Annotated in this window: 53 protein-coding genes and 1 pseudogene (1 of these 54 running past the window's edge); 51 read left to right on the forward strand and 3 right to left on the reverse strand. The window is 41.7% G+C overall.

The window, feature by feature from the left end; all coding sequences use genetic code 11:
- The 9 genes and pseudogenes from DXA60_RS19065 to DXA60_RS02315 form a co-directional block, all read left to right on the forward strand.
- A pseudogene (locus DXA60_RS19065) lies at positions 1 to 903 on the forward strand (hypothetical protein); the annotation flags it as partial.
- Positions 904 to 1,334: 431 nt separating this feature from the next.
- Positions 1,335 to 1,814, forward strand: a complete 480-nt coding sequence (locus DXA60_RS02280; protein ID WP_117919139.1) for a DUF2975 domain-containing protein — start codon at positions 1,335 to 1,337, stop codon at positions 1,812 to 1,814.
- A gap of 93 nt (positions 1,815 to 1,907) precedes the next feature.
- Complete coding sequence (locus DXA60_RS02285; RefSeq protein ID WP_117919141.1) at positions 1,908 to 2,126, forward strand: helix-turn-helix domain-containing protein; 219 nt, start codon at positions 1,908 to 1,910, stop codon at positions 2,124 to 2,126.
- 101 nt (positions 2,127 to 2,227) lie between these two features.
- Positions 2,228 to 3,739 (forward strand): DUF4153 domain-containing protein, encoded by a 1,512-nt coding sequence (locus DXA60_RS02290; RefSeq protein WP_241070968.1) that lies wholly within the window; start codon positions 2,228 to 2,230, stop codon positions 3,737 to 3,739.
- 111 nt (positions 3,740 to 3,850) lie between these two features.
- The gene (locus tag DXA60_RS02295; RefSeq protein WP_117919143.1) at positions 3,851 to 5,068 is read left to right on the forward strand and encodes a BMP family ABC transporter substrate-binding protein; all 1,218 of its coding nucleotides are present in this window, start codon (positions 3,851 to 3,853) and stop codon (positions 5,066 to 5,068) included.
- Positions 5,069 to 5,082: 14 nt separating this feature from the next.
- Positions 5,083 to 6,789, forward strand: coding sequence for a methyl-accepting chemotaxis protein (locus DXA60_RS02300; protein WP_207724032.1), 1,707 nt, complete (start codon positions 5,083 to 5,085; stop codon positions 6,787 to 6,789).
- Between the two features lie 42 nt (positions 6,790 to 6,831).
- Positions 6,832 to 7,341 (forward strand): NUDIX hydrolase, encoded by a 510-nt coding sequence (locus DXA60_RS02305; protein ID WP_117919147.1) that lies wholly within the window; start codon positions 6,832 to 6,834, stop codon positions 7,339 to 7,341.
- A 192-nt stretch (positions 7,342 to 7,533) separates the two neighbouring features.
- Positions 7,534 to 8,013, forward strand: a complete 480-nt coding sequence (locus DXA60_RS02310; protein WP_117919149.1) for a methylglyoxal synthase — start codon at positions 7,534 to 7,536, stop codon at positions 8,011 to 8,013.
- A 15-nt stretch (positions 8,014 to 8,028) separates the two neighbouring features.
- Positions 8,029 to 8,904, forward strand: coding sequence for a DegV family protein (locus tag DXA60_RS02315; protein WP_117919151.1), 876 nt, complete (start codon positions 8,029 to 8,031; stop codon positions 8,902 to 8,904).
- Between the two features lie 165 nt (positions 8,905 to 9,069).
- Here the strand turns inward: DXA60_RS02315 and DXA60_RS02320 are convergent, their stop codons facing one another.
- Positions 9,070 to 10,419 carry an MATE family efflux transporter gene (locus DXA60_RS02320; protein WP_117919153.1) on the reverse strand — a complete coding sequence of 450 codons (1,350 nt, stop codon included), beginning with the start codon at positions 10,417 to 10,419 and terminating at the stop codon, positions 9,070 to 9,072.
- A 159-nt stretch (positions 10,420 to 10,578) separates the two neighbouring features.
- On the opposite strand from DXA60_RS02320, the gene DXA60_RS02325 reads away from it, so the two are divergent.
- The 8 genes from DXA60_RS02325 (at position 10,579) to DXA60_RS02360 (ending at position 19,498) form a co-directional block, all read left to right on the forward strand.
- The gene (locus DXA60_RS02325; protein ID WP_117919155.1) at positions 10,579 to 11,460 is read left to right on the forward strand and encodes a LysR family transcriptional regulator; all 882 of its coding nucleotides are present in this window, start codon (positions 10,579 to 10,581) and stop codon (positions 11,458 to 11,460) included.
- A gap of 165 nt (positions 11,461 to 11,625) precedes the next feature.
- The gene (locus DXA60_RS02330; RefSeq protein ID WP_117919157.1) at positions 11,626 to 12,906 is read left to right on the forward strand and encodes an adenylosuccinate synthase; all 1,281 of its coding nucleotides are present in this window, start codon (positions 11,626 to 11,628) and stop codon (positions 12,904 to 12,906) included.
- Positions 12,907 to 12,923: 17 nt separating this feature from the next.
- On the forward strand, positions 12,924 to 13,526 hold the full coding sequence (locus tag DXA60_RS02335) for an HAD family hydrolase (protein ID WP_117919158.1): 603 nt from the start codon (positions 12,924 to 12,926) through the stop codon (positions 13,524 to 13,526).
- A gap of 181 nt (positions 13,527 to 13,707) precedes the next feature.
- Complete coding sequence (locus DXA60_RS02340) at positions 13,708 to 14,655, forward strand: ABC transporter ATP-binding protein (protein WP_117919161.1); 948 nt, start codon at positions 13,708 to 13,710, stop codon at positions 14,653 to 14,655.
- Positions 14,655 to 16,775: a Gldg family protein gene (locus tag DXA60_RS02345; RefSeq protein ID WP_117919163.1), complete on the forward strand. Its 2,121-nt coding sequence runs from the start codon at positions 14,655 to 14,657 to the stop codon at positions 16,773 to 16,775. The genes DXA60_RS02340 and DXA60_RS02345 overlap by 1 nt, the downstream gene beginning before the upstream one ends.
- The gene (locus DXA60_RS02350) at positions 16,775 to 17,425 is read left to right on the forward strand and encodes a DUF4340 domain-containing protein (RefSeq protein ID WP_117919165.1); all 651 of its coding nucleotides are present in this window, start codon (positions 16,775 to 16,777) and stop codon (positions 17,423 to 17,425) included. The genes DXA60_RS02345 and DXA60_RS02350 overlap by 1 nt, the downstream gene beginning before the upstream one ends.
- 268 nt (positions 17,426 to 17,693) lie before the next feature.
- The gene (locus DXA60_RS02355; protein WP_241070969.1) at positions 17,694 to 18,140 is read left to right on the forward strand and encodes a MarR family winged helix-turn-helix transcriptional regulator; all 447 of its coding nucleotides are present in this window, start codon (positions 17,694 to 17,696) and stop codon (positions 18,138 to 18,140) included.
- Positions 18,137 to 19,498 (forward strand): citrate/2-methylcitrate synthase, encoded by a 1,362-nt coding sequence (locus DXA60_RS02360; protein ID WP_117919169.1) that lies wholly within the window; start codon positions 18,137 to 18,139, stop codon positions 19,496 to 19,498. Before DXA60_RS02355 ends, DXA60_RS02360 begins: the two co-directional genes overlap by 4 nt.
- A gap of 22 nt (positions 19,499 to 19,520) precedes the next feature.
- On the opposite strand, the gene DXA60_RS02365 is transcribed toward DXA60_RS02360, so the two are convergent.
- Positions 19,521 to 19,736, reverse strand: coding sequence for a hypothetical protein (locus tag DXA60_RS02365; RefSeq protein ID WP_241070970.1), 216 nt, complete (start codon positions 19,734 to 19,736; stop codon positions 19,521 to 19,523).
- A 239-nt stretch (positions 19,737 to 19,975) separates the two neighbouring features.
- Here DXA60_RS02365 and DXA60_RS02370 point away from each other — a divergent pair, with 239 nt between their 5' ends.
- From DXA60_RS02370 to DXA60_RS02455, 18 genes are all read left to right on the forward strand, one after another.
- On the forward strand, positions 19,976 to 20,479 hold the full coding sequence (locus DXA60_RS02370; protein ID WP_117919172.1) for an SEC-C metal-binding domain-containing protein: 504 nt from the start codon (positions 19,976 to 19,978) through the stop codon (positions 20,477 to 20,479).
- Between the two features lie 74 nt (positions 20,480 to 20,553).
- On the forward strand, positions 20,554 to 20,778 hold the full coding sequence (locus DXA60_RS02375) for a hypothetical protein (protein ID WP_243006722.1): 225 nt from the start codon (positions 20,554 to 20,556) through the stop codon (positions 20,776 to 20,778).
- Between the two features lie 173 nt (positions 20,779 to 20,951).
- Positions 20,952 to 21,269, forward strand: a complete 318-nt coding sequence (locus tag DXA60_RS02380; RefSeq protein WP_117919176.1) for a DUF1540 domain-containing protein — start codon at positions 20,952 to 20,954, stop codon at positions 21,267 to 21,269.
- Positions 21,270 to 21,486: 217 nt separating this feature from the next.
- Positions 21,487 to 22,074, forward strand: a complete 588-nt coding sequence (locus DXA60_RS02385) for a zinc dependent phospholipase C family protein (protein WP_117919178.1) — start codon at positions 21,487 to 21,489, stop codon at positions 22,072 to 22,074.
- Positions 22,075 to 22,255: 181 nt separating this feature from the next.
- Complete coding sequence (locus tag DXA60_RS02390) at positions 22,256 to 22,423, forward strand: Spo0E family sporulation regulatory protein-aspartic acid phosphatase (RefSeq protein ID WP_117919180.1); 168 nt, start codon at positions 22,256 to 22,258, stop codon at positions 22,421 to 22,423.
- Positions 22,424 to 22,692: 269 nt separating this feature from the next.
- Positions 22,693 to 23,127: a division/cell wall cluster transcriptional repressor MraZ gene (gene mraZ / locus DXA60_RS02395; protein ID WP_117919182.1), complete on the forward strand. Its 435-nt coding sequence runs from the start codon at positions 22,693 to 22,695 to the stop codon at positions 23,125 to 23,127.
- Between the two features lie 11 nt (positions 23,128 to 23,138).
- Positions 23,139 to 24,077 carry a 16S rRNA (cytosine(1402)-N(4))-methyltransferase RsmH gene (rsmH, locus tag DXA60_RS02400; protein ID WP_117919184.1) on the forward strand — a complete coding sequence of 313 codons (939 nt, stop codon included), beginning with the start codon at positions 23,139 to 23,141 and terminating at the stop codon, positions 24,075 to 24,077.
- A gap of 15 nt (positions 24,078 to 24,092) precedes the next feature.
- A complete protein-coding gene (locus DXA60_RS02405; protein WP_117919186.1) occupies positions 24,093 to 24,596 on the forward strand; it encodes a hypothetical protein in 504 nt (167 codons plus the stop codon).
- Positions 24,597 to 24,640: 44 nt separating this feature from the next.
- On the forward strand, positions 24,641 to 26,689 hold the full coding sequence (locus DXA60_RS02410; protein WP_117919188.1) for a peptidoglycan D,D-transpeptidase FtsI family protein: 2,049 nt from the start codon (positions 24,641 to 24,643) through the stop codon (positions 26,687 to 26,689).
- Between the two features lie 52 nt (positions 26,690 to 26,741).
- On the forward strand, positions 26,742 to 28,496 hold the full coding sequence (locus DXA60_RS02415) for a peptidoglycan D,D-transpeptidase FtsI family protein (protein ID WP_117919189.1): 1,755 nt from the start codon (positions 26,742 to 26,744) through the stop codon (positions 28,494 to 28,496).
- A gap of 74 nt (positions 28,497 to 28,570) precedes the next feature.
- Positions 28,571 to 29,524: a phospho-N-acetylmuramoyl-pentapeptide-transferase gene (gene mraY, locus DXA60_RS02420; RefSeq protein ID WP_117919296.1), complete on the forward strand. Its 954-nt coding sequence runs from the start codon at positions 28,571 to 28,573 to the stop codon at positions 29,522 to 29,524.
- Positions 29,525 to 29,554: 30 nt separating this feature from the next.
- Positions 29,555 to 30,919 (forward strand): UDP-N-acetylmuramoyl-L-alanine--D-glutamate ligase, encoded by a 1,365-nt coding sequence (gene murD / locus DXA60_RS02425; RefSeq protein ID WP_117919191.1) that lies wholly within the window; start codon positions 29,555 to 29,557, stop codon positions 30,917 to 30,919.
- A gap of 47 nt (positions 30,920 to 30,966) precedes the next feature.
- Positions 30,967 to 32,085: an FtsW/RodA/SpoVE family cell cycle protein gene (locus DXA60_RS02430; protein ID WP_117919193.1), complete on the forward strand. Its 1,119-nt coding sequence runs from the start codon at positions 30,967 to 30,969 to the stop codon at positions 32,083 to 32,085.
- Positions 32,086 to 32,087: 2 nt separating this feature from the next.
- Positions 32,088 to 32,843 carry a cell division protein FtsQ/DivIB gene (locus tag DXA60_RS02435; protein WP_117919195.1) on the forward strand — a complete coding sequence of 252 codons (756 nt, stop codon included), beginning with the start codon at positions 32,088 to 32,090 and terminating at the stop codon, positions 32,841 to 32,843.
- A 114-nt stretch (positions 32,844 to 32,957) separates the two neighbouring features.
- Positions 32,958 to 34,157, forward strand: a complete 1,200-nt coding sequence (ftsZ, locus tag DXA60_RS02440) for a cell division protein FtsZ (protein ID WP_117919197.1) — start codon at positions 32,958 to 32,960, stop codon at positions 34,155 to 34,157.
- Between the two features lie 208 nt (positions 34,158 to 34,365).
- Positions 34,366 to 35,157, forward strand: a complete 792-nt coding sequence (locus DXA60_RS02445; RefSeq protein ID WP_330414569.1) for a sigma-E processing peptidase SpoIIGA — start codon at positions 34,366 to 34,368, stop codon at positions 35,155 to 35,157.
- A 31-nt stretch (positions 35,158 to 35,188) separates the two neighbouring features.
- A complete protein-coding gene (gene sigE / locus DXA60_RS02450) occupies positions 35,189 to 35,920 on the forward strand; it encodes an RNA polymerase sporulation sigma factor SigE (RefSeq protein ID WP_117919201.1) in 732 nt (243 codons plus the stop codon).
- 128 nt (positions 35,921 to 36,048) lie between these two features.
- On the forward strand, positions 36,049 to 37,659 hold the full coding sequence (locus tag DXA60_RS02455; RefSeq protein ID WP_117919203.1) for an MBL fold metallo-hydrolase RNA specificity domain-containing protein: 1,611 nt from the start codon (positions 36,049 to 36,051) through the stop codon (positions 37,657 to 37,659).
- On the opposite strand, the gene sigG is transcribed toward DXA60_RS02455, so the two are convergent.
- The gene (gene sigG, locus DXA60_RS02460; protein ID WP_117919205.1) at positions 37,656 to 38,435 is read right to left on the reverse strand and encodes an RNA polymerase sporulation sigma factor SigG; all 780 of its coding nucleotides are present in this window, start codon (positions 38,433 to 38,435) and stop codon (positions 37,656 to 37,658) included. The two genes, DXA60_RS02455 and sigG, sit on opposite strands and share 4 nt — an antisense overlap.
- A 155-nt stretch (positions 38,436 to 38,590) precedes the next feature.
- On the opposite strand from sigG, the gene DXA60_RS02470 reads away from it, so the two are divergent.
- The 16 genes in view from DXA60_RS02470 to DXA60_RS02545 are tightly spaced (at most 54 nt apart) and all read left to right on the forward strand, a layout consistent with a single transcriptional unit that may run on beyond the window.
- Positions 38,591 to 38,899 carry a hypothetical protein gene (locus DXA60_RS02470; protein WP_243006724.1) on the forward strand — a complete coding sequence of 103 codons (309 nt, stop codon included), beginning with the start codon at positions 38,591 to 38,593 and terminating at the stop codon, positions 38,897 to 38,899.
- A 54-nt stretch (positions 38,900 to 38,953) separates the two neighbouring features.
- Entirely contained in the window at positions 38,954 to 39,799 is an 846-nt protein-coding gene (gene dapF / locus DXA60_RS02475; protein ID WP_117919211.1) for a diaminopimelate epimerase, read from the forward strand.
- A 21-nt stretch (positions 39,800 to 39,820) separates the two neighbouring features.
- Positions 39,821 to 40,072 (forward strand): PqqD family protein, encoded by a 252-nt coding sequence (locus DXA60_RS02480; RefSeq protein WP_117919213.1) that lies wholly within the window; start codon positions 39,821 to 39,823, stop codon positions 40,070 to 40,072.
- Between the two features lie 13 nt (positions 40,073 to 40,085).
- Positions 40,086 to 42,263 (forward strand): NAD-dependent epimerase/dehydratase family protein, encoded by a 2,178-nt coding sequence (locus tag DXA60_RS02485; protein WP_117919215.1) that lies wholly within the window; start codon positions 40,086 to 40,088, stop codon positions 42,261 to 42,263.
- Positions 42,260 to 43,171: a hypothetical protein gene (locus DXA60_RS02490; protein ID WP_117919217.1), complete on the forward strand. Its 912-nt coding sequence runs from the start codon at positions 42,260 to 42,262 to the stop codon at positions 43,169 to 43,171. The genes DXA60_RS02485 and DXA60_RS02490 overlap by 4 nt, the downstream gene beginning before the upstream one ends.
- Before the next feature lie 20 nt (positions 43,172 to 43,191).
- Positions 43,192 to 45,582 carry an amino acid ABC transporter permease gene (locus DXA60_RS02495; protein WP_243006729.1) on the forward strand — a complete coding sequence of 797 codons (2,391 nt, stop codon included), beginning with the start codon at positions 43,192 to 43,194 and terminating at the stop codon, positions 45,580 to 45,582.
- 30 nt (positions 45,583 to 45,612) lie between these two features.
- Positions 45,613 to 47,487: a DUF2194 domain-containing protein gene (locus DXA60_RS02500; RefSeq protein WP_243006725.1), complete on the forward strand. Its 1,875-nt coding sequence runs from the start codon at positions 45,613 to 45,615 to the stop codon at positions 47,485 to 47,487.
- Between the two features lie 2 nt (positions 47,488 to 47,489).
- Positions 47,490 to 48,932, forward strand: coding sequence for a GT4 family glycosyltransferase PelF (gene pelF, locus DXA60_RS02505; RefSeq protein ID WP_117919221.1), 1,443 nt, complete (start codon positions 47,490 to 47,492; stop codon positions 48,930 to 48,932).
- Positions 48,933 to 48,935: 3 nt separating this feature from the next.
- The gene (pelG, locus tag DXA60_RS02510; RefSeq protein WP_117919223.1) at positions 48,936 to 50,390 is read left to right on the forward strand and encodes an exopolysaccharide Pel transporter PelG; all 1,455 of its coding nucleotides are present in this window, start codon (positions 48,936 to 48,938) and stop codon (positions 50,388 to 50,390) included.
- A complete protein-coding gene (locus DXA60_RS02515; protein WP_117919225.1) occupies positions 50,387 to 50,770 on the forward strand; it encodes a DUF2304 family protein in 384 nt (127 codons plus the stop codon). The genes pelG and DXA60_RS02515 overlap by 4 nt, the downstream gene beginning before the upstream one ends.
- A complete protein-coding gene (locus DXA60_RS02520) occupies positions 50,742 to 51,965 on the forward strand; it encodes a glycosyltransferase (RefSeq protein ID WP_117919227.1) in 1,224 nt (407 codons plus the stop codon). The genes DXA60_RS02515 and DXA60_RS02520 overlap by 29 nt, the downstream gene beginning before the upstream one ends.
- A 35-nt stretch (positions 51,966 to 52,000) precedes the next feature.
- The gene (locus DXA60_RS02525; RefSeq protein WP_117919300.1) at positions 52,001 to 52,798 is read left to right on the forward strand and encodes a glycosyltransferase family 2 protein; all 798 of its coding nucleotides are present in this window, start codon (positions 52,001 to 52,003) and stop codon (positions 52,796 to 52,798) included.
- Positions 52,773 to 54,011: a DUF4874 domain-containing protein gene (locus DXA60_RS02530; protein ID WP_117919229.1), complete on the forward strand. Its 1,239-nt coding sequence runs from the start codon at positions 52,773 to 52,775 to the stop codon at positions 54,009 to 54,011. Before DXA60_RS02525 ends, DXA60_RS02530 begins: the two co-directional genes overlap by 26 nt.
- Before the next feature lie 18 nt (positions 54,012 to 54,029).
- Positions 54,030 to 55,016 carry a glycosyltransferase family 2 protein gene (locus DXA60_RS02535; protein ID WP_243006726.1) on the forward strand — a complete coding sequence of 329 codons (987 nt, stop codon included), beginning with the start codon at positions 54,030 to 54,032 and terminating at the stop codon, positions 55,014 to 55,016.
- A gap of 42 nt (positions 55,017 to 55,058) precedes the next feature.
- Entirely contained in the window at positions 55,059 to 56,603 is a 1,545-nt protein-coding gene (locus DXA60_RS02540; RefSeq protein ID WP_117919231.1) for a lipopolysaccharide biosynthesis protein, read from the forward strand.
- Positions 56,587 to 57,671: the 5' portion of a nucleotidyltransferase domain-containing protein gene (locus tag DXA60_RS02545; protein WP_117919232.1), read on the forward strand. The gene runs 169 nt beyond the window's last position; 1,085 of the gene's 1,254 nt are visible here — the first part of the coding sequence; its start codon is at positions 56,587 to 56,589; its stop codon lies beyond the right edge, outside the window. The genes DXA60_RS02540 and DXA60_RS02545 overlap by 17 nt, the downstream gene beginning before the upstream one ends.

The raw sequence follows: 57,671 nt of genomic DNA on the forward strand, positions 1-57,671 counted from the left end.
CTCAGAGAAAGAGAATCTCTTATCCCTGTACAACGCAGTGACCGGAAACCATTATCAGAATGCGGAAGCCCTTAAGATCGTCACGTTGGAAAACGCAATCTATATGGGAATGAAAAATGACCTGGCATTTATGTTAGAGACGAATATTTATCTCTATGAACATCAGTCAACGATCAATCCCAATATACCATTGCGGGATCTGATCTATATTGGGATTGAGTATCAGCAGTTTGTGAACGATAAGTCACTGTATTTGTCAAAGCTGCAGAAGATTCCGGCACCGAAGTTTATGGTGTTTTATAATGGAACGGATGCAGTGGACGACCGGGTCGAACTGCGTTTGTCTGAGGCATATGAGCATCTGGCTGGAGAGCCGGATTTAGAGTTAAAAGTTCTGATGCTGAATGTGAACGAAGGACACAATAAAGACCTGATGGAACAGTGCCAGACGTTGAAGGAATATGCCATTTATGTTGCGAGAGTCCGAAAATATGCATCAGAGCTGAATCTGAATGATGCAGTTGAAAGGGCAATCACGGAATGCATCAAAGAAGGAATCTTAGTCGATTTCTTGCGGAAGAATCGCTCGGAGGTAATGTGAAAAATGAGATTTTTCACATGCAAGTTTGTACTTACGTCCAAACTTGTTATGCGCAAAAGACAGCGTAAAAAGGAGAAAAGATGGTAAGTATATTAGAGTATGATAAAGAATGGGAAGAAAAGAAACTCCGAAAGGCAGAATATGAAGCTGGTAAAGAGGAAGGCAAAAACGAAGGAATTGAAATAGGCAGAGAAGAAGCTATGGCAGAAATGATTCACAATATGATTAAGTCCGGCTTCCCAATAGAAAAAATCATAGACGCAACTGGAAAAACACTCTCAGAAATAGAACAATATTTATAATCGAGCAGATAAAGACGACGTTATTCGGAATATGTACAGATTGGGTTATTCTACAGAAAAGATTGCCGAAGATGTTGATAAAACTATAGAAGAAGTGGAAAAAATATTTAAGGAATAATCAACGATGATATCGGATTAAAAAATAATGCAATGAGCGGTAAATAACAAAATCCTCTATAAACAGAAAAACAGGTGGCAGGTAGCATCTGGCTGTTTATAGGGGATTTTATTTGTTCTGACGAAAAAGGATGAAAAAGTACAAATATTATTTTATAATAAAACTTTATTGATATACGATAAAAACATATTGCAAAAAATAAAATATATGTGTATAATAAAATGCAGGAAGAAGCAAGTTTGGATTCAGCATTTTTGCAGTCAAAAACTTGAAAGCTGAATTGAAAAATGAATCAGAAAAAGGAGAAGTATTTATGCAGCAAAAAGAAATTTCACGATGGTTAAAAGCAATCACAATTGTACTGGCACTGATGGGAGCGGTGTTTTTTCTGTATATTATGCCGGTACTTGCGATATCATGGAGAGATGCGGATGAAACACTGGCGTATCTTTTTATGCCGGGACTGTTGTACGGCTGGTGCATAGGGGTGATCTGTTATGCGATTCTGTACCAGTTCTGGAAAGTATGTGTGCAGATTGGAAAAGATAATTCATTCTCGAAAGAAAATGCAAGATGTTTTCGAAATATCAGCCATTTCGCATTACTGCTTGCGGTTGTGTGGTTTGCAGGAATTGTTTTTCTGGTATTTTTAGCAGTCAGACAGCCGGGAGTCAGTATTTTTATGATTACTGCGGTTTTGATTTCAGTTATGATATCCATTTTGGCAGCAGCATTATCACATCTGATTCTGAAGGCTTATGAATTAAAACAGGAAAATGAACTTACGATATAATGAGAGCAAGAGAGTCAACATGCTTGTATGATTGACGAACGACGAATTGGATCATGTGCTGATTTTGCACATGATATAGTGAAGGAGAGAAAAATGGCAATTATCATAAATATAGATGTAATGCTTGCAAAACGGAAAATGAGTGTGACCGAACTTTCGGAAAAAGTAGGCATTACAATGGCAAATATTTCCATACTGAAAAATGGAAAGGCAAAAGCAATCAAAGTGGACACTTTAAACAAGATCTGCCGGGCATTGGACTGCCAGCCGGGAGATATTTTAGAATATGTTAAAACAGATGAGGAAACTTAACGTTTTGTGTGAAATGAAGCGGAATCATAACAGGTTATGGAAAGATGAAGCGGGAACATGACAGTTTATTGGAGAAGGAAGAAGAGAAGGGAGCATAAAAAATGGATCAGAATCTTACAGTCAGTTACGAGGAGCAAAAAGCGCAGTGGCAGGAAAAAAGAAAACAGCAACAGAAAGAAAATGCGGAGATTTTTAAGAAACTTGCGCCGGCAAGTTTTGTTTACGCACTGATCTATACGGTCTGTATTTACAAAAATATGACAGGAGCTGCAGTGCTTCTGTGGGTTGCGGCAACGATCGGATATATTTGTTACATCGTTAAAACGGTAAAAGAAAGGAAAATTTTTAACACAACAATATTTTTCGCTGCATATATGCTGATTCTGGCGGTCAATACATTTACGACCGGAAATGAGTGGATTATCTGGATGAATTATTGCTGGATTTTTGCATTCACAGTGTGCTTCCTTATACGAAATCTGGCAGATAAAAATCAATGGGATTTTTGGGAGTATCTGTGCAGTGGAGTAAATGCTGTATGTGGAGCGATTAGCAGTATTACAAGACCATTTGGTGATGGAAACGATTTTATCCGTTTACGTGAGAAGAAGGAAAATGGAAAAGTGCGTGAGATCCTGATCGGAATTGCAATAGCAATACCGGTGGTTCTTCTGATCGGTGGATTGTTAGTGTCAGCAGATCTGGTATTTTCAAGTATGATCACAAAATTTTTTGCAGGAATCAGGATTCCGGCAAATCTGGCAGGAATTTGCTGCATGTTATGCTTTGGTTTTATTTCATCTTACTGTGGTGTCAGATATTCGGCATATAGAAAAGAACGGCAGGACAGGAAAACAAAAATTTTTACAGAAACGACAGCGATGCTTACGGTAACAGTCCTGGTTGCAGTATTATATGTTGTATTCTGCGGCATACAGATCATATATCTGTTTGGCGGTGGCGGGGAGCTTCCGGAAGGAGTTACCTATGCCGAATATGCAAGACAGGGATTTTTTCAGCTTCTTTTGGTATGCATCTTAAATCTTGGAACAGTTCTTGTAATGGAACATTTCTTTCAGAGGAGCAGGGCAGCAGATATCGTCTGGACTGTGATCTCCGTATGTACGATGATTATGACGGCATCAAGCGCATGGCGAATGATCCTGTATATCAGGGCATATCAGCTTACATTTCTGCGTGTTGTTGTACTGACGGTGCTGGCAGTGATCGCGTTTCTTATGGCAGGAACGATCTGTTATATCTGGAACCGCAGGTTCCCGTTGTTTACGTATGGAATGGCGGTTGTGTGCATCAGTTATGTGCTGTTTGCCTTTGCCCATGTGGATGCTGGGATTGCCGCCTATGATCTGGCGCAGATTGAAAATGGAAATGCCGCGGGAGATTACAGTTATCTCTCATGCTTATCAACCGATGCGGCACCTGTGATCGCAGAGTACTTAAAAGATCATCCGGAAAACATTTATTATGGGGATGAAATGTATAACTGGAAGTGGGAATATATGCAGGAAAATAACAGAATGAACCAGCCTGTGACACTCCGGACATTTAATCTGTCTTATCTGCATGCCCAAAGAGCATTTTCAGAAAAATAGGTCAAAAGTATCAAATTATTGTCATAAAACTAAGATTTATTTACAAATGTTCTCCTGTTTTGTATAATGAAACAAAGTTGTTGTGAAAATTTGTGATGAGGAGAACAAAGGATGAAAGGAAAAAGAGTTGGAAAGCTGATTGCATTGTTTGCAGTGACAGGCATACTTGCAGGATGCGGCGGAAAAACAGGTGGTACGCCGGATGATTATGCAACAAACGATGGTTATTTAACGACGGAAGCAGTCGGAAACGGCAGCGGCAGTTCGCAGTCGGAAACGGGACAGACATCAGGTACAGCAGGAATTGCCAAAGAAGATATAAAAGTTGGTGTACTTTATATCTCAGACCCGGATGAGGGGAGCGGATATTCTTACACACATGATCTGGGCATCGTGGGAATGCAGGAAAATCTGGGATTAAGCGATGATCAGATCGAGAGAAAAATTGTGGACGATTCAGATGCAAAAGCAACGGAGGAGGCAATCGAAGCCTGTATTTCGGATGGATGTAATATTATTTTTACAACCAGCTGGGGTTATATGGAAGTGACGGCAGAGATGGCGGAAAAATATCCGGATATCTATTTCTCACATGGAACCGGCTATATGTCAAATGGAAAGAATTTTAATAATTATTTCGGCCGCATCTATCAGGTAAGATATTTGAGTGGTATCGTAGCAGGTATGAATACAAAGTCGAATAAGATCGGTTATGTGGCAGCGCAGGATTCGTCAAATTCTGAGGTGACAGGGGGAATCGATGCATTTGCGATCGGTGTGGAATCTGTAAATCCGGATGCAGAGATTTATGTGGCAGTCACAAATAGCTGGTATGATCCGGATAAGGAAAAAGCAGCATCCGAACAGCTCTTAGATATGGGCTGTGATGTGATGGCACAGCATTGCGATACACCGTATCCACAGACACTGGCACAGGAGCGGGGAGTTTATGGGATCGGTTATAACTCGGATATGAGTAAAGAAACGCCGGATGCCTGTCTGACAAGCGTGATCTGGAACTGGAGTGCATATTATACGTCAGCGGTCAAAAGTATTATCAATGGAACGTGGGATGGATCCAATTATTATGGAGGTATGGCAGAGGGACTGGTACAGCTGACGAATCTGGCTTCATTTGCGGCAGAAGGAACACAGGAAAAAGTTGACGAGGCGACTGCAGAGATCTTAAGCGGTACAAACAATATTTTTGACGGAGTGATGGAGACGAATACAGGGGAGACAGTTGGAACAGAAAACGGAACCTTGGATGATGCAACGATCTCAGGTGGTATTGACTGGTATTATAAAAACGTTGTGATTGTGGACTAGGGGAGGATAAAATTATGAAATTAACAATTCGGAAAAAAGTTTTACTCTGTTCTTTGATTCCACTGCTCCTGTTAGGCGGGATTATCCTTCTGATCGCATCAACGATCGTAAAAGGTGTGATCATTGATCAGATGGAAAATTCGTTAAAGGGAACGGCAATCGCAACGCAGGCCGCTTATGACCAGAATGCAGGAACTTATTTACAGGCAGAAAATGGGGATATCTGGAAAGGAAGTTATAATATTTCCCAGTCGGAAAACCTGGTTGATACGATTAAACAGGAGTCCGGGATGGATGTAACATTTTTCTACGGATCGCAGAGAATCATGACCTCTGCAGTTGACAAAAATGGTAACAGGATATTAGGAAGTCCGGCGGGGGATAAAATTGTTGAAAAAGTATTAAATGGCGGCGAGGGGTATTTCAGCGATAATGTATCCATGGATGGTACGATTTACTACGGATACTACGTTCCAGTCTATCAGAAAGGTGACAGCAGTACTCCGGTCGGAATGGTATTCGCAGGTGCAGAAAAAGAGAAAATATCCAACAGTGTCATAAAGATTATCAATACGATCGTAGCGATCGTACTTGTGGTACTTGTCATCTGTATTATAATCGTGGAGATCAGCGCAACTTCCATTACACGTGCATTAAAAAAGGGAATCGCCAGTGTGCAGGAAGTGTCAGCAGGACATCTTGATGTAGCGTTTGACAGTAAAATTTTAGAGCGGAAAGATGAAGTCGGTGATCTGACGAAAGCAATACAGAATCTGCAGAATGAGCTGCTAAAGATCATTAAGGGTATCAAGGGAAGTACGGATATGCTGATGGAGGCATCCAATACGTTAGAAGATACCTCCCATCAGACTTATGATGGAATGCGTGAGGTGGAGGCAACCGTTGATTCTGTTACAAACGGTGCAAATTTACAGGCAGAGGATGCGAAGAAGGCGTCAGATAATGTGAAATATATGGGAAATCTGATCATTGAGACAGGAAAGGCAGCAGATGAGCTGAATGACAGTGCAGATCAGATGAAGCAGTCAAGCGATGCAGCAGTTGTTACGATCGATGAATTAAAACGTATCAGCGAAGAGGTAAAGGAGGCTGTTGCAACGATCGCAGACCAGACGAAACAGACGAATATCTCGGCACAGAATATTCAGAAAGCATCACAGTTTATTTCTGAAATCGCGTCCCAGACAAACCTGCTTTCTTTAAATGCAAGCATTGAAGCTGCACGCGCAGGTGAAGCGGGAAAAGGTTTTGCAGTTGTGGCATCAGAGATACAGAAACTTGCAGAACAGTCCGATACGGCGAGCGGTAATATAGGTGAAATTGTAAATACTTTGATCGCAAATTCCGAACGTGTGGTTGAGACGATGGGCAGGACACAGGAAATTATTGAAAAACAAAATATGCATATTGAGAGTACGGAACAGATGGTAAACGGTGTCATGGGTGAGATTGATGCATCTATCGAACGGATCCGTCAGATTGAGAGCCGGACAAGAAAATTAGAGAGTGCAAGAGCAGAGATCATAGATGTCATCGATTCCCTGTCGGAGATTGCACAGCAGAACGTTGAGGGAACTATGCAGACGAGTGCATCTATTACCGAAATAACGGACAGCTTTCAAAATATTGAAGATTCCACAGAAAATCTGCGTAATATGGCAGATATGCTTGCACACAATATCAGACATTTTAATATATGATAAAAATACGGCCCTAAGCTGCAGAATACGGAGGCAGAAAAGATGGAAGTGCTTGCTGTTTTTGATGAGAAAAATTATGATGACACAACGAAGGTATATGAGAAATATAATGTGCGTGGAGTAATCTTCCGGGATGGAAAGATTGCAATGCAGTGCAGTACGGATGGCGAATATAAGATGCCGGGCGGTGGAATGGAAGAGGGGGAGAAGTTGTCAGAAACCCTGAAACGCGAGATCAGTGAGGAAACCGGACTTACAGTTTTAGAGGATTCATGGCATGAACTGGGAGAAATCCTTGAGATGCGCCGTGACATATTTGATCCGTCCTGTAAATATATCTGCCATTCATATTTCTTTTATTGTAAGGTGTCAGAGAAAGAAGGAGAACTTCATCTGACTCCAAGTGAAGTGGCAAAAGGGTATTACCTCAGATGGGAGCAGCCGGAAACAGTATATGAAACGAATATGCGGATGGCGAAAGATCCATGGATCATCCGGGATACGGCGTTTGTGAAAATGATACTGGATGGAAAAGTAAAGCTGCCGGAATAAAAGATTTCGTATCATAATAATAGAATGGCTGGTGTTCACATATCGCTACTGGTCACACAGTATGGGTGCACACCGGTCATTCTATTATTTTTTTGTGGAAGAACGAAGAAAAATATGTTATACTTAACGATATGTATTGCAGAAAATTTAAATTGGTATGCAATAGATACAGGCACAGACAGATAACGGAGGATGGCGCATATGAATGAAAATTATGTAACACTGACCATTGGAAAACAGAAAAATATAGCACTGATCGCGCATGACAATAAAAAGGCAGAGCTGATCGCATGGTGCGAAACAAATAAAGAAATCTTGAAAAATCATTTCCTTTGTGGAACAGGAACCACGGCACGCATGATCACGGATCAGACAGGACTCCCGGTTCGTGGATATAACAGCGGTCCTCTTGGTGGAGATCAGCAGATCGGAGCAAAGATCGTTGAGGGAAAAGTTGACTTTGTCATTTTCTTCTCTGATCCATTGACTGCACAGCCACATGATCCTGATGTAAAGGCATTGCTTCGTATTGCACAGGTATATGATATCCCAATCGCAAACAATAAAGCATCTGCAGATTTTATGATCAAATCAGAGTACATGAATGAAGAGTACGAGCATGAGGTGATCAACTTCAAAGAAAACATCAAAAAACGTTCGGAGACATTATAAGGGGGAACATTTTTCATGAGCAACGTAGCAATCGTATCAGACAGCAATAGTGGAATCACACAGAGTATGGCAAAAGAACTTGGAATTACCGTGATGCCGATGCCTTTTTTTGTGGGAGATAAGACATTGTATGAAGATATTGATCTGTCACAGGAAGAGTTTTACCAGATGCTATCTGAGAAGACAGACATCCATACATCCATGCCACTTGTAGGAAATGTCACAGACACCTGGGATGAACTGTTAAAAGAGTATGATGAGATCGTGCATATTCCAATGTCATCCGGACTCAGCGGTTCCTGTGAGACTGCCATTATGCTTTCACAGGATTACGATGGAAAGGTACAGGTGGTTAACAATCAGAGAATTTCTGTTACACAGCGGCAGTCCGTTTTAGACGCGATCGCACTTTCGAAACAGGGAAGATCTGCATCTGAAATTAAAGAGATCTTAGAGCGGGATAAATTTGAATCGTCTATTTATATTATGGTGGACACACTTTATTATCTGAAAAAGGGCGGCAGGATCACACCGGCGGCTGCAGCACTCGGAACATTGTTAAAGTTAAAACCGGTACTTCAGATCCAGGGGGAAAAATTAGACGCATTTGCCAAGGCAAGAACTGTAAAACAGGCAAAGAGCATGATGATCGAGGCAATGAAGAACGATTTTGCCAACCGCTTCAAAGATCCAGCCGGAGAGCATATGTATCTTGAGATGGCATACACGCATGACTTGGAAGCGGCAGAGAACTTTAAGAAAGAAGTGCAGGAAGCATTTCCAGGCATGGAGATCCGTATGGATCCGCTTTCACTTAGTATTTCCTGCCATATCGGACCGGGAGCATTAGCAGTGGCATGTTCAAGAAAGATTCCGGAACTGGAAGAGTAATCAGAAAATAAAAGAAAGTAAAAAATATATAAGAAAATCGGTTGGAGACTGAATTTCATAAGAAATTTAGTTTTCAACCGATTTTTATTTAATACATTCCTATTCTTCCCATTGCCTGAAAATAAGAAAAATCTAAGTGCCTGATTTAGATTATATTGTTTAGGATCATGATAAAGTATGACCGTGCAGTTTGATTTTTTTATGTTTCCATATGATATAAGTGATCATCAGAGGAATACCGGCGCCCACCCAGGCAGCAGGATCAGCAAGGCAGATCCCCTGATAACCGAGCGTTTTCTGCAGGAGTGCGATCGCAACAAAGCGGCATACCAGCTCGATCACGCCACTCAACATTGGAACAAGTCCTTCGCCTAATCCCTGTAAGGCATTGCGGTATAAAAAGATCATGGCAAGCGGGAGGAAAAACCAGCTCACTGTTTTTAAATACATCATGGCGTAGGAGAAAATCTCATCGGAAGGATTGCTTACAAACCAGCTTACGATAAATTCTCCACCGAAAATACAGATGGCAGCACCGATGGCTGCTGCAGCGATACAGATGAAAAATCCTTTGCGCATACCGTCGAAAATACGGTTGTATTTTCCTGCACCGAGATTCTGACCACAGTAGGTTGCCATGGCGGTACCGAGCGTCGGCATGGTCTGAGTTGCGATATTGTTGACCTTAGAGGCAGCTGTAAAGGAAGCAACCACACTGGAACCAAACACGTTGACAGCACTCTGCAGGATCATGGTTCCAATGGCGGTGATGGAGTAATTTAATGCCATTGGGATACCGATCGAGAGCATGTTAATGACACCCGGGCGATCCAGATAATAATCCGCTTTTGTTGTGCGAAGGATCTCAAACTGCCGGAACATATGAATAAAACATAAGATCGCAGAAATTCCCTGTGCAATAATGGTGGCATAAGCAGCACCGGCGGTTCCTGTTTTTAACACAACAATAAATAAAAGATCCAGTACAACATTTAATATAGAAGAAAAGATCAAAAAGTAAAGTGGTGTTTTGCTGTCCCCGATTCCTCTTAAAATACCGGCAGAAACATTATATAGCATCGTTAAGATAATACCTGCAAAAATAACTTTGATATAGGCATCTGCCATGGAAAGTATATTGTCCGGTGTGTGCATCCAGACTAAAAACAGACGGGATGCCGCAACAGTCGGAATTGTGAGGATTGCCGAAACGATCACGGTTAAGATCAGAGAGAGCGCAACATAGTGTTTTAACAAACGAAAATCTTTTGCACCGAAAGCGTGTGATATCATGACACCAAATCCCTGTGCGATACCGGTTGCAAATCCGAGCACCAGAAACATGATGCATCCGGTAGAACCAACGGCGGCAAGTGCTTCTTCACCGAGGTATCTTCCCACGATGATCGTGTCTACCATGTTATAAAATTGCTGGAACAGATTCCCTAATAAAACCGGAATAGAAAAAAGCAGTATAATTTTAAGTGAACTGCCGGTGGTCATATCTTTTGTCATGCTACTGGAAACTCCTTTCAAACTTTGGTATGATAATAAACATGTAAGGCTTAGTATACGTCAGGAAAATCAGAAATACAAGCGAAAAATATGACTTTTTTCCTAATTTTAAAAATGGACAGCTCCTTCACAACAAGTTGCCCGGAAATGAGGATTAAAATGGATATTAATTTGGAATACTATAAGATATTTTATTATACAGCAAAGCAGAAAAGCATTACTCTGGCGGCAGAAAAACTTTCTATCTCACAGCCTGCGGTCAGTCAGGCAATCAAACATTTAGAAAAAGATCTTGGCTGTGCATTATTTGTAAGGACGGCAAAGGGAGTTCGCCTGACAAAGGAAGGGGAGATGCTTTTTTCTTATGTGGAGCGCGGCTACGAGGCAATTCTTTCCGGGGAGAGGAGGCTTCTTGAGATGCTCAATCTTGAAAAAGGAGAGATCTGCATCGGTGCAAGTGATATGACGCTAAAATATTATCTGCTGCCTTATCTGGAGCGGTTTCATGAAAAATATCCTAATATCCGGGTAACCGTGACAAATGCGCCGACACCGGAAACCCTGCAGCATCTTGCAGATGGCAGAATTGATTTTGGAATCGTAAGTTCTCCGGTTGAACCGCAGGGCTGGCTTAAGATCATTCCGGTAAAAGAAATCAGGGACGTCTTTGTGGCAGGCAAAAAATATAAAGAACTTTGTGGAAAGAAAATGAAATATGAGGAACTTTCGGAATATCCGCTGGTGTGTTTAGAGGGAAGTACCTCAACGAGACATTATGTGGAAGCATTTTTAAAAGAAGAAGGTGTGACGGTATCGCCGGAATTTGAACTTGCCACCAGTGATATGCTGATTCAGTTTGCGCTCCGTAATCTCGGGATCGCAAGTGTGATGGAAGAATTTGCAAAAGAGTATGAGGAGGATGGCAGACTGTTTAAGCTGCAGTTTGAAAAAGAGATTCCGGCACGAAAATTCTGTATCGTGTTAAATGAGAGGATCCCGATGTCTGCGGCTGCGGCAAAGCTTTTAAAAGGACTTTTATAAATTCACATAATGAATGATTATATCAGATATAAAGAATATTAATTTTACTTATAGAAAAACATCATGTATAATCAGTAAGTAAAAACAGGGAATGGGTGACAGTTTTTACGCTGCCACCTTTTTTTCCGGACAGGAATAGCATAGAAAAACTAGGAGGATATTCAAATGGTAAAAGCAGTCGTTGGAGCCAACTGGGGCGATGAAGGAAAAGGAAAGATTACAGATATGCTTGCAAAGGAAGCAGATATTATCGTACGTTTCCAGGGTGGTGCAAATGCAGGTCATACGATCGTAAATGATTACGGAAAGTTTGCACTTCACACATTACCGTCAGGTGTATTTTACGGACACACCACAAGCGTGATCGGCAATGGTGTCGCTTTAAACATTCCGGTACTTATGAAAGAAATCCAGTCTATCGTGGAGAAAGGCGTTCCGAAGCCAAAGATTTTAGTTTCCGACCGTGCACAGATGGTGATGCCTTATCACATTTTATTTGACCAGTATGAGGAAGAGCGTTTAGGCGGTAAATCTTTCGGTTCCACAAAGTCAGGTATCGCACCATTTTATTCTGATAAATATGCAAAGATCGGTTTCCAGGTCAGCGAGTTATTCGATGAGGAACTGTTAAAAGAAAAGGTTGTCCGTATTGCAGAGACAAAGAATGTACTCTTAGAGCATTTATATCATAAACCACTGATCAATCCGGATGAATTATTAGAGACATTGCATGAGTACCGCGATACTATCGCACCTTATGTATGTGACGTTTCTTCTTATCTTGATCAGGCGATCAAAGAAGGAAAGACTATATTATTGGAGGGACAGCTTGGAACATTAAAAGATCCGGATCACGGAATTTACCCGATGGTTACATCTTCTTCTACATTAGCAGCATATGGTGCAATCGGTGCAGGTATTCCGCCATATGAGATCAAACAGATCGTGACTGTATGTAAAGCATATTCTTCTGCAGTCGGAGCAGGTGCATTTGTCAGCGAGATCTTCGGTGATGAGGCAGATGAGCTTAGAAGACGCGGTGGTGACGGCGGTGAGTTCGGTGCGACTACAGGACGTCCGAGACGTATGGGATGGTTCGATTGTGTGGCAAGTAAATATGGCTGCCGTCTGCAGGGAACAACAGATGTTGCATTCACGGTACTTGATGTACTTGGATACTTAGATGAGATCCCGGTATGCGTTGGCTATGAGATCGACGGAGAAGTGACCACAGATTTCCCGACAACTGCAAAATTAGAGAAGGCAAAACCGGTATTAAAGAAACTTCCGGGATGGAAATGCGATATCCGCGGAATCAAAAAATACGAGGATCTTCCGGAAAACTGCAGAAAATATGTAGAATTTATCGAGGAGCAGATCGGATACCCGATCACCATGGTATCAAACGGACCGGGAAGAGATGACATCATTTACCGCACCAAATAAGAAAAAGGATATCTGGTATGATAAAAAATATTATTTTTGATGTAGGCATGGTGCTGGTCAACTGGGATCCACATGCGGCATTTCAGAAGTTAGGTTTTGATGAAAAGACGGAGGAAGCAGTCGGGAATGCGACTGTTTACTCGGATGCATGGAATGAATCAGACCGCAGTGTTTTAGATTCTGATGAACAGCTTGCGGTATTTGTTCAGAATGCACCGGACTATGAAAAAGAGATCTGTATGTTCTGGGACAATGTCGGAATGGCGATTTACCAGTATGAATATTCACGTGCATGGATTCAGGAACTGAAAAAGAAAGGTTATCATGTATATATCCTTTCTAATTATGGAAAATGGACTTATGAGCACACTACGGAAGCACTGTCGTTCTTAGAAGATGTAGACGGTCAGGTGTTCTCCTTTGAAGTTCACCAGATCAAGCCGGAACCGGAAATCTATCAGACTCTGCTGGAAAAATTTAAACTGACGGCAGATGAATGTGTATTTTTAGATGACCGCAGGGAGAATGTCGAGGCAGCAGAAGCGCGGGGGATTCATACGGTATTATTTACAACGTATCAGGAAGCCTTGGAAAAATTAAAAACATACGGTGTTGTGTAAGAATTTACATGATCCTGCCTGTTATAAGGGCATATAAAACAAAGAGCTGTTTTCACAGATGTGGAGATGGCTCTTTGTTTTTACGTTCACACTTTTATCACAGATTCATCCACTTTTAAACACAATTACACGTTACCCTTATAAAGTAATATTTAGGGAATGGAATAAGGAGGAGAAAAACGTGATTGAAATCAATCATCTGGTAAAAAAATACGGCAGTCATGTCGCCGTTGATGATTTGTCGCTCACAGTAGAGCCTGGCAGAATTTACGGCTTTTTAGGGCCGAATGGTGCCGGAAAATCAACAACGATGAACATTATTACCGGCTACCTTGCAGCAACAGGCGGTGAGGTAAAAATCAACGGATTTGATGTGTTAAAACAGCCGGAGGAAGCAAAAAAGTGTGTGGGGTATCTGCCGGAGCTGCCGCCTCTTTATATGGATATGACGGTAAAAGAATATCTGGATTTTGTGGCTGAATTAAAGAAATTAGATAAGAGCCTGCGGGCAGGTTATGTGAAAGAAGCCATGAAAATTACAAGAACGGAGGAAGTATCAGGAAGATTGATCCGCAACCTGTCAAAAGGTTACCGTCAGAGAGTCGGTTTTGCACAGGCGGTACTTGGATATCCGGAAATACTGATCTTAGATGAACCGACGGTAGGATTAGACCCGAAACAGATCATTGAGATCAGGGATCTCATCAGAGAACTTGGAAAGAAACATACAATTATACTCAGCTCTCATATTTTGTCTGAAATCTCTGCTGTCTGTGATCATGTATTTATTATCTCTCATGGAAAACTGGTTGCCAGTGATTCGACAGAGAATCTGCTGGAGCGGATGACTGGTGCACAGGAGATTGAACTTTTGCTGAAAGCGGAAGAAAATGAGGCAGAGACGGCAATCCGCGAGATTGCACAGGTAGAACGGTGTGAAAAAACAGAGGCGAAAGAGGATGGTACAGTAGGGCTTCTTGTGACAGCAAAAAAAGATGCGGATGTAAGGGAAGCAATTTATCACACCTGTGTGGAACATCATATGCCGATTTTAGAGATGAAAGCAGCATCGAAGTCCTTAGAGGATGTATTCCTTGAACTTACCTCACAGGAAGGAGGAATAAAATAATGTTTGCAATTTTTAAACGTGAGATCAGATCCTATTTCCAGACTGTGGTGGGATGGCTTTTCATAGCGGCGGTACTTGCTTTATATGGTTTATATTTTTATGCTTATAATTTAAGATCCGGTTCGCCTTACGTATCGTATTCACTTTCGGCAGTCGCATTTATTGTTATGATCGCAGTACCGGTACTTACGATGCGCAGTTTTGCGGAGGAGAGGCATACAAGAACCGATCAGCTGATGCTGACATCTCCTGTTCCGCTTGGTAAGATCGTGTTTGGCAAATATCTTGCCATGGTCGGAGTATTTTCCATTGCCATGGTCATCGTTGCACTGACACCATTATTTTTATCAATTTATGGCTCGGTTCCGCTTGGAGAAAGCTATGTTGCTATCTTAGGATTCTGGCTGTATGGCAGTGCGTGCATTTCGGTCGGTATGCTGATGTCGGTTGTAACCGAAAGCCAGGTTATTGCAGCAGTTTTAGGGTTTGCAGCACTGTTTCTGGGTTATATGATGTCAAGTATTACCAGTATGATCTCGCAGAGCGGTAATATTCTGACAAAAATATTAAATGCATATGATCTTTATACGCCGCTGGATAAATTTATGAACGGCTGTCTGGATCTTACAGGCGTTATTTATTTCCTGTCTGTGATCGGGATCTGCCTGTTTTTAAGCTGCCAGCTGATCCAGAAACGCAGATATTCTGTCAGCACAAAAAAGATCGCACCGGGTGCGTTCTCAATTGGTATGATCGTTGTTGCTTTTGCAATCGCAGTTGTTGTGAACCTGGTGGCAGATGAACTGCCATCCACAGCCACAGCGATCGATGCGACATCTACAAAGTTATATTCTATTACAGATACAACAAAAGATTACTTAAAGACGCTTGATTCGGACGTTAATATTTATGTGCTTGCAGCAGAGAAAAATGCGGACAGTACACTTTCCGAAACGCTGCAGCGTTATGAGGATCTGTCTGACCATATAAAAGTAAGCTATATCAACCCGTCAACAAACCCGACATTTTTCCAGAAATATACGACGGAAGCACCGACCTCAAACAGTCTGATAGTGGTGAGCGATGCACGTTCGAGGGTGATCGATTATAATGATATTTATGAATATTCCTATGATTATTCTTCTTATACAAGAAGTCTTGACGGATATGATGCAGAGGGACAGATCACAAGTGCACTCCAGTATGTGACAAAAGATTCAAGTGAACTGCCGGTTGTTTATGAGATTACAGGACATGGTGAAACTGCACTGTCCGGTGGATTTACTGAGGCAGTTGAAAAAGCCAATATGACACTCACAGAGCTGACATTGTTAAAAGAAGATGCAGTGCCTGAGGATGCATCGGCGATCATTATCAATGCACCAACATCAGACTTTTCAGCAGATGATGCAAAGAAAGTGACAGATTATCTGGAAAAAGGTGGAAAGGCACTGATCACGACAAATTTCCAGTACAAGGATCTGACAAATTTTGAAAGTATTTTAAAAGCGTATGGCATTGAGCGTGTGGACGGTATTGTCATGGAAAATGACAGTTCCTACTATTATAATAACATTCCGTATTATCTGCTTCCGGAAGTAGAGAGCAGTGATTATACATCATCTGTCAGCGGCAAATATATTTTTGCACCGTACAGTGAGGCGTTCAGTTATGACGGATCTTCCGATGATGTGACATACACAGCGCTGTTACAGACAACGGATAAGTCTGTTTCGAAAATTGATGCCGGCAACGCGACAACTTCTGAAAAAGAGGATGGAGATATTGAAGGTCCGTTTACGATCGCACTTGCTGCAGAAAAAACAGTAGATGATACATCGTCCCAGATTGTTGCCATTGGTTCCATGGAATTGTTTACGGATTCTACGGATCAGATCGTATCAGGAAGCAACGTATCCATGTTTACGGATATCGTGACGAATCTGACCGGGGGAGCAGATAATGATACCAGCGTCATTCCGGTAAAAGATTATAAGATGAGCACGATCACGATCACATCAATTTCCACGATTATCGGCGGACTGGTGGCAAGCATTTTTATACCGGTTGTTCTGATCGTCATTGGAGTTGTGATCTGGGCAGTAAGGAGGAAAAAATAATGCAGAAACAGAAAAAACAGATGGTCATTCTGGTCATTTTGCTGATATTACTGATCCTTGCCTATATAGGTGTTCATTTTTACAGTAAAAAGCAGGAAGAAAAAGAGGAAGCAAAGACGGAGGCAGAAAAGATAACGGTAACAGATATTGAAGTTTCTGATATCACACAATTTTCTTATGTGCTGGATGGAACAACGCTTTCCTTTACAAAAAATGGAACGGAATGGATTTATGACGATGATCAGTCCGTTGATATTGATGAAAGTGCATTAGAGACACTTCTGAAAAAAGCAGCGAAGATCACAGCGACAGATGAGGTTACAGAGTACGACAGTCTTACTGATTTTGGACTGGATGATCCTTCTAATACGATTACACTAAAAACAGATGCCGGACTTACCACTATCTATATTGGAAGTCAGAATGAGATCACGAATGAGTATTATTTAAAAACAGGTGAAAGTGATACTATCTATGTTGTAGACAGTGCAACAGCAACCGGATTTGATAAAAGTATTGAGGAGCTGACAGCAAAATCCGATGATACGGAAACAGAAGAACCGTCAGAAGCCGTGGAGGAAACAGAAACAGCAACAGTGGTGCCAAATGATACAGAGACATTGGAAATAGAAGAAACAGAGACGAAATAGCAGAATTGCATGATAAACTTGCAGAGCTGCTGTTGTAAATGAAAAAAGTACCGGATTGCGGATGAATGCAGTCCGGTATTTTTTTGGTAATCGCTGTTGGTTGTACAGTATGTGTGGACAACAACATTTACATAAGTTCATAAATTATTAATTTGACACATTTTAGAAAAAGGGGTAACATAAGTATTAGAAAGTTCATTAATGAACTAATCCAAACCGCAAAACAGTGAAAAAATATTTGCCATAAGAAAAAGAATGTGGAGCAGGGATGATGTACAGTGAGTATGAATTGTTTGGAACCAACCAGCAGATGAGAAAAGTGATCGAGCAGGCGTGTGAACGGCTGATGGAGACCTATGGACTGCGTCACGTGGAACTGGATATCCTTTATCTGATTTCCCATGAAAAGCAGAAAGATACTGCAAAGGATCTGATCGAGATACAGCATTTGTCCAAGGCTCATATTTCGAAATCAGTGGATAATTTAAAGCAGCATGGTTATATTGAACTGATCGCAGATGAGGAAGACCACAGAAGGATACACATTCGCATGACTGGTAAGGCAAAACCTGTGCTGGAAGAATTTGAGCAGATCCGGGCGGATATTTTGGAACGTCTGTTTGCGGGAGTGACAGAAGAAGAACGCAGCTGCTTAAAGCGTGTAATGGGTAAGATTATGAAAAACATTCAGGCAGAACAGGAGGATGGGGTATGAACCAATATGGAGATTTTGGAAAAGAAACGGAAGAACTGATGATGATATGTGATCGTAACGACAGAATCCCGCCGGAGCTGTTTAAAGAGTTCGGTGTAAAACGTGGTTTAAGGGACGTAGATGGAACCGGTGTACTTGCAGGAATCAGCAATATCTCAAGAATTGATGCATTTAAAACAGAAAATGGAAAAAAGATTCCGTGTGACGGACAGCTCTGGTACCGTGGTTATAATGTGATCGATCTGATCCAGGGATTTGAAGGGAAACGTTTTGGATTTGAGGAAGTGGCATATCTTCTTTTGTTTGGTGAACTGCCGGATACTGCAAAATTAGGAGCATTCAAGAGCATGCTCGAAGAGTGCAGACAGCTTCCGACAAACTTTACCAGAGATGTCATTATGAAGGCACCGAGCAAGGATATCATGAATTCACTGACAAGAAGTGTGCTGACACTTGCTTCCTATGATGAGACGATCGCAGACCAGGAACTTCATACACAGTTAGAACAGTGTATCAAACTGATCAGTGTATTTCCGATGCTTGCGGTATACGGCTACCATGCATATAACCATTATATCTGTGATGACAGCCTTTATATCCATCGTCCGCAGGAGGGGCTGTCTGCAGCAGAGAATCTGCTTCTTATGCTCCGACCGGATAAGGCATACACGGAACTGGAAGCGCGCGTGCTCGATATAGCACTGGTGCTTCATATGGAGCATGGTGGAGGAAATAACTCTACATTTACAACAAGAGTTGTAACATCCTCCGGATCTGATACATATTCTGTCATGGCAGCAGCACTTTCTTCCCTGAAAGGACCAAAACACGGTGGTGCCAATATCAAGGTTGTAGAAATGATGGATGATATGAGAAGCCATGTAAAGGACTGGGGAGACAGGGATGAAGTTAAAAACTACTTAGAGCAGCTTGTTGACAAACAGGCATTTGACCGCAAAGGCCTGATCTATGGCATGGGCCATGCCGTTTATTCGCTTTCTGATCCGAGAGCACGCGTGTTCAAAAGTTTTGTGGAACGGCTTGCTGTGGCAAAGGGAAGGGAAAAAGATTTTGCACTTTACAGTATGGTGGAGAATCTTGCACCGGAAGTGATCGCAGAAAAACGTCATATTTACAAAGGAGTTTCTGCAAATGTTGATTTTTACAGTGGATTTGTATACAGCATGTTAGACATTCCGTTAGAACTTTATACACCGATCTTTGCAATCGCCCGTATTGTCGGATGGAGTGCACATCGTATGGAAGAACTGGTAAATATGGATAAGATCATTCGTCCTGCATACCGGAGCATTATGCCGGAGAAAGTGTACGTGCCGTTAGAAGAGCGAGAACAGTAACAAAAAATGAGCAGAAGAAAGATTATTCTTCCTTCTGCCCATTATTTTTTTTGATCATCTTATATACAAAGGAATATGCCCAGACCAGAACTGGGATGATCACAGTTGCATAAACCGAAGCCATCAGCATATCCATGTAGTTCTCATTGGAAGAGAGCGCACAGAAAATGGTGGAAATATAAAGCCCGGCTAAAATGACGGCGCCGGAAATGGCGAGGATACGTTTTATTTTTTTCAAAGTAAGACCTCCAGTTTTATATATGTTTACCGGCATGATGTGAGTCAAAGACAGACAAAATACCGCAGCTGTACTAAGATTATCCTAGCCGAAAGTATCAGAAGAGTCAAGAAAAATAAAGACAGCATGAAATGCAAACATCATAAATTAATGAATTGCAAAAACAGTGGATGTTTGCTATAATAGTACATGCATGTTAAATGCAACCACAATTCACATAGAAAACGAGGAAACAGACTATGGCATTATTAGAACAGTGGCAGAAAATTGCCTATAATGAGAAAACAGACAGAGGGGAATTACAGAGATTCTGGCAGAGATATTTCCTTTTGGAAAAAGGCGTATATGAGAAGCTTCTTACAAACCCGGATGAGAAGGTTGAGGGAACTGTAAAAGAGCTTGCTGATAAATATAATCTGAGCATCATGGAGATGACAGGTTTCCTGGATGGAATCAATGACAGTTTAGTAGAGCCGAATCCAATCGATACCATGGAGGAGGATACAAAAGTAAGCCTTGCATTTGATAAAGAAAAATTATACAAGAACATGGTAGATGCAAAGGCTGACTGGCTGTATGAGCTTCCTCAGTGGAATGAGATCTTCGATGGTGAGACAAAAAGAAGACTGTACTTAGAGCAGAAGAAGTCCGGAACTGTTATTGTTGGCAAAAAGATCGGACGTAACGATCCATGCCCATGCGGATCTGGCAAGAAATATAAATACTGCTGTATGAATAAATAAGTAAAACAAAATCCCGGTGTTTTGAAGATTATCAGAACACAGGGATTTTTATGTATCTGAAAGGAGAACATTGTATGAAAAAATTAAAAGAATTTTTTGCAGATATGACAGAGAGCGTTTCTGTTACAAAACTGGATGGAACTTTGATCGTTACAATAGCAGCACTCTCCGGTGTGATCATCGGAATGTTGATCTCACCGCGCAAGAATGCAAAATATGGCTGTGATAATGGCACGACTTATATCACCAACAATGGAGAAGAGGACGACTGGGACTGGGATGAAGAGGACCGGGAATAAAATTTTATGATAAAAATCCGGATATTGTCAAAAAAATATGCTCTCTAATCTGCCGGAAAGGCATAAATTTCCCCAAAAGAGAGAAACTAATACCAGACAGTCAGATCATTGCGAAAGAAATGATAAAAATACGAAAGACTGTCCCCTTTTTATAAGGGATGAAAGGAGAAAAAATGACAATTCTGGATTGTTCAGTTACAGGCTGTATTTACAATGAGGCAAACTGCTGCCACAAAGGCAGTATCAAAGTGGAGGGAGAAGACGCAAAAGAATGTGAAGATACCTGCTGCGGAAGTTTTGTGGAGCGTGGGGATAAATGCGCAAAGAATGTAACGAAAGATGCACCGAAAAATATTGATGTATCATGCTGTGCTACAAATTGTGTCTTCAATAAGGCAGAAAAGTGTGATGCAGAGCATATTGGTATCGCGGGCGGTGATGCATGTAACTGCAGGGATACAGAATGTGCAAGTTTCTGCTGTAATTCATAACAACAGATTTGCATGGAAAACCGGAGATTTGTATTGAAAAGTCTCCGGTTTTTCTTATGGTAGATATAAAATCCGACACAGAACGTACAGAAAATGTTCAGAAATTCTTAACTTGTATTTCAATCAGATGGGACGTATAATGCGAGTAGGAAATAAGTCATGATCATAGCTTACATTTTTGTATGACAGGGATGCACTGGAATGGGAGGCTTTTAGAATGAGGAAAAAATCTCATATTTCTCTTGCAAAATATATCGTAAACAGTCTTGACGACAAAGAATTAAAAAAACATAGGTTGTCGTTTTACATTGGAAGTGTTCTTCCTGATATCAAACCTTCTTTTGTTTATAAAAGGCATGAGATCAATGGAACGTTCCCTTATGTGAAAAAGCATATTGCCCGGTTGTCGGAAGGACAGAAGGTTATGAATAAAAAGGGTGGAAAATATTACAGGGATTTAGGACAGGTCAGTCATTATCTTGCAGATTATTTTACATTTCCACACAACAAAATATATCCGGGAGGATTCAAGGATCACTGCTCTTATGAAGAAAAATTAAAACGTGATCTGAGATCTTATATCAAAAGCGGGGAAGCTGAGAGACAACATGTGCCGGGTGGATATTTTATGGATGCAAAAGCTCTCTGCGATTATATCCAGAAAGCGCATGATGATTATATTGAGCGAAAACATGATGTTTCAGATGATATTACACATATTGTTGAGGTGAATCGTAAGGCGATTGAGGGAATGATAGAAGTTCTTGCGAGAAAGAGCGAAAATCACCGTCTGAAACACTCATAAAGTGGAAAATTGCAATAGCTGCTGTCGAAAAATGGGGAGAAGTGGCATGCTGTTTTGATTGATTTTTGCATGATTTAGGAGTAATATGTAAATATCAGAGAAAAGGGTGTCATAAGTACTATAAACCGCCAGCAACGCGATGAAAGTGGCATAGGAATCTTGGCAGTTAAGGAGGATTCATATGAACAGAATCGAAGAAATTCAAAGAGAAATTGAGTCTGTCAGATCAGAACTCAATCAATCATTTTTACAGAACGATGAATTCGAGGAATATTATCGAAAAAGTACGGAACTAGACAAGCTGATCGAAGAATACTTAGAGAGAAAACAGCAGGTACAGATGAGCTGACAGACAGTCGAATATGGAAAATATTATTTATAAGAACGATAGGACAAAGGTACTACCGTTCTTTTTTTGTGCAATAAATTAGCGACATTACCATAAAAAACCACTGGAAAATCAAGGAAATTCTTGATTTTTTCTTAAGAGTGGTTTAAGATGTATATAAATGTGGAGGAAAGTGGTACGAAATGGTACAAAGTGGTAGATGAGATCCTGTTTGGTGGAAGATCAGATCTTTAGGATTTTAGTTCCACTTAAAGGCAGGTGTTTGTGTTATGTTCATGGGAGAATACAATCACACAGTGGATCCAAAAGGCAGACTGATCATCCCTGCAAAGTTCAGAGAGCAGCTTGGCGATGAATTTGTAGTGACAAAGGGATTGGATGGATGCTTATTTGTGTATACCAAAGAAGAGTGGCACAACATCGAAGAAAAGTTCCGGGGGATTTCCATGACCTCTAAGGACGCCAGAAAATTTTCGCGTTTTTTCTTCGCAGGAGCAGCGGCACTAGAACTGGACAAGCAGGGAAGAATTTTACTTCCGCCGGTTTTGAGGGAATACGCTGATTTACAAAAAGATGTCGTCTTAGTCGGCGTGCTGAGCCGTGTGGAAATCTGGGATAAAGACAGATGGCTGGAAAATACTTATGATGAGGACGAGATGGATGATATCGCAGAACACATGGCAGAGTTAGGATTTAGCATTTAGAGGTGAGGACAGTGGAATTTCATCATTATTCTGTATTATTAAATGAGACAATTGAAAATTTAAATATCAGACCGGATGGAATCTATGTGGACGGAACCTTAGGCGGTGGCGGACATTCTTATCAGATCCTGAAGCATTTGGGGGAAAATGGAAGACTGATCGGCATTGATCAGGATGCAGATGCGATCAGGGCAGCCGGGGAACGCCTTACAGAGTTTGGAAATAAAGCGACACTGATCCGCAGCAACTATGCCAATATGAAAGAAGAACTGCATGCGATCGGAGTGGACAAAGTAGACGGTATTGTACTTGACCTTGGTGTTTCTTCCTTCCAGTTAGATACACCAGAGCGTGGATTTACTTACCGGGAACCGGATGCGCCGCTTGATATGCGTATGGATGACAGACAGAGCCAGACAGCAAAAGATATTGTCAATGGATACAGTGAAATGGACTTATACCGTATTATCCGTGATTACGGGGAAGATAAATTTGCAAAAAATATTGCAAAACATATTGTAGCGGAACGTCAAAAGAAAACGATCGAGACAGCAGGAGAACTGACAGATATTATACGGGCAGCTATTCCGATGAAAGTACAGGTAACCGGAGGGCATCCGGCAAAGCGTACATTTCAGGCGATCCGTATTGAGTTAAATCACGAACTTGAAGTGCTTAGAGATCATTTAGATGAGATGATCGATCTTTTGAATCCGGGTGGAAGGATCTGCATTATTACATTCCATTCGTTAGAAGACCGTATTGTAAAATCAAATTTTAAGAGAAATGAAAACCCATGTACCTGTCCGAGTGATTTTCCGGTCTGTGTCTGTGGAAAAGTTTCAAAAGGAAAAGTGATTACAAGAAAGCCGATTCTTCCATCGGAGAAGGAACTGGAAGAAAATTCGAGGTCAAAAAGTGCAAAACTTCGTGTATTTGAACGAAGATAGTTAGGGAGGAATATTATGAGAAATCAGACGGAGAGGAGAGCTTCCGGAAGAAATTATTATGTGGATGGCAATACGGTGCGCCGCATGGAAGCAGTACCTGATTACCGAAGAGAAAGACGGGAAAGAGAAGAAAGAGAACGGGAAGAACAACTGCGTAGAAGAAAACGTCAGGTAAGAAGAAATCAGGAACGTCAGCTTCGGATGAGCAAGAGTTATGTGATATTTCTTACCATGGCAGTGATCGTATTTGGCGTATTTGCAGGAACCTACATAAAAATACAGTCAGATATGACGGCAAGAATGAATACGATCAGCAATTTAGAAAGCCAGATCGCTGATTTAAAGGCAGATAATGATGAGGCATATAAGAGAATCCGTATGTCTGTAGACCTTGACAGTGTCAGGGAAAAAGCATTAAATGAGCTTGGAATGTCATATGCAAAAGAATCCCAGATTATCTATTATACTGTTGACAATGATGATTTTATGAACCAGTACAGTGAAATACCGCAGAAATAGAATGCATGTTTTGATACTGTGATATAAGAAATGCAGGGGTAAGGATGGCAGCAAAGAGAAGAAAACCATGGTTGAAGTTTCCGAGACGCATGCAGAAAAAACTGGTCGTTATGTTCAGTGCGATTGCAGTTTTACTGACAGGACTGATCGGGAGACTTATGTATATTGAACATACCAGCGGTGATAAATACGAAAAAATTGTTTTGTCACAGCAGGAATATGACAGTCAGACCATTCCGTATCAGAGAGGCGATATTGTGGACAGCAAGGGTACTGTACTTGCAACCAGTATCGCCGTTTATAATGTCATTTTAGACTGTTCGGTCATGACCAGCAAAGAGGAGTATATTGAGCCTACAATTCAGGCGCTTACAAGCTGCTTTGAGGATATGGACAGCAATACATTGTATGGTTACGCGAAAGAGCAGAATGACAGCCGTTATATCGTGCTGAAGAAAAAGGCATCTTACGAAGAAATACAGCCATTTGTTGAAATGCAGGAAGCTGTGGATGAAAAAGGGAAAAAGATAAATCCCAATATCAAGGGTGTGTGGTTTGAAAAAGAATATCAAAGGGAATATCCGTATGGTGCACTTGCGAGCTCTATTGTAGGATTTACAGCTTCCGGAAACGTTGGTGTGAACGGTCTTGAACAGTATTACAATGAAACCTTAAACGGTGTGGATGGAAGAGAGTACGGATATTTAAATACAGATAATAACTTTGAAAAGACCATCAAAGCTGCGAAAAATGGTAACACAGTTGTGTCTACGATCGATTCCCATATCCAGTCTGTGGTAGAACAAAAGATTGCGGATTTTAATGAAGCCTATACCGGGAATTACCGCGAGGGAGAGCCTGGGGCTAGCCATGTCGGAGTACTGGTCATGAATCCGAATAATGGGGATGTTCTTGCAATGGCTAATTATCCGAATTATGATCTGAGCAATCCAAGAGATCTTTCGGCATATTATACGCAGGAAGAGATTGATGCAATGGACGAAGATACACAGATGGATGCCTTGAATAAAATCTGGCAGAATTTCTGTACAACATATACTTATGAACCTGGATCTACTGCAAAACCATTTACGGTAGCGGCAGGACTTGAAACGGGCAAGGTTTCGACGGGAGACAGTTTTTACTGTGATGGCTATGAGCATGTGGGTGGACATGATATCCACTGTGTAAACAGAAGCGGACATGGGATGGAAACACTTGAACAGACACTTATGAATTCCTGCAATGATGCGATGATGCAGATATCCTATCGTCTGGGGAGTGATATTTTCACCAGATATCAGCAGATATTTGGCTTTGGACAAAGAACGGGGATCGATCTTCCAGGAGAAGCAAGAACAGATTCCCTGATCTATACGGCAGATAATATGGGACCAGTCGATCTTGCAACCAATGCGTTTGGGCAGAATTTCAATACGACGATGATACAGCTTGCCACGGCATATTGTTCTCTGGTCAATGGTGGAAGTCTTTATCAGCCGCATGTTGTGAAAAGGATAACGGATGAAAGCGGAAATACGATCAGTGAAGTGACACCAACCCTTTTACGGGAGACGGTATCGAAGTCAACGAGTGATGCCTTAAAACAGTATATGTATTCTACGGTCACAGGCGGTACTGCAGTAACTGCAAAGGTAGATGGATATTCCATGGGAGGAAAAACCGGTACAGCCCAGAAAGCAGGACGTGATGGCATTAATTATCTGGTGTCGTTTATCGGATTTGCGCCGGTGGAAGATCCGCAGCTTGTTATTTACTGTGTTGTGGATGAACCGAATGTTGCAGAACAGTTCCACAGTACTTATGCACAGAATATCGTAAGAGAGATCTTAGAGGAGGTTCTTCCTTATATGAATATATACCGGGATGAAGATACTACCGGTATTCATGAAGGATGGGGAATCAAAGGTGAAGACGAAGGCGATGTCGGTGATGTGACGGCAGCCGATGTTGCAAACTCTACGGCTGAGGAGAGTTTGGATGTGCCGGATACGACGGATGAACTGCCGGAGAATACAGGGGAACAGCCAGCCGAAGATATTGATCCGGGGGCAGATGAAGGTCAGCAGTAAAGAAAAGTATAAAACAAAATACATAACCTCACAAAAGTAAGAATAAAATGCTATGAAAACTTTTGTGAGGTTTTTATATATGCAGCAGGAACTTCCTTTTTATAGAAGTAAAACATTTCATCGGAAAAAGATCATGGTAATGTTTACGGTTGTATTTCTGGCGCTTTTATTTTTACTTGGAAGACTGGTGTATCTTATGATATTTTGCTCCGGATATTATGGACAAAAGGCGCAGAATCTGCATGAGAGGGAGCGTGATATTAAGGCAGCGAGAGGAAAAATTTTAGACAAAAACGGTGTGGTACTTGCAACTAACAAGTCGGTCTGCACCATATCGGTCATACACAGCCAGATCGAAGATAAAGAGGCAGTGATCACTGCACTGGTAAAAGAACTTGAACTACCGGAGGAAACAGTGCGGAAACGTGTGGAAAAGGTGAGCTCCATAGAGCGCATAAAGACAAATGTCCCAAAAGAGACAGGAGATAAGATACGGGCATATAAACTTCCGGGGATCAAAGTAGACGAAGATTATAAGCGGTATTATCCCTACGATACGTTAGCATCAAAAGTATTGGGATTTACGGGTGGTGATAACCAGGGAATTGTGGGACTTGAAGTAAAGTATGATTCTTATCTTCAGGGGACGAATGGGAAAATACTTACACTTACAGATGCAAGGGGGATTGAGATTGAAAATGCAGGGGAGACGAGACTTGAACCGGTCAACGGATACGACCTTAATATTTCCATGGACTATAATATACAGTTATACTGTGAACAGGCGGCGGAGAAGACCTATATCAAAAAAGATGCAAAATATGTGTCTGTTATCGTGATGAATCCGTCAGATGGAGAAATCTATGCGATGGTAAATTATCCGGAGTTTCATCTGAATGATCCGTTTACACTGATCAATGAGGAAAATGTTCCTGCGGAGAAAAAACAGGATCTTTTGAACCAGATGTGGAGAAATCAATGTATCAGTGATACTTATGAACCGGGTTCCACATTTAAGATCATTACAGCGGCAGCAGCATTAGAACAGGGAGTCGTTAAGCTGACGGATAATTTTTACTGTCCCGGATATAAACTGGTGGAGGACCGGAGGATACGGTGTGCCAAGACGACCGGACATGGAGCAGAAACGTTTGAAACAGGAATTATGAATTCATGTAATCCGGTATTTATCGAACTTGGAGAAAGACTTGGGGTTGACAATTTTTATAAGTATTTCAGACAGTTTGGACTGCTGTCGAAAACAAATGTGGATCTTCCCGGAGAAGCGGCAACGATCATGCACAAAAAAGAAAATGTCGGCCCGGTAGAGCTTGCGACCATATCGTTCGGTCAGTCCTTTCAGATCACGCCGATGCAGCTTGTGACTACTGTTTCTTCTATTATAAATGGGGGACACCGTATCACGCCGCATTTTGGGGTAAAAATCACAGGAGAAGGGGGAAATGAGGTAGAAACATTGAGATATGAAACAAAAAATGACATCTGCAGGGAAGAAACGTCGGAAACAATGCGTTATCTGTTAGAGAGGGTTGTCTCTGATGGCAGTGGAAAGAATGCTAAAATAGAAGGTTTTTCCATTGGAGGAAAAACTGCTACTTCACAGACACTTCCAAGGAGTGAACATAAATACATCTCGTCATTTCTTGGATTTGCCCCTGCGGATGATCCGAAAGTTTTAGTGCTCGTTGTGATCAACGATCCGAAAGGAACTTATTACGGAGGACAGATCGCGGCACCTGTTGCAAAAGAAATTATGGAAAACATTTTGCCGTATCTTGCGAAATGATAAAAAATGACGTATACTATTGTGTTGTTAAAAAAGTACATGAGCGCAAAACCGGCGCAAGAATGGAGATTATTATGACATATGAAATTGTAATACCGGTAATTATTGCATTCGTAATCAGTGCACTGTTAGGACCAGTTGTGATTCCTTTCTTAAGAAGACTCAAGGTAGGTCAGACAGAACGAAAAGAACTTGAATCCCATTTAAAGAAAAACGGAACCCCGACAATGGGGGGACTGATGATTCTTGCAAGTATCATCATCACATCCCTGTTTTATGTCAAAGATTATCCGAAGATCATTCCGATTCTGTTTATGACAGTCGGATTTGGTGTGATCGGATTTTTGGATGATTATTTAAAAGTTGTGCTGCGCCGTTCAGATGGACTGCTGGCATGGCAGAAGATGATTCTTCAGATCATTGTCACAGGTGTATTTGCTGTATACATGGTGAAATATTCCGGTGTGGCACTTACCATGCTGATCCCGTTCTCAGGGGGAAAATACTTAGATCTTGGATGGCTGGCAATTCCGGTTCTGTTTTTTGCGGTAGTCGGCACCGTAAACGGAACGAATTTTACGGATGGACTTGACGGATTAGCATCAAGCGTTACGATCATGGTTGCAACATTCTTTTCAGTTGTAGCAATCGGAACTAATGCAGGAATTGCACCGATCACCTGTGCTGTTGTGGGAGCACTGCTTGGATTTTTACTGTTTAATGTATATCCGGCAAGTGTATTTATGGGAGATACCGGATCTCTGGCACTGGGTGGCTTTGTAGTATCAACAGCATATATGATGCAGATGCCTCTTTTTATTCTGATCGTGGGTCTGATCTACCTGGTGGAAGTTTTATCCGTTATCATTCAGGTGACTTATTTTAAGAAAACCGGCGGAAAGCGTATTTTCCGTATGGCACCGATTCATCATCATTTTGAACTTGGCGGATGGTCTGAGACAAGAGTTGTTGCTGTATTTTCTATCACGACAGCAATTTTGTGCCTGATCGCACTGCTTGCAATGTAATAAAAATCAGATGTGGAAATGGAGTAATGCATGGATCTGACAGGAAAACAGGTATTGGTGGCAGGACTTGGAAAAAGTGGGATTGCCGCCGGGGCGTTACTAAAGAAACTTGGGTGCAGCGTCTTTCTGTTCGATGAAAACAAAAAGTTCGATACTGCTGCCTGGAAAAAAACGTATCCGGTATTTTCGGACTGCCCGTTGTGGGTAGGAGAATTGCCGGATGAGGCAGTTGATAAAATGGAGCTTGCTGTGGTAAGCCCCGGCATACCGCTTGATTCTTTGGCAATGCAAAAGATATATAATGCCGGCATACCGATATGGGGAGAGGCAGAACTTGCATACCGGCTTGCAAAAGGGCGGGTTGCAGCAATTACGGGTACAAACGGCAAAACGACAACGACAACACTTGTGGGAGAAATCCTAAAGAAATGTTATCCGGAAGTATTTGTTGTTGGAAATATTGGTATCCCATATACTTCGATCGTTGAAAAAACCACAGAACAGACCATTGCAGTGGCAGAGATCAGCAGTTTTCAGTTAGAAACAATGGAAACTTTCCATCCCTCCGTTTCTGCAATTTTAAATATCACGCCGGATCATCTTGACAGACATCACACCATGGAGGCATATATCCGGGCAAAGGAAAGCATTACAAAGTGTCAGACAATGGATGATGTATGTATACTCAATTATGAGGATGAAATACTTCGTTCTTTTGCAGAAACGCTTAAAACAAAGGTATTGTTTTTCAGCAGCAAAAGATCATTAGCAGAGGGAATATATCTGAAGAATGACGCGATCTGGATAGCTCAGAAGGAAAAAGAACCGGAAAAACTGATAGACATAGATAAACTGAAACTTCTTGGAACACACAATTATGAAAATGTCATGGCGGCTTCCGGTGCTGCGCTTTGCATGGGAGCACCGGCTGATGTGATACAGAGCGTGTTAAAAGAGTTTCAGGGTGTAAAACACCGCATTGAATTTGTGCGGGAATTGCATGGTGTTATGTATTATAATGATTCTAAAGCGACAAATCCGGATGCGGCAATTCGCGGAATCAGGGCAATGAACCGGAAAACGGTGCTCATCGGCGGTGGGTATGATAAAGAACTTGAATTTGATGAGTGGATTGACAGCTTTGAGGGAAAAGTAAAATATCTTTTGTTAATTGGACAGACGAAAGAAAAAATCGCAGAATGTGCACAAAAGCATGGCTTTGGGAATATCGTATGTTGTGATACATTAAAAGAAGCGGTAGACAACTGTTACAGACTGGCAGAAACCGGGGAAGCAGTATTGCTCTCACCTGCATGTGCAAGCTGGGGAGATTTTAAGGATTATACGCAGCGTGGAGATCTGTTCCGGCAATATGTCATGGAACTGCCGGAATAAAGAATCAGGGTTTGATCAGACAGGTTTTATATAAATGAGGAAAAATTATGGCAAGAAGACGGGAAAATGAAAAAAAACAAAAAGCGATCCGGTATTTTGATTACAGCCTGTTATTTCTGATTATATTTTTGCTGTGCTTTGGGCTGATCATGTTATACAGTACCAGTTCTTATTATGGATCGACAAGATTTAACGATGCAGCATATTATGTGAAAAGGCAGATGTATGCAAGCGCACTTGGAATAGCAGCAATGTTATTTATTTCGAAAATTCCATATAAGTTCTGGATGCAGGTTTCAACGCTTGCGTATTTTGTGGCATTGACGTTATGTACAGCAGTTATTTTTGTCGGAACAAGTGCAAAAGGACAGTCGCGATGGTTCAGGATCGGACCGATCCAGTTCCAGCCATCTGAGATTGCGAAAATCGCGGTTATAATTTTCCTTGCGACGATCATCTATAAAACACCAAAACGTATTGGTGAATTTAAAAGCCTGGTTAAGATCATGCTTTTTATTCTGCCGATTTTTGCGGTGGTTGCGTATAATAACTTAAGTACGGCAATTATTATCCTTGGAATTGCTGTCTGCATGTTATTTGTTGCAAGTCCGAAATATTTACAGTTCATCATCATGGGAATAGGAGTAGGTCTGGCTGGCACTCTGTTTATTCTGCTGGCATCTTACCGTGCAGAGCGTGTTATGATCTGGCTGCATCCGGAGGACTATGAAAAAGGGTATCAGACGCTGCAGGGATTATATGCGATCGGTTCCGGAGGACTTTTTGGCAAAGGATTGGGAGAGAGTATGCAGAAACTGGGATTTATCCCGGAGGCACAGAATGATATGATCTTTTCTGTTATATGTGAAGAACTTGGTCTTTTTGGCGCAGTCTGTCTGATATTGTTGTACCTGCTTATTATCTGGCGTCTGATGATCATTGCAAATAATGCCTCTGATCTTTATGGAGCATTGATCGTAGTTGGAATTATGGCACATCTGGCGATTCAGGTATTACTCAACATTGCGGTTGTTACGAATACAATTCCAAATACGGGTGTATCACTGCCGTTTATCAGTTATGGAGGAACATCCATATCGATTTTGTTGGCAGAGATGGGTCTGGCGCTTTCTGTATCGAGGGGAATTAAATTAGAGGTTGCCTGATTATGAGAATCAAAGAACAGAGAAAAAGAAAAAAAAGAAGAAAAATTGGAGCCTGTATATTCTTAGTGGTTCTGATGCTGGCAGCACTTACTGCACTGATCGTGGTAAAGGTGTTTACAGTTCAGAATGTGGTTGTAGAAGGAAACAGTCTTTATTCAGCCGATCAGATTAAAAATATGGTGCTGGATGATGATTATTCGTGGAACAGCCTGTATGTAGACCTGAAATACCGGTTTGTGGACATCGGAGAGGTGCCGTTTGTAGATACAATGGAAATTTCGCTGGATGATCCACATACACTGCGGATTTCTGTTACGGAAAAAGGCATTCTCGGAAGTTTCTATATAGATACACTTGGGCAGTATGCATATTTTGATAAAGACGGATTTGTTGTGGAAACTTCATCGGATGTAATCGAGGGAGTGCCAAAGATCACAGGCGTTACCTGCGACAGTGTGGTTTTATATGAAAAACTGCCGCTTGAGGATTCGAATCTGCTGAGAAATCTTCTGACATTGACACAATTATTGAAAAAATATGAGCTGGAACCGGAAGAGATCCATTATGACAGTGCAATGCAGCCACAGCTTACCTACGGAACGATTACAGTCAATGTTGGTTCAGAGGATTATCTGACACAGAAAATTGCAAGACTTTCCGCAATTATGCCACAACTGTCGGGACTGTCCGGTATACTTCATTTAGAAACATGGACGCCGGATACGACAGATATTGTGTTTGACCGTGCAGATCTGTAAAAAAAGTGTAATCTTTTTTGAAAAATCAGTTGATTAATTGTAAGAAAAATTATATTATAGTGTATATGAGTTTTTTAGCTGTAAATTTTTAAGCTAAATGAAGGAGGAACTACCTTGCTGGAGATTAAGACAACAGAAGCGGATACCAGTGCAAAGATCATCGTGATCGGAGTAGGAGGAGCTGGTAATAATGCTGTAAATAGAATGATTGATGAGAGTATCGGGGGAGTCGAGTTTATCGGGGTAAACACGGATAAACAGGCTTTGGCACTCTGCAAAGCACCGACACTGATTCAGATCGGTGAGAAGCTGACGAAAGGACTTGGAGCTGGAGCACAGCCTGAGATCGGTCAGAAAGCCGCTGAGGAGAGCATGGAAGAATTATCTGCAGCAGTAAAAGGCGCGGATATGGTTTTTGTAACCTGTGGTATGGGCGGTGGAACCGGAACAGGTGCAGCACCGGTTGCTGCTAAGATTGCAAAAGAGCAGGGAATCTTAACGGTCGGCGTTGTGACAAAGCCATTTAAATTTGAAGCAAAACAGCGTATGTTAAATGCACTTTCCGGTATTGAACGTTTAAAAGAGAGCGTTGATACTCTGATCGTGATCCCGAATGACAAACTTTTGGAGATTGTTGACAGACGTACAACTATGCCGGATGCTTTGAAGAAGGCTGACGAAGTGTTGCAGCAGGCTGTTCAGGGAATTACAGACCTCATTAATCTGCCTGCATTGATCAATCTTGACTTTGCCGATGTTTCCACAGTTATGAAGGACAAGGGTATGGCACATATCGGTATTGGTAATGCAAAGGGTGATGACAAGGCGATCGAAGCAGTTAAACTTGCAGTTGCAAGTCCACTGTTAGAGACAACGATCAATGGTGCATCTCATGTTATCATTAATATATCCGGTGATATTTCCCTGATGGATGCGAACGATGCCGCAAGTTATGTTCAGGATCTTGCAGGTGATAATGCCAATATTATTTTCGGTGCGAAGTATGATGAGTCCATGACAGATGAAGCAACCATCACGGTTATCGCAACAGGACTTGAGAATGCCCAGGCGGCACCAAAGAGCAAGATCATGCCGGATCTCCGTTATGGAAATACTGCGAATGTTACAAGACCGGTTGGAACACCTGGCATTAACAGACAGGCAGCAAATCTCGGTGCAAGTGTACAGGCACATACGCAGACACAGGCAACAACACCGACATTCTCCGGTATCCAAAGACCACGCCAGCCAGAGAGTACGGTACAGCCGATGGATATTAAAATCCCGGATTTCCTTAAAAATTCAAGAAAATAAATATAAGATAATTATGTACATCAGAAAAGAGATTTATGCATTGACAAAATGTGTAGATCTCTTTTTTCGTATAGCACAGATGATCACTTGTCGAAAATAAGGGATGATTTTTAGGATTTGCAGTTCCTGTTTTGACAAAAAAGTAATGTTATACGTTTTATAATGGCAGTAAAGATGCAAAAGAATCTGAGAAAAGAGGTGAGGCGAGATATATGTATTTTATGCAGATGTGTTCCTGCTTGAAAATCTGTTCATGGATTATATGGCAATACTTGGATGCAACTGTCTGCTGAAACGGAGAATACATGCCGGGCGGTTGTTTGCAGTATCGCTTATATTTTCGCTGTTTCACCTGTTTCTGGTTTGTTTTATAAGAAACAGGATACTTTATTTGCTGATCGCACATTTTGTTTTAAATACGGGGATGGTATTTTTGTGTTTTGGCTGGGAAGGAAAGCGCAGCTATCTGGAAAACTGGGTTGTAACCTATTTTATGTGTGTGATACAGGGAGGAGCACTGGAATGGCTCTTAGAACAGCAGATATTTACACAAAATGAGGTTTTGCAGATATTTGTTGTGACCGCGGCAGTGGTTACGGCAGTGATCTGTTTTGGAGAAAGACGCATTTACGGAAATCATATATATCCTGCGGAGTTAAAAAAAGGGGAAAGACATATCAGACTGCATGCATACTGGGATAGCGGAAATCAGCTGATGGACCCGTATACAGGACAGGAAATCAGTATTTTATCGGAAACCACAGCAGAAAAGATCTTTTCAAAGGAAAAAGATCTGGTACGGTTTGTGCCCTATCGGTCACTGGGAGAAAAGAATGGGTTAATTGCGGTAACAAATGTGGATGAAATGATAATTTTCCAGGGAAAACATGCGGTAAAGATCCAGAATGCGGCGATCGGAACGGCAGATAAAATGTTATTTGACGGTAAGGAATATGAAATGATTCTGAATGCATCAAGCATTATGCCGCATGGCATATAGTGTGAAAATAAAAATTAAGGTGGAATTGGGAATGTACATAAAATTTGCGATACCAAAGATAAGAACAATGATATTTCCTGGTATTTTTCGAAAGAAAAAGAATGAAGTGCATTATATCGGAGGTGCAGAGGTACTTCCACCGCCACTTGCAGGTGAAGATGAGGCGGTATGTATAGAGATGCTCACAAGTGATGAAAGCGGGCAGCTTGCGAGGAAACGCCTGATCGAACACAACCTGAGACTTGTGGTTTATATTGCAAAGAAATTTGATAATACCGGTGTTGGGGTGGAAGATCTGATCTCGATCGGCACGATCGGCCTGATCAAGGCGATCAACACATTTAATCCAGGAAAAAACATTAAACTGGCGACCTATGCATCGAGATGTATTGAAAACGAAATCCTGATGTATCTGCGGCGAAACAGTAAAACAAGAATGGAAGTGTCTATTGATGAACCCCTAAATGTTGACTGGGATGGAAATGAACTGCTGCTTTCAGATATTTTAGGAACTGACGAGGACGTGATCTACCATGACATTGAAACGGATGTGGAACATCGGCTGCTTAAGACCGCAATTGGAAAGCTTTCCGGAAGGGAACGGATGATCATTGAACTGCGGTTTGGATTAAACACGATTGACGGTGAAGAAAAAACACAGAAGGAGGTTGCGGATATGCTTGGTATTTCCCAGTCTTATATATCCAGACTGGAAAAAAAGATCATGGGAAGACTGAAAAAAGAAATCGTGCGTCTGGAATAAAACACCATTTTATGTTGTTGTGCAAAATGACAAAATGATTAAAAAATTTATAAAATATGAAATAATATTGTGCATATAGCTGAAAAATAGTATAATGAAAGAAAAGCAGACAGAATGGGGGACTTCATATGGTATTGGAATTTTTAGGCGCAGCACATGAGGTAACGGGCAGTTGTCATTATCTGTCATTTGCAGATAAGCATATACTGGTGGACTGTGGAATGGAACAGGGACCGGATCTATACACGAACCAGGATATACCGGTTAATGCGGCAATGATTGATTATGTGTTTGTGACACATGCACATATTGACCATTCCGGATTATTGCCTCTTTTATACAATCATGGTTTTCGCGGCAAAATTTACTGTACGTTAGCGACTAATGAACTGTGTAACATTATGCTCAAAGACAGCGCACATATCCAGATGTTTGAGGCAGAGTGGCGTAACCGGAAGGCAAAACGAGCCGGAAAACCGGAAATAGTTCCTCTTTACGATATGAATGATGCGATGAGCGTGCTGAATCATTTTGTGCCGTGTGATTATCAGAAAAAGATTAAAGTCTGTGACGGACTTGAAGTAAGATTTGTGGATGCCGGTCATCTGCTTGGATCTTCAAGCATTGAAATGTGGGTACAGGATGATGACGGAACAGAGGTAAAACTGGCATTTTCCGGAGATATCGGGCCGGGCAACCGTCCGCTTATCAAGGATCCGGAATATATCAAAGATGCCGATTATGTGATCATGGAGTCAACTTACGGTGACAGAAAACACAATACACCTCTGGATTTTGCGATCGCCCTTGCGAAAGTGATCAAAGAGACGCTGTATGAACGGGGAGGCAATCTGGTCATCCCGGCATTTTCCGTAGGCAGAACGCAGGAGATGCTTTATTTTATACGCAGGATCAAAAGCGAACATCTGCTGCCTGAATTTGAAAATTTTGAGGTATACATAGACAGCCCGTTAGCGGTTGAGGCTACAAGTATCTTTAATAAGAGCGTGGAAGAATGTTTTGATGAAGATGCGAGAGCACTTGTGCAGCAGGGGATTAACCCGATCGGATTTCCGGGACTTAAAATGGCGATCACAAGTGATGAATCGAAGATGATTAACTTTAATGATGATCCGAAAGTTATTATTTCTGCATCCGGAATGTGTGAGGCGGGACGTATCCGCCACCATTTGAAACATAATCTGTGGAGAAAAGATTCCACGATTTTATTTGTAGGATACCAGGTACCTGGAACGCTTGGCTTTTCCCTTTTAAATGGTGCGAAAGAAGTCAGGCTTTTTGGAGAGACGATCGAGGTCGCAGCAACGATCGAGAATCTTCCGGGTATCAGCGGACATGCGGACGTGGAACAGCTTACAAAGTGGGCGGCATCATTTGAAAACAAACCGAAAAAAGTATTTGTGGTACATGGGGAGGATAAAGTCACAGAGCAGTTTGCAGACCATCTGAAAGATGCTCTGGGATATGATGCATATGCACCGTTCCCGGGAGACGCATTTGACCTTGCAACAGGTGAACAGGTGCGTGAAGGTTCCAGGGAACGGGCAGAGAAAAAGACGATGGAGAAGAGCCGTGCGTCAAGCAATGTATTTGCAAGACTGCTTGCTGCGGGACAGAGGCTTCTTACGGTTATCAATAAATGCGAAGGAATGCCAAACAAAGAACTTGGTAAATTTGCAGATCAGATCAATGCCCTGTGTAATAAGTGGGAACGTTAAAGCGACAGATAATGACGGATGGATTTTAAGGCGGATTTTTCCAGACGGCTGACCTGAGCCTGTGAGATATGGATCTCGTCAGCCACTTCCATCTGCGTTTTGCCTTCAAAAAAACGAAGTTTTAAAATATAATTTTCGCGCTCGTTCAGCCGGTTAAGAGCGTCGTTTAAGGATAGTTCTTCGATCCAGTTTTCTTCCCGGTTTTTTTTGTCGCTGATCTGATCCATGACATAGAGTGTGTCACCGCCGTCAGTATAGACCGGATCATAAAGACTGAGCGGGCTTTGTATGGCATCAAGGGCAAAGACAATATCCTCTTTGGAAATGCCGGATTCGGCTGCGATTTCGTCAAGAGTCGGTTCTTTGTTTTCAGATTTTGAGAGAATCTCTTTTGTATGGATTGCCTTGTAGGCAGTGTCGCGCAGGGAACGGCTGACACGGATAGAGTTATTGTCGCGCAGGTAGCGCCGGATTTCACCTATGATCATTGGTACTGCGTAGGTGGAGAATTTTACACCGATCGTTGGATCAAAGTTATCGATGGATTTGATCAGACCGATACATCCGATCTGAAAGAGATCATCAACATTTTCGTGGTTGCCGGAAAAACGTTTGATGACACTTAATACCAGTCTGAGATTGCCCTTGATATATGTTTCTCTGGCAGTGTTGTCTCCCTGCTTGATTCGCGCAAACAGAGCATCTTTTTCCTCTTCTTTCAAAATGGGGAGTTTTGCGGTATTGACACCGCAGATTTCTACTTTATAAGAAGCCATGCTGTTTTCCTCCGGAATTTCGTATTTACCATAAAGAGCATGCTTCAAACAGATGAATTTTATTCAGAAATTAACTTTTTTTCCAAAGAGTTTCGTGCTAAAATAAAAAGGTATCAAAAACCAGAACAGAGTGTGGTGCAGTGATGATGAAAGATATGATCGATAAAAGAAATGAGCAGGAACGGATTGCGAGAAGTATTATCAAGTACTGGAATGTGAATTATATTCCGAGAGCACAGACCGATCCAATGATACAGATGCAGACTGGGGAAACAGAAAGTAAGCAGGAACAGACTGCAGACGAAAATATGCAGGAAAACTACAATAGAGCAACAAATGCATATTCAGGTCAGTATGGTCAGGAGAAAGACTTAGATGGTGTGAAAAGAGAACAGATAGACAAGATCCTTCATGAAAAGGCAGAGAATATCCATCGTCTCTTTGAAAATGGGGGAGTAGAGTAACCGTTATTTATTTTTTGCATATGATATCATAAGGAAAATAACAGAGGAATCAGAATGTCTGAAATCATACTTCGCAAATATCATGGGGTTGGCAATGATTATCTGATTTTCGATCCAAAGAAAAATGACGTTGTTTTAAACGAAAGACTGATAAAGCAGTTATGCAGACGTAATATTGGCGTCGGTGCAGATGGGATTTTGTACGGACCGCTTATTGAAGATAAAAAAATTAAAGTACGAATTTTTAATCCGGATGGAAGTGAAGCTGAAAAAAGCGGCAATGGCATCCGGATTTTTTCAAGATATTTAAAAGATGCCGGCTATGTAAAAGAAAAAAAGTATTATCTGACCACAAAGGCGGGGGATACGCTTGTAACTTTTCTGGATGATGCTGGAGAGCGCATGCGTGTGGATATGGGATATGCGGTATTTGAGGCAGAACAGATCCCAGCACTTGGATTTGAAGGAGAAGTCGTGGGAGAATCGATATTTTTCTGCGATAATTTTTATAATGCAACCTGTGTATCCATGGGCAATCCTAACTGTGTTATCATGCTTGAACGGGTAGACCGCAAGAAGGCAATGCAGTTAGGACCGTATGTGGAAAATGCAAAATATTTTCCGAATCGTATCAATATGCAGCTTTGCCAGATTGTGGATGAAAAAAATATACAGGTTGAGATCTATGAACGTGGAGCAGGTTATACGTTTGCTTCCGGCACCGGGGCCTGTGCGGCAGCAGCAGCTTCTCACCGTTTAGGGCTGGTGGGAGATGAAGTGACCGTACATATGCACGGTGGAGATCTTTTTATAGAGTTTGGGGAAGACGGTAGAATTTTTATGACGGGTTCGGTTGTATATATTGGAAAAATTACTGTTGCAGAGCAGTTTTTTTCATGAAAGAGAAAGGAAATGATTTAGATGAAAGAACGGTATCAATTACGTCATGCGGCAGGGGCGTACTGGCTTTTGGATATGGAGCAGGGAAAACAATATAAAAAACCGTTCATGTTAAACGAGTGTGGTGCATATATTTATCGTGCGTATATTTCAGGAATGTCCGAAGATGAGATCGTACAGGCATTTGCAAAAGAATATGAATTATCATTCTCCGGTGCACAAAGTGATGTGAAACAGTTTATGATGGAGTTAAGACAACAGGGTATTATTTGAGGATGGGACAGATATGAACATATTGCTGGTTGGAAATGGCGGAAATTTCATGCGCCTTATGATTAACAGGCTGAATAAAGAAGGACACAGGGTATTCGTTCTGACGGAGGAACCAAAGAAAGGGTATAGTTTAAAGAAAGTATTTGAAGTGTATCATTTTTCGTATGAGGATGCCTGTGTGCGGGAGGTATTAGAGAGCATCATGCCACAGGTGGTTGTTTTTTGGGGGGCATACGACCATAATTTCTCCTGGAACAAGGTGGAAAATACAGCGGCATCCTACGCGGCCGGACTTACGAATATTTTGATGAATTATATAGCTTTAAAGAAAGGCAGATTTGTCTATCTTTCTTCGGAGAGTGTTTTTGATGGTGAAAATGCCCGTCTTATGACGGAGGACGATCTTACCGGGGCATGCAGCAAGAGAGGGCAGGCAATTGCCATCGGAGAAGAAATCTGTAAAAATTATGCACGGATGGGGAATGACATTGTGGTTCTCCGGCTTGATCATCTGTATGGGGAGATACGAAAGAAAGAAGATACCGATACGATCTGCGCAAAGATGTGCTTAGAGGCTGTAAATACCGGTGAGATCATTGCGCCACAGAATGAAAAAATAATGCTTTTGCACGAGGCTGATGCAGTGGAGTTTATTTACCAGATGATGGTAACAAAGGAGCATAAACACACATTGTATCAACTGTCTTCCGGGGAAAAAATATCACGGTATGACCTTGCTAAGGCAGTTGCTGCGGGAATGAAGACCGGGGTCAGTGTCATAGAAGAAGAAAACGAAAAAGACCGGGAAGTTATGCTTTCCGGTAAAAGATACGAGGAAGAGTTCGGGCTTCGTGTGATTCATCATGCCGGGACTGATGTGGAAAAGATTGCGGCTTATTTTGGCAGGCATGCAGCAGAATTTACGGATATAGTGAGAAAAAAGGGGTATTTGTTTCAAAGATTTGGCAGCAGAACAAAGGAAATCATAACGAATCTGATCCCTTTTATGGAAAACCTTATTTGTTTTATCCCATTTTTTATGTTAAATAACCGGGCAGTTGGAAGTGAATATTTTCAGAATATTGATTTTTATCTTCTGTATGTGCTGTTGTTTGCACTTGTGTATGGACAGCAGCAGGCAACATTTTCTGCGCTGCTTGCCGTGGCGGGATATTGTTTCCGGCAGATGTATCACAGAAGCGGATTTGATGTCATGCTTGACTATAATACCTATGTCTGGATCGCACAGCTTCTGATCTTAGGTCTGGCAGTAGGTTACTTAAGGGACCAGCTTCGCGCGATGAGAGAGGAACAGCAGCATGAGGTATCATATTTAACCAAGCAGCTGGATGATATTTCAGATATTAATGTCAGCAATGTCAGGGTAAAAGAGATTCTTGCAAATCAGATCGTAAATCAGAATGACAGTTTTGGAAAACTATATGAGATCACGTCAAGTCTTGAGCAGTATGAACCATGTGAGGTACTTTTTTATGCAGCGGAAGTGCTTGCAAGACTGATGGGAAGCAAGGATGTGGCAATTTATACAGTGGCGAACCGTTCTTATGCACGTCTTTTTTCTGCAACATCAGCAAAAGCACGCAGTCTTGGTAATTCGATCAATTACAGTCAGATGGATGCCATGTATACGGTTCTTGCCGGGAAGAAGGTTTATATTAATAAAAATATGGATGAAAGGTATCCGCTTATGGCGAATGCCATTTATTCAGAAGATGAGATGCAGCTGATACTGATGATCTGGGGGATTCCGTGGGAAAGGATGACGTTAGGACAGGCAAATATGCTGACAGTTATCGGCTATCTGATCCAGAATGCGGTGGTGCGTGCAAACCGTTATATTGCCGCGTTAGAGCAGCAGCGATACATACAGGGAACAAATATATTGGAACCGGAAGCCTTTTCATCCCTCGTAAAGGCATATTTAAAGGCAAGGGATAAGGGTCTGACACAGTGTGCACTGCTTTCTGTGGACACAGAGAAAAAAGACCGTGAAGAGACTGGCAGACGGCTTACAAAACTCTTGAGACAAAGTGATTATGTCGGTGAACTTGAAGACAGAAAAATGTATGCACTTCTTGCAAATACCAGTACAAAGGATGCAGATATGGTAAGAGAAAGGTTTGAAAAAGAGGGAGTGTACTGTCAGATTCAGGAGGATATATTTTTATGACAGTTACGGAAAAGAGATTTTGTATCGTCCTTTTGATCAATATGGCGGTTGCTATTTTTTACGTGGTATGGAGCAGTCTGGGCAGACGTGAAGGGAAAAAAATAGATATACTGATGAAAGGCATCGTTATGTTTCTGTGTCCGGTGGTGGGACCGTTGTTCTTTTTTGCCGGACTGGTGTTTAATAAGGTCTTTTTCAGACAGAATGTAGATCTTGAGGATGTTATTTTCAGTAAAGAGCGTGTAAAGACACATCTTCGTGCTGATGAGGAGAGGGAAGGAAATTTAGTACCGATCGAGGAAGCACTTGCGATCAGTGATAAGGACAGTTTGAGAACACTGGTAATGAACGTAGTACGTGGAGATGTACAGAATTCCCTGGCATCCATTTCACTTGCATTAAACAGTGAGGACACAGAAACGTCACATTATGCCGCTACGGTATTAAGGGATGCACTGAATGATTTCAGAAAGCGTTCGCAGGAACTTTACCTTCAGATGAAACAGGATGGATGCGATGCGGCAGAAGCAGCATGTATCCTGATCGAGTATATGTATGGAGTTTTGATCCAGGAGGTGTTTCATGAAAAGGAACAGCAGACCTATATTGACATGATGGAAGAGGCATGCAGCTTCCTGAATGAAAAATATCAGGAAAAACTGCAGGTTTCCTATATCGAGGGGCTTTGTATGATGCTTCTTAAGATAAAGGATTTCAAACGCATGAAATACTGGTGCGATAAGAGCAGGGAACTTTATCCGGAGGAGTTATCAACCTATACCTGCTACTTAAAACTTTATTTTACAGAGGGAAACAAAAAAGATTTCTTTGATGAATTGGAAAAATTAAAAAAATCCGATATTGTAATAGACAGAGAAACATTGGAATTGATTCGTATTTTTAGCTGAAGGAGGTGATGGCAGTGTCGATGAAAGTTCTGACTGTATTACAGTTTATCAGCATTTTTGTGATCTATACCGGGCTTTTTATAGCGGTTCCGGCACTGCTTTTGCATCGCAGGCTGAAAGATGAAATATTTAGTGTCAGGTTTTTCTTTTATATTGTATTAGGTCATTTTTATCTGATCAATCTGGTATTATTTCTTCAATTACTTCATATTTCTGGAAGATTCACACTGATTTTGGGCAGTGTTCTCCCGGTTATTGTATCCTTGATCCGTACGAAAAGAGTTTCACCAAAAAAAATCGGGCACGTCATAGGAAACAGAACATCGCATGTCATCCGGGAGACGCTTGGCATCAAGCTGCTCCTTCTTGAGATAGTCCAGTGGATTGGCAGGAAGGTGAAGAAGCTGTGCAGAAGAATGTGTGGACTGATCATCAGACATTTTGCTGATGGAATGCTGTTTATTGTATTTACTGCAACGGTTCTTGTGATGTATGGCACCAATATGATCCATACATACGGTTATTGTGCATCCGATATACCTGTGCACAATTACTGGATCAATGCAATGGGAAATAATGATGTATTTGTAGCTGGGATTTATCCGTTTGGATTCCATTGTGTGATCTATTATATTCATGCTGTAACAGGAATAGAAACATATGTTCTACTCCGGCTTTTTTATGTAGTGCAGGTTTTATATATCCATTATGCACTGCTGGCATTTTTGAAAGCATGCTGCAGAACATCATATTGCGCATGGGGAGCTGTGTTTTTTTATGTGCTTGCAGCATTTTTTAACAGGAATACCTATTCCCGTTACTACAGTTCCCTGCCACAGGAATTTGGTATGATATTTATTCTGCCGGGAATTTACTTTATGTTTGCCTTTTTAAGACAGCGGAAAGCAGAAGTGGATCAATGCAGAAAAGAAAAAAATATTGCCGGATTAAAGACCTGGAAGTGCAAAAGTACCCGTTATCTGATAGGATTTGTTGCAGGATTTGGTCTTACACTTATTGTGCATTTTTATGACACCATGGTAGCAGGTCTGTTCTGCATCGGTATCGCAGGGGGATATCTGTTTCGTATTTTTAAGAAGGAATATTTTTTCCGGGTACTTGCGACCGGTATCCTAAGTATTTTCTTAGCAGTGCTGCCGATGGGAATCGCATTTTTACAGGGAACACCATTGCAGGGATCACTTGGCTGGGGACTTAACGTGATCAATGGCGGCAGTAATACAGGCAATGAGGAAGAACAAACAGATGTTACAGATAATGAAAACGAAGAAATGAATACAACGGGTGCACTGAGTCAGGGCACGACGGAAAGCATGGGTCCGGCCGGAAATACAATGAATCAGACAGTGTCCGGTAACAGCACAGACAATGTACAGATGCCGGAAACAACGCAGGTAAAAACGTCAGCGCTTGCTGCGCTGGTGGAAAGGGTACGGTTCCGGATCACTGATATTGCAAAGAACGGTCTGGATTATCTCTGGACGGGAGTGCACAATGTTGTAATGCTTCAGGCAAGTGACCAGTGGATGATGTTCATTTTTGGCTGTGAGGGATTTTGTCTGGCAGGAGGATTATTATTTGTGCTCATTGGAAAACGTGACTACGGATCAATGCTGATGTCCACCGGATTTGGACTGCTGCTTCTGATGATGTTTCTTAGTGCATGGCGTTTTGGACTGCCGCATATTATGGATGCAAGCAGGTGCAGTATATATGTGGCTTATATGATACCGGCAGCGATAGGGCTTGGAGCAGACGGCATAGTGGCACTGGTCTTTGGATTTTTTAAGCGTGATATCTGGATGAATCTGGTCTCACTGCTGACCTCAGCCGCCCTGGTTGCGGTACTGGTCAATGGAAACCAGATCCGTACACCGTCGATCGTAACAGCACTGCAGTCAAATTCGGCGATCACTTGTCTGGCAAATATAAAAAGAGAAAACGAAAAGTATAAATATACGATCTGTTCTGCAAATGATGAACTGCGAATGATGGAAGATTATGCGCGTCACGAGGAGACGATCACATTTTTACGAAGTATGGAAGGAAATGCGGTAAACGGAAATCTGACATTGCCGACAGACCGTGTATATTTCTTTATTGAGAAGATACCGCTTGATTATACTGTAGCATATGAGGGAAGCGGACAGCGGATCTCGGAAGAAGGAGCAGAAAAACCGCTGCCGACAGCAAATGATATTTCCGTTTATGAGGGTGAAAACAGATGGATCGTAATGTCAAGGATGTATTACTGGGCACAGGCATTTATGGAACTGTATGGAAAAGAAATGCAGGTGTATTATGAAACAGATGATTTTGTCTGTTATGTGGTAGAACAGAATACCTACAGTTTATATGATTTTTCGATTGATTATGGATATAATGAATGACAATAGGATGTTTGAAGATCATATATTCTATTGCCGGCAGAAAAAATAGCAGATGCCAAAAGAGATGAATCTGGAAAGGAAAATGTGATGGTATCCCGGAGAAATTTTGCTACGATCACTATCATGCTCGTTATTTTATTGTTTATGTTTCAGTTTACGGGTGTGATGAAAGATAAACTCAGTAAATATGGAATCAATGAATATCAGGAGAGTGCCCGGACAGAACTTACGGAAAAGGATATGTTTCCTGCATCCGGACAGAGTGAACAAAAAACGGCAAGGGTTTTTTATGCCGGACAGAGTGAAAAAACAAAAAACACGGTAAAATGGTGGTGTACATACAGTAAGCGGGATTTTCAGACCGCAGACTCCCTGAATGTTATCATGGATGATGAAGATGATCTGCCGGATGTTCTGGTCTTAGATGGAACATATCTGGAAAACAGGGAGAATATAAATGCGGTCAGTGATGCGGTTGAAAATGGTGTAAATGTTGTGGTTTCAGGACTTCCGGATGCGGATGAGATCGAGAAGAACAACAGTTTGAGAAAACTACTTGGAATCCGTTATGTGGAACAGAAAGAAGTAACACTCGAAGGCATACATCTGTTTGCAGGATTTCTGCTTGGCGGGGAAGTCATCTATCAGGCGAAAGATGAGGAAGAAGAAAAAAATAAGGACATGGATCTTACGGTTCCGTGGTATGTGACGGGTGAGGGAACCAAAAGCTATATGGTTGGAATGTTAGAAGATGTCCGGCCGGACAGTGGAAGACAGCCTGCGATCATATGGAGAAACGGACTGGAAAATGCCTGTGTGTTCTGTGTGAATGGTGATTATCTGGAAGATAATTCCGGTATTGGAATCCTGGATGCAATGATGGCAGAAGCATCTTCCTTTGAGATTTATCCGGTGGTTAATGCACAAAATCTTGTGATCGCAAATTATCCGGGATTTGCATCAGAAAATGAAAATAATATGGAAAAAATATACAGTCAGTCACAGAAAGCGTTGTTTCGGGAGATTATCTGGCCGTCTCTGGTTTCAATTGAACGAAAGATCGATGCAAAACTGACTTGTATGATGACACCACAGTTTGATTATAATGATGAAAATGAACCGAGGGAGGGAGAAGTTGCATATTATCTGAAATTATTGAAAGAGGAGTATGGGGAAGCCGGGCTTTCCTCCGGTAATGTGTCGGATACCGGATTGTCTGAAAAAATGGAGCAGGATGAACAGTTCTGGAAAAGAGAGGCACCGGATTACTGTTTTCAGTCTTTATTCCTGGAACACGAAAATGAACTTGGTGATGCCTTAGAAAATGATAAACTTGGCGGAATAAGGACAGTTGTAACCCCGGAATCACAGACTTACGATGAACCGGTCATTTCTTTTGCCAAGGAAAATGTGACGCTGCAGCGGGCTACCGGGGACGGCGTAAATCACACATTTATGGATGATTTCAGACAGAGATGCATTCAGACAGCGCTGGGATATTCCAATACAGTGTGGGATCTGCTTGTGGCAGCGTATCCGGAGAAAAAAGCTGATGCATGGGAGGTTCTTTCGAAGGAAGCGGCGTCTAACATCTGTACTTATCAGAAATCGTATATGGTGTTTGATGAGACGACTCTTTCAAAGAGTGACCAGAGAATCCGCAGATTCTTTGCACTTTCCTATTCCGTGGAATCTGAAGATAATACGATTTTGCTGCATGTGGATGGATTAGAGGAGCAAGCATGGTTCTTACTGCATACGGGAAACCGTGAAATAGAAGAAATGCATGGCGGAAGTTTTTCTGCAGTTGAGGATGGTGTTTACCTGATCTGTGCAGAGAATGATGAGGTAACGATCCGGTTGAATGAGGAAGAAGAAAAACAATTGTTTTTTTACGAGGATTGAGAATGAAAGTATGTATTGTAGCAGAGGGATGTTATCCTTATGTGGTAGGTGGTGTGTCGAGCTGGATCAACAGCATGATAAAATCTTTTCCGGAGATCGAATTTGTGGTGCTTTCGATCGTGGCAAACCGTTCCTACCGGGGAAAATTTGTGTATGAACTGCCGGAAAATGTGTCAGAAGTTTATGAACTTTATCTGGAAGATTATGACTGGGTAGAACAGAAGAAAAATAAAAAACTGCACTTAAATCAGACAGAATATGAGGCGCTGCGATCCTTACTTTTAAACCGTAACGTTGAGTGGGATACATTGTTTACATTATTTGAAAAGAAAGAATTTTCACTGAATGCTCTTTTGATGGGAGAAGATTTTTTAAAGGCAGTGCGGGAGTGTTATCAGCTTAAGTATTCACAGGTTGTCTTTTCTGATTTTTTGTGGACGATGCGGTCCATTTATCTGCCGCTATTTCTGACCTTAAAGATGGAACTGCCCAAAGCAGATCTGTATCACTGTGTTGCAACCGGGTATGCAGGGGTGATCGGAAGCATGGCAAAGAAAAGATATGGATGTGCGCTTATGGTTTCAGAACATGGAATTTATACCAGGGAACGGGAGGAGGAACTGATCCGTGCAAAGTGGGTAGGTGGTATCTATAAAAATATCTGGATTGAACAGTTTAAAAAAATGTCACTGCTTGCATACCGGTATGCAGATCAGGTAACATGCCTTTACAAGCATGCCATGGAACTTCAGATCGAACTTGGATGTCCCGCAGAAAAAATAAAAATTACGCCGAACGGTATTGATGCACAGAGATTTGTCAGATGTCTTGAGGAAAAGAGAGAAGATGATGATATGATCAATATCGGGGCTGTGCTCAGAATTGCGCCGATCAAGGATGTGAAAACGATGATCCGGGCATTTGCTTATGCAAAAAAAGAGGCACCAAAACTTGCGTTATGGATCATGGGACCATCGGATGAAGAAAAAGAATATGCAAAAGAATGTTTAGAACTGGTGGAACTGCTTGGTGTGGAAGATGTGATCTTTACGGGAAAAGTTGACGTGACAGAGTATCTTGGCAGAATGGATATGACCATACTCACGAGTATCAGTGAGGGACAGCCGCTTACGATCCTGGAAAGTTTTGCTGCGAAAAAGCCGGTGATTGCAACGGATGTAGGAAATTGCAGAGGACTGATCTATGGCGAAGGGGATTCGTTTGGGGAGGCAGGAATCATCACACATATCATGAATGTGGAGGAGATTGCCGCCGCGATGGTAGATCTTGCACGGCACAGGGAGAAGAGAATCGGTATGGGAGAAAACGGTTACCGGAGACTAAGGAGCCGGTATCTTGTAAATGACATGAGAGAAACGTACCGGCAGATCTACCGGCAGTTTGAGCATGCAGACAGAGAGCAGGGAAAGAAAGGGGATGTGTGATCTATGGCTGGAATTGGTGTAAAACTTCAGAAAATATATGACAGGCGCACGATCCTTGCAAATCTGGCGGGCTTTGGGTACAGTACCATGGTTACGATCGCACCAATGTTTGTTGTGATCGGCAATGTGATGCTGATGAGTCACTTCCTTGGCTATGAGACGGTGGGATATGCGAGAAGGGGATTATTTTCAGGCACGGTACTTTATATTTTTATATTTTCCCTGCTGGTTGCGGCGCCGTTTAATGCTGTATTATCGAGATATATGTCCGATATTATTTATGAGGAGAAATACGAAGATATCCTGCCATGCTATGAAGTCGGACTGTTTCTGAATATCGTGTTTGGGTGTCTGTTTGCGATTCCGTTCTGTATCAGAGAGTATCTGAAGGGGCAGGTGGATCTGGTATTTGTGTTTACCGGATTTTGTGGATTTATTTCGCTTCTGCTGGTATTTTATTCCATGCTGTATCTGTCAATCTGCAAAGACTACCAGAAAATATCTTTATTTTTCCTGATGGGAATGGCGGCAGCATTTGGGCTTGCATGGCTGCTCGTAAAAGTCTTTCACAGAGATATCATATACAGCATGCTGCTTTCACTTACGATCGGATTTTTTCTGACAGCATCAATATCAGCAGCAACCATAAAGAGTTACTTTAAAAGAAACAGTCATCAGTACCGCAAGGTGCTTCGCTATTTTAAAATTTACTGGCATCTTGTTGCAACAAATCTGCTGTATACGTTAGGACTTTATATACATAATTTTGTATTCTGGACGACGGATTTAAAGATGACGGTGGCAGATACATTTGTCTATGCGCCGGCATATGATATGGCAACCTGTCTGGCAATGTTTACGAATCTTTCGTCGACTATTATTTTTATCAGCCGCGTGGAAATGCATTTTCATGAGAGATACAAGGCTTATTCGGAGGCTGTTATCGGTGGAAGATGGGAAGATATCAACAATGCCAAAAACAGAATGTTCCGCCAGCTTGCCGCCGAGCTTATGAATCTTGTGAGAATCCAGTTTATCGTTTCGGTCGTGCTTTATCTGCTCTGTGTGATATTGCTGCCGGGAATGGGATTTTCAGGGCTTGTAATGCAGATTTATCCTTGTCTTGCAGCCGGATATTTTATTCTTTTCCTGCTGTACGCGGAACTGATTTTTCTGTATTATTTTAATGACATGACAGGAGCACTTTTAACAGCGGTATGTTTTTGCATGGGTACTTTTTGTGGAACGCTGTTTTCAAAGGAACTCCCTGACCTCTGGTATGGTGCGGGGCTTGTCATGGGAAGTTTCCTTGGGTTTACCGTTGGATATTTCAGACTTCGCTGGGTGGAACGACATATGGATGTGCATATTTTCTGCCAGGGTGAATTATTTAAAATAAAAAGAGGAAAAAAACCTTCCGCAAAAAGTTATGACAGAAAAGAGGGGATCAGGGCATGATATTAAAAGTGTTGATGATAGGTTTTGGTATATTTCTGCTTATTATGGATCTGTTTATGTATGCAAGACAGAAACTCACAGATGTGATCGGACTTGGCTGGGCGATCGTTTCGCTGGCATTACTTGTGGCGGGTATCGTTGTAAGCCTGGATGATGTCTGTTATCTGTGGAGTGGGGCAAAAAATATCGTTTTGCTTATGTTTGCGGTGTTTGCTGTTATAATTCTGTTTTTGTTTAAGATCAGTATGGCAGTGTCAGTTGTGGTAGTAAAAAATCAGGAACTGGCGATGCAGGTATCGCTGCTCAATCAGGAAAATGAAAGAATATTGCAGGAGCTGAAGGTGCTTGTGGATGAAAAAGAAGATATTGTTCGTAATTAATACGTTAGGCGGAGCCGGTGCGGAGATGGCACTTTTAGAACTGCTTGAAAAACTGATAAAGGAAAATGAAAAAACAAAAGATGTACAGTATGAAATATCTCTTTATGTCCTGATGGGGCAGGGAGAACTGGTAAAGCGGCTGCCGGGAGAAGTGATACTGAAAAATAAATCGTATCAGCCCTTGTCTGTTCTGCAGAAAGAGGGAAGATATTTCATGTACAGGACAATATTAAAGACCATGTTTGTCCGTGGAACCATATTCCGCCTGATGCCGTATCTTTTGTCATTGCTTGCGGATATGTTAAAGAAACGTAAGATTTTACCAGATAAACTGCTTTGGCGTGTGCTGTCTGATGGAGGAGAGCGGTTTGCGGAAGAATATGATCTTGCGGTTGCATATTTAGAGGGGGGATCGGCATATTATGTTGCAGATCACGTCCATGCAAAGAAAAAGGCTGCGTTCATACATATTGATTACACGAAAGCAGGATATACAAGGAAGTCAGACCGTGACTGTTATCTGAAATATGATGCTGTTTTTCCAATCGGGGAAGAAATAAAGCAGCAGTTTTTGAAGGTTTATCCGGAATGCAGTGGACGGACAAAGGTTTTTCATAATATCATCAATACAGAAAAAATAAAAACAAAGGCGCTGCAGCCCGGTGGATTTTCTGATGATTTTGACGGTATCAGGCTTTTGACGGTCGGCAGGCTCACAGAACAGAAATCCTATCCAACAGCAATACGTGCAATGAAAATGATAAAAGAGAAACATAAAAATGTCCGCTGGTATGTTCTTGGGGAAGGACCAAAACGAAAGGAACTCGAACGGTTGATCGGGTCACTTGGCTTACAGAAAGATTTTATTCTGTGTGGATCTGTGGAAAATCCGTATCCGTATTATAAGGGTGCAGATATCTATGTACATGCAACCGGATTTGAAGGAAAAAGCATTGCGATACAGGAGGCGCAGACACTTGGACTTCCGGTAATTGCGTCGGAGAGCAGCCGTGAACAGATCAAAGATGGTGTGGATGGTATTTTATGCAGATTAGAACCAGAAGCAGTCAGTGATGCTGTATGCAGAATGGTGGAAGATGTGGCAATGAGAAAACGGTACGGGGAGGCATCTCTCAAAAAAAATGTTGTCTTTGAGAAAGATATGGAACTGTTGACCGGGTTACTGTCAGATTGACGGAAAAGATACATGCAGCAAAAAAGAGGGTTGGAATGGAAATGAAAAAGCAAAAAGAGTTATTGATTATTATGCCTGCATACAATGAGGAAAAGAATATCGAAGCAGTGCTCTGTGAACTTGAAAAGCCGGAAATAGCGTCTATTGCCGATATTCTTGTTATGAATGATGCATCTTCGGATTCAACAAACTGGGTGGTAAAGGCGCATGGACATACGTTAGTTACGCACGTGTTTAACCTTGGTTACGGCAGTGCCTTACAGCTCGGTTATAAGTATGCGATACGAAGGAAATATAAGTATGTGATACAGATGGATGCAGACGGACAGCATGATGTATGCAATATTCCTCAAATTTATGAGAGACTCCGGCAGAAGGATGCGGATGGCAGATATCCGGACATTGTGCTTGGATCAAGATTTATGGAGGAAAGTTCTGATTTTCCGGTTCCCATGACAAAAAAATTGGCATATGCGCTGTTCCGTAAGATGATCAAAATGACGACAGGACGTCAGATATATGATCCGACAACCGGACTGCAGGGACTTAGCCGGAAGGCATTTTTATATTATTCGAAATACAAGCATTTTGATGATAAATATCCGGATGCAAATATGATCATTCAGATGCTGCTGCTTGGATTTAAGGTGGAAGAGATACCGGCAGTCATGCATAACAGGCAGACTGGGGTCAGTATGCATTCCGGACTGAAACCGGTTATTTACATGTTTCGTATGGTGTTTTCAATTATCGGAGTAGTATTCCGTGTAAAAGTACTAAAAATTGATGCGGGGGCAGGGAAAGAAGATGTTTTTCTGGAAGAACAGAAATAAAAAACATTTTACAGTAAGATTCCCGGAAGAGAGCAGAAAAGAATGTGCAAATCCGGGCAGAGGATGGTATCATATTTACACATTTACACTGGATAAGAGAGATACGGATGGGCTTTTATATCAGCCTTTCTGGGATGACGAGACACTGGTGCTGGTACGATTTGACATCGGGGCATATCGGGGAAAAGAGCTTCCGAAAGAAGCACTTGCGTATGCTGATGAAATTTTAAAATGTTTTCACTGTTACGGGAAAGAGGTCATTTTGCGTGTCTTGTATGACACAAAGGGGAAAGGAATGGAACGGGAACCGACGTTGTTTTCCATGATTTTAACCCATATGAGGCAGATGGGAGCGGTTGTGCGTGCACATAAGGATGACATCTTTGTAACACAGGGATTATTTATCGGTAACTGGGGGGAAATGCACGGATCTAAGTTTCTGGATCAGGAATACATCAGGAAACTCTATGCAGCGTGGAGAGAGGCGATAGGACCGGACATTAAGATCGCACTCAGAAAACCGTCTTTCTGCCGTATGGCAGTGGCAGGAGAGGATGGCGAATTGGCACCTGGAGTATTTGATGATGCGATCTTTGGCTCAGAAAATCATATGGGGACCTTTGGACAGAAGCATCGTGATGACAGTGTGTGGACAGAAGACTGGTGCATTGAAGATGAACTGGTTTATATGCGGGAAACATGTGGATTGGTTCCATTTGGTGGGGAAGTGCTTTTTGGGCAGGAGGCACCTGTGAAAGAAATGCTGCTTTCGCTGAAAGATTTGCGGGTTACATATCTCAACAGCATTTATGAGGGGCAGATATTAGACCAATGGAAACAGATGGAATATGGGGAATGGGGCAGTTTCTACCAGTATATTGGTGCACACCTGGGATATCGTTTTGTGGCAGAGAAAGCTGTATTTTATACAGACAGAATAGAAATTGAGATAGCCAATACCGGATTTTCCAATATCTGTGATAAAGCAGAACTTGCATTGGTTAAGGAAAATATGGACGGAACAGAAGATGTTTATACGGCAGATTATGATATCCGGACATTATCCGGACATGAAACAGCAAAAATTATATTTCCACTGTCAGGATTGCAGGATGGAAAGGGAAAATATTATCTGAAGCTGACAAGATGCAGAGGAAAAGCGGAGATACGTTTTGCAAATGAAGGGGCAGGAGAACAGCTATATTTCAGATAAAAAGGGAGCATGAAAAACATGACAAAAGAGACAGACAAGATCAGTGTGATCGTGCCGGTATATAATGTGAAAAATTATCTGGAAAGCTGTGTGCAGAGTATTATGGGTCAGACATACCCGGATCTGGAGATACTTTTGATCGATGATGGATCTAATGACGGTTCTGCAGAGATATGTGACAGGCTCCAGGGTGCAGATGCGCGTATAAAAGTATATCACGAAAAAAATAAAGGAGTGTCCGGTGCGAGAAATAAAGGTCTGAAGGAGGCAACAGGTGCATATATTGCATTTGTTGATGCGGATGATGTATTAGATCCGGATATGTATACCTATCTGACCGGGCTTTTAAAAACATATAAAGCACAGATCGCCACATGTTCCGGATGGTACAAATATGATTCCGGTGTGGAAAAAAGGTTTGAAAGTCCAAGAAATGTGGTCTGTTTAAACGGAAGAGAAGCACTTGGTGTTTTGCATGAGAGATGCTATCTGCGTGCCTATGTCTGGAATAAACTGTTTCGACGGGAGGTTCTTGACGGAATCCGTTTTTCAACGGAACTGTCTTTTGCGGAAGATTATGAGATGTTCTGCCGGGTACTAGAGCAATGTGGCAGAATTGTATGCGGAACAAAAACGAAATATTATTATATGCAGAGAAAATCAGGTGTATGCAATTGTGGATATGACAGAACATACCAGAAGGCAATGATGATGTTTGAGGATTACTGCAGGATCTATTCACGCAGGTATCCACAGTATAAAAAATTATTTGAAAACCACTATCTGTTTGATCTGATGGGGATGGCTGCTGCAATGAGCCGGAACGGTAATTATGTTGCCGCTGACTGCAGAAAAATAAAAAAATATGTCAGACAAAAACTGCCCCAGTATCTTATGGATAAAAAGGTTTCACTTCATTTAAAGGGAAGCGCCTGTATGATCAGTGTCAGCGTAAGGGCATTTGGCGCAGTCTACCGGTTACTGCACGGTGTGGAATCTGAATAACCGGGCACATTTTGTGAAAATAGGAGAGAGGTGAGAATACAGATGGAAAAGAGCAGAACAGAATATTCTACCATGAATACCATGGTTGCAATGATCTCAAGAATCGCTGCAATCCTGATGGGATTTGTGACACGTGTGGTATTTACACATACACTCAGTGAAAGTTATGTCGGAATCAACGGACTTTTCACAGATATCTTAAATGTACTCTCACTGACAGAACTTGGTGTGGAGACGGCGATCAGTTATGCGCTCTATCGCCCGATCGCGCAGGGGGATATCAAAAGACAGCAGATTCTGATGCGGATGTTTCAGACATTCTACCGTATTACAGCAGGCTGTGTGGCAGTGTTAGGACTGTCGATCGTCCCTTTCTTTGATATTCTTATGAAAAACCGGCCGGATGTGGATCATCTGATGCTTATTTATTTTTTATATCTGGCAAATTCGGTCGTATCGTATCTGCTGGTATATAAAAGAACATTGATCGAAGTGCATCAGTTGAACTATATCGTTCTTTTATATCAGACGGCTTTTTTGATTCTGCAGGATATCTGTCAGATCCTCATTTTACTTACAACACACAATTTTATATTATTCCTGATCATTTATATTGTCTGTACACTGCTTTCAAATATCTGTATCTCGTTGAAGGCGGATCGGATGTATCCCTATCTGAAAGAGAAAACAAAAGAAAAATTGCCGGAAGAAGAGAGCAAAGATATATTCCGCAATATAAAAGCCATGCTGATGCATAAACTTGGAAATGTAGTGGTCAATAATACAGATAACCTGCTTATTTCCTCCTTTGTGGGGGTTGTCAGTGTAGGTATTTATTCAAATTATTACCTTTTGATCGGATCAGTCAGACAGGTGCTGGATCAGATTTTTCAGGGAATCACAGCGAGTGTCGGAAATCTTGGGGCAACGGAAGACGAAAAAAGAGTAAAGAGTATTTTTGAGACGGCTTTTTTTATCGGAAACTGGCTTTATGGAGTCGCTGCGATCTGTCTGTATGAATTGTTAAATCCATTTGTGGAACTCACATTTGGAAAGCAGTATTTGTTTCAGATGCCTGTGGTTTTGATCTTATGCATCAATTTCTATATCAATGGAACGAGAAAAGCGGTACTGACATTCAGAGATTCACTTGGATTGTTCTGGTTTGACAGGTATAAAGCATTGGTAGAAGCAGTGTTAAACCTTGTCATTTCGGTGATTCTGGTATGGAAGGCAGGAACATTTGGAGTATTTGCAGGAACGTTTCTCTCTACCATGCTCACATCTGTATGGGTGGAGCCATATGTTCTGTACCGGCACAGACTGCATGCGAAAGTATCTTCATTCTTTGTCCGTTATGTGATCTATGCAGCAGTGACAGGATTGACCTGGTATGGAACAGACAGGATATGTGCATTTGCAGGCGGCAGTGTCATTGTTGTATTTTTGAAAAGACTTTTCATTTGTGCGGTAGTGCCAGATCTTGTGATGCTTTTATGTTTTTGCCGTACAAAAGAATTTGGGATTGTAAAGAGAAAGGCACTTGCTATCTGGAAGAAGAGGTGGAACGATGGAAGAAAAAAATGAAGAAAAAGAACTTATATTGTGCAGCCTTCTGGATGCAGCTCTGCATGGAGAGTTGCATGAGGATAATCCGGCAGATATAAAACAAAAATGTGAAAAGATAAAACAACAGAAAACAGACTGGAAAAGCATTCTTTCGATAGCGGATAACCATCGTGTGCTGCCGCTTTTATATGATGTATTGGAAGAAATCCTGCCTGAAAACGGGGAAGACTGGAAAAGGGTGGAAGAGAAAAGTATACAGACTGTAGGACAGTCTTATCGCCTGCTGTTTATGAGCAGGTATGTGACCGGACTTTTGGAGGATGCAGGGATGCATACGATCTTACTGAAGGGAAGCGGTATAGCAGGACTTTATCCGGTGCCGGAACTGCGTAAATCAGGGGATGTTGATCTTTTATTTGAGGATGAACAGACGGCGCAGAAAGCGGGCAGTTATCTGTTAGCGCATGGTTTTATGGCGGAAGGTGGTCATCAGGAAAATCATCATCTTACTTATATAAGTCAGGAAGGGATTCGCCTGGAACTGCATAGTGCGCTGGTGGAGCCATTTGATTCACAGGAAGTGAACGCTTTTATGAAAAAATGTCAGAAGACTTTCTTTGAAAACAGAGTTACGGAAAATGTGATGGGGGTGGATTTTTTCCTGACATCACCACCGTATCAGGCATTTTATCTGCTGTTACATATGCTTCAGCATTTTCTGCGTTCGGGGTTTGGATTAAAACTTTTATGTGACTGGGTTGTGTTCTGGGAACATGGATGTACGGCAGAGGAAGATAAGATATTTTTAAATCTGGTCCGGGAATGCGGAATTTTAAATTTTGCATGTGTCGTTACGGAATTTTGTATCAGATATCTGGGATTATCAGAACAAAAGGTGGAGTTTCTCAAAAATCAGGGCGAAGCTGACGGTATGAAGGATGAATCTTACCTGAAAGAATTTTTTACAGAGATCATGGAATCTGAAGAGTTTGGTGAGGCGGCCCCGGAGCGGATGGTAGCCATGAGGGGGACTGGATGGATGGATTATATCCGGGAGTTCCATCATCAGATGCATTTAAGCCATCC

This window comes from Roseburia sp. OF03-24, from assembly GCF_003463035.1.
Classification (GTDB): domain Bacteria; phylum Bacillota; class Clostridia; order Lachnospirales; family Lachnospiraceae; genus Roseburia; species Roseburia rectibacter.

Bases quoted from the DNA above. Each gene is read 5' to 3' on its own strand.
- DXA60_RS02325 (WP_117919155.1), top strand. From the start codon at position 10,579: ATGGATATTAATTTGGAATACTATAAGATATTTTATTATACAGCAAAG.
- pelF (WP_117919221.1), top strand. From the start codon at position 47,490: ATGAAAGTATGTATTGTAGCAGAGGGATGTTATCCTTATGTGGTAGGT.
- pelG (WP_117919223.1), top strand. From the start codon at position 48,936: ATGGCTGGAATTGGTGTAAAACTTCAGAAAATATATGACAGGCGCACG.
- DXA60_RS02530 (WP_117919229.1), top strand. From the start codon at position 52,773: ATGTTTTTCTGGAAGAACAGAAATAAAAAACATTTTACAGTAAGATTC.
- DXA60_RS02355 (WP_241070969.1), top strand. From the start codon at position 17,694: ATGATGTACAGTGAGTATGAATTGTTTGGAACCAACCAGCAGATGAGA.
- DXA60_RS02455 (WP_117919203.1), top strand. From the start codon at position 36,049: ATGGTATTGGAATTTTTAGGCGCAGCACATGAGGTAACGGGCAGTTGT.
- DXA60_RS02405 (WP_117919186.1), top strand. From the start codon at position 24,093: ATGAGAAATCAGACGGAGAGGAGAGCTTCCGGAAGAAATTATTATGTG.
- DXA60_RS02370 (WP_117919172.1), top strand. From the start codon at position 19,976: ATGGCATTATTAGAACAGTGGCAGAAAATTGCCTATAATGAGAAAACA.
- murD (WP_117919191.1), top strand. From the start codon at position 29,555: ATGGATCTGACAGGAAAACAGGTATTGGTGGCAGGACTTGGAAAAAGT.
- DXA60_RS02515 (WP_117919225.1), top strand. From the start codon at position 50,387: ATGATATTAAAAGTGTTGATGATAGGTTTTGGTATATTTCTGCTTATT.
- DXA60_RS02310 (WP_117919149.1), top strand. From the start codon at position 7,534: ATGGCGCATATGAATGAAAATTATGTAACACTGACCATTGGAAAACAG.
- mraZ (WP_117919182.1), top strand. From the start codon at position 22,693: ATGTTCATGGGAGAATACAATCACACAGTGGATCCAAAAGGCAGACTG.
- DXA60_RS02540 (WP_117919231.1), top strand. From the start codon at position 55,059: ATGGAAAAGAGCAGAACAGAATATTCTACCATGAATACCATGGTTGCA.
- DXA60_RS02320 (WP_117919153.1), bottom strand. From the start codon at position 10,419: ATGACAAAAGATATGACCACCGGCAGTTCACTTAAAATTATACTGCTT.
- DXA60_RS02300 (WP_207724032.1), top strand. From the start codon at position 5,083: ATGAAATTAACAATTCGGAAAAAAGTTTTACTCTGTTCTTTGATTCCA.
- DXA60_RS02480 (WP_117919213.1), top strand. From the start codon at position 39,821: ATGAAAGAACGGTATCAATTACGTCATGCGGCAGGGGCGTACTGGCTT.
- mraY (WP_117919296.1), top strand. From the start codon at position 28,571: ATGACATATGAAATTGTAATACCGGTAATTATTGCATTCGTAATCAGT.
- DXA60_RS02410 (WP_117919188.1), top strand. From the start codon at position 24,641: ATGGCAGCAAAGAGAAGAAAACCATGGTTGAAGTTTCCGAGACGCATG.
- DXA60_RS02495 (WP_243006729.1), top strand. From the start codon at position 43,192: ATGAAAGTTCTGACTGTATTACAGTTTATCAGCATTTTTGTGATCTAT.
- DXA60_RS02285 (WP_117919141.1), top strand. From the start codon at position 1,908: ATGGCAATTATCATAAATATAGATGTAATGCTTGCAAAACGGAAAATG.
- sigE (WP_117919201.1), top strand. From the start codon at position 35,189: ATGTACATAAAATTTGCGATACCAAAGATAAGAACAATGATATTTCCT.
- DXA60_RS02315 (WP_117919151.1), top strand. From the start codon at position 8,029: ATGAGCAACGTAGCAATCGTATCAGACAGCAATAGTGGAATCACACAG.
- sigG (WP_117919205.1), bottom strand. From the start codon at position 38,435: ATGGCTTCTTATAAAGTAGAAATCTGCGGTGTCAATACCGCAAAACTC.
- DXA60_RS02375 (WP_243006722.1), top strand. From the start codon at position 20,554: ATGAAAAAATTAAAAGAATTTTTTGCAGATATGACAGAGAGCGTTTCT.
- DXA60_RS02485 (WP_117919215.1), top strand. From the start codon at position 40,086: ATGAACATATTGCTGGTTGGAAATGGCGGAAATTTCATGCGCCTTATG.
- DXA60_RS02430 (WP_117919193.1), top strand. From the start codon at position 30,967: ATGGCAAGAAGACGGGAAAATGAAAAAAAACAAAAAGCGATCCGGTAT.
- DXA60_RS02385 (WP_117919178.1), top strand. From the start codon at position 21,487: ATGAGGAAAAAATCTCATATTTCTCTTGCAAAATATATCGTAAACAGT.
- DXA60_RS02280 (WP_117919139.1), top strand. From the start codon at position 1,335: ATGCAGCAAAAAGAAATTTCACGATGGTTAAAAGCAATCACAATTGTA.
- DXA60_RS02520 (WP_117919227.1), top strand. From the start codon at position 50,742: ATGAAAAAGAAGATATTGTTCGTAATTAATACGTTAGGCGGAGCCGGT.
- DXA60_RS02305 (WP_117919147.1), top strand. From the start codon at position 6,832: ATGGAAGTGCTTGCTGTTTTTGATGAGAAAAATTATGATGACACAACG.
- DXA60_RS02525 (WP_117919300.1), top strand. From the start codon at position 52,001: ATGGAAATGAAAAAGCAAAAAGAGTTATTGATTATTATGCCTGCATAC.
- DXA60_RS02330 (WP_117919157.1), top strand. From the start codon at position 11,626: ATGGTAAAAGCAGTCGTTGGAGCCAACTGGGGCGATGAAGGAAAAGGA.
- DXA60_RS02345 (WP_117919163.1), top strand. From the start codon at position 14,655: ATGTTTGCAATTTTTAAACGTGAGATCAGATCCTATTTCCAGACTGTG.
- dapF (WP_117919211.1), top strand. From the start codon at position 38,954: ATGTCTGAAATCATACTTCGCAAATATCATGGGGTTGGCAATGATTAT.
- DXA60_RS02490 (WP_117919217.1), top strand. From the start codon at position 42,260: ATGACAGTTACGGAAAAGAGATTTTGTATCGTCCTTTTGATCAATATG.
- DXA60_RS02350 (WP_117919165.1), top strand. From the start codon at position 16,775: ATGCAGAAACAGAAAAAACAGATGGTCATTCTGGTCATTTTGCTGATA.
- DXA60_RS02435 (WP_117919195.1), top strand. From the start codon at position 32,088: ATGAGAATCAAAGAACAGAGAAAAAGAAAAAAAAGAAGAAAAATTGGA.
- DXA60_RS02360 (WP_117919169.1), top strand. From the start codon at position 18,137: ATGAACCAATATGGAGATTTTGGAAAAGAAACGGAAGAACTGATGATG.
- DXA60_RS02390 (WP_117919180.1), top strand. From the start codon at position 22,256: ATGAACAGAATCGAAGAAATTCAAAGAGAAATTGAGTCTGTCAGATCA.
- DXA60_RS02380 (WP_117919176.1), top strand. From the start codon at position 20,952: ATGACAATTCTGGATTGTTCAGTTACAGGCTGTATTTACAATGAGGCA.
- DXA60_RS02470 (WP_243006724.1), top strand. From the start codon at position 38,591: ATGATCGATAAAAGAAATGAGCAGGAACGGATTGCGAGAAGTATTATC.
- DXA60_RS02535 (WP_243006726.1), top strand. From the start codon at position 54,030: ATGACAAAAGAGACAGACAAGATCAGTGTGATCGTGCCGGTATATAAT.
- DXA60_RS02335 (WP_117919158.1), top strand. From the start codon at position 12,924: ATGATAAAAAATATTATTTTTGATGTAGGCATGGTGCTGGTCAACTGG.
- DXA60_RS02415 (WP_117919189.1), top strand. From the start codon at position 26,742: ATGAAAACTTTTGTGAGGTTTTTATATATGCAGCAGGAACTTCCTTTT.
- DXA60_RS02290 (WP_241070968.1), top strand. From the start codon at position 2,228: ATGGATCAGAATCTTACAGTCAGTTACGAGGAGCAAAAAGCGCAGTGG.
- DXA60_RS02295 (WP_117919143.1), top strand. From the start codon at position 3,851: ATGAAAGGAAAAAGAGTTGGAAAGCTGATTGCATTGTTTGCAGTGACA.